The organism is Clostridium sp., assembly GCF_047777555.1.
Classification (GTDB): domain Bacteria; phylum Bacillota; class Clostridia; order Clostridiales; family Clostridiaceae; genus Clostridium_H.
The window spans coordinates 1-57,671 of record NZ_JBKEEV010000009.1 but is presented as its reverse complement, the minus strand read 5'-3'; the positions used below and the strand labels follow the sequence as shown (position 1 = coordinate 57,671).

General features: G+C 32.1%; 50 protein-coding genes, 1 pseudogene, 1 riboswitch and 2 other annotated features. Of the genes and pseudogenes, 39 read left to right on the top strand and 12 right to left on the bottom strand.

The annotated features are described in order from the left end of the window. The first annotated feature begins 356 nt into the window (after nt 1-356). A complete protein-coding gene (locus tag ACFWTK_RS11805) occupies nt 357-1,817 on the top strand; it encodes an aminoacyl-histidine dipeptidase (RefSeq protein WP_415876176.1) in 1,461 nt (486 codons plus the stop codon). A gap of 106 nt (nt 1,818-1,923) precedes the next feature. On the opposite strand, the gene def is transcribed toward ACFWTK_RS11805, so the two are convergent. After that, the gene (gene def / locus ACFWTK_RS11800) at nt 1,924-2,376 is read right to left on the bottom strand and encodes a peptide deformylase (protein ID WP_061857736.1); all 453 of its coding nucleotides are present in this window, start codon (nt 2,374-2,376) and stop codon (nt 1,924-1,926) included. Continuing rightward, nucleotides 2,377-2,448 (bottom strand): annotated as a pseudogene (locus tag ACFWTK_RS11795) (helix-turn-helix transcriptional regulator); the annotation flags it as partial. 226 nt (nt 2,449-2,674) lie between these two features. On the opposite strand from ACFWTK_RS11795, the gene ACFWTK_RS11790 reads away from it, so the two are divergent. Continuing rightward, entirely contained in the window at nt 2,675-3,499 is an 825-nt protein-coding gene (locus tag ACFWTK_RS11790) for a ZIP family metal transporter (protein WP_415876175.1), read from the top strand. A 105-nt stretch (nt 3,500-3,604) separates the two neighbouring features. On the opposite strand, the gene ACFWTK_RS11785 is transcribed toward ACFWTK_RS11790, so the two are convergent. The 3 genes from ACFWTK_RS11785 to ACFWTK_RS11775 all read right to left on the bottom strand — a co-directional run bounded on the left by ACFWTK_RS11785 (nt 3,605) and on the right by ACFWTK_RS11775 (nt 8,660). Next, nucleotides 3,605-4,267: a hypothetical protein gene (locus tag ACFWTK_RS11785; RefSeq protein ID WP_415876174.1), complete on the bottom strand. Its 663-nt coding sequence runs from the start codon at nt 4,265-4,267 to the stop codon at nt 3,605-3,607. A 338-nt stretch (nt 4,268-4,605) separates the two neighbouring features. After that, entirely contained in the window at nt 4,606-8,040 is a 3,435-nt protein-coding gene (locus ACFWTK_RS11780) for a pyruvate carboxylase (RefSeq protein ID WP_415876173.1), read from the bottom strand. A 281-nt stretch (nt 8,041-8,321) separates the two neighbouring features. Further along, complete coding sequence (locus ACFWTK_RS11775; RefSeq protein WP_415876172.1) at nt 8,322-8,660, bottom strand: hypothetical protein; 339 nt, start codon at nt 8,658-8,660, stop codon at nt 8,322-8,324. A gap of 104 nt (nt 8,661-8,764) precedes the next feature. Between ACFWTK_RS11775 and ACFWTK_RS11770 the strand changes: the two genes are divergently transcribed. The 5 genes from ACFWTK_RS11770 (at nt 8,765) to ACFWTK_RS11750 (ending at nt 12,659) form a co-directional block, all read left to right on the top strand. Further along, nucleotides 8,765-9,196 carry a CBS domain-containing protein gene (locus ACFWTK_RS11770; RefSeq protein WP_415876171.1) on the top strand — a complete coding sequence of 144 codons (432 nt, stop codon included), beginning with the start codon at nt 8,765-8,767 and terminating at the stop codon, nt 9,194-9,196. A 56-nt stretch (nt 9,197-9,252) separates the two neighbouring features. Then, nucleotides 9,253-9,353, top strand: a riboswitch (TPP riboswitch). A gap of 96 nt (nt 9,354-9,449) precedes the next feature. Beyond that, complete coding sequence (tenA, locus tag ACFWTK_RS11765) at nt 9,450-10,118, top strand: thiaminase II (protein WP_415876170.1); 669 nt, start codon at nt 9,450-9,452, stop codon at nt 10,116-10,118. Beyond that, on the top strand, nt 10,119-10,886 hold the full coding sequence (locus ACFWTK_RS11760) for an ABC transporter ATP-binding protein (protein ID WP_415876169.1): 768 nt from the start codon (nt 10,119-10,121) through the stop codon (nt 10,884-10,886). Beyond that, nucleotides 10,883-11,665: an ABC transporter permease gene (locus ACFWTK_RS11755; RefSeq protein ID WP_415876168.1), complete on the top strand. Its 783-nt coding sequence runs from the start codon at nt 10,883-10,885 to the stop codon at nt 11,663-11,665. Before ACFWTK_RS11760 ends, ACFWTK_RS11755 begins: the two co-directional genes overlap by 4 nt. Then, a complete protein-coding gene (locus ACFWTK_RS11750; protein ID WP_415876167.1) occupies nt 11,646-12,659 on the top strand; it encodes an ABC transporter substrate-binding protein in 1,014 nt (337 codons plus the stop codon). Before ACFWTK_RS11755 ends, ACFWTK_RS11750 begins: the two co-directional genes overlap by 20 nt. An 85-nt stretch (nt 12,660-12,744) precedes the next feature. On the opposite strand, the gene ACFWTK_RS11745 is transcribed toward ACFWTK_RS11750, so the two are convergent. Further along, nucleotides 12,745-14,643 carry a glutamine synthetase gene (locus tag ACFWTK_RS11745; protein ID WP_415876166.1) on the bottom strand — a complete coding sequence of 633 codons (1,899 nt, stop codon included), beginning with the start codon at nt 14,641-14,643 and terminating at the stop codon, nt 12,745-12,747. Nucleotides 14,644-14,980: 337 nt separating this feature from the next. Here ACFWTK_RS11745 and murI point away from each other — a divergent pair, with 337 nt between their 5' ends. From murI to ACFWTK_RS11720, 5 genes are all read left to right on the top strand, one after another. Continuing rightward, nucleotides 14,981-15,754 carry a glutamate racemase gene (murI, locus tag ACFWTK_RS11740; protein ID WP_415876165.1) on the top strand — a complete coding sequence of 258 codons (774 nt, stop codon included), beginning with the start codon at nt 14,981-14,983 and terminating at the stop codon, nt 15,752-15,754. Nucleotides 15,755-15,851: 97 nt separating this feature from the next. Continuing rightward, the gene (locus ACFWTK_RS11735) at nt 15,852-16,316 is read left to right on the top strand and encodes a hypothetical protein (RefSeq protein ID WP_415876164.1); all 465 of its coding nucleotides are present in this window, start codon (nt 15,852-15,854) and stop codon (nt 16,314-16,316) included. A 90-nt stretch (nt 16,317-16,406) separates the two neighbouring features. Then, nucleotides 16,407-16,922, top strand: a complete 516-nt coding sequence (locus tag ACFWTK_RS11730; protein ID WP_415876163.1) for a peptidylprolyl isomerase — start codon at nt 16,407-16,409, stop codon at nt 16,920-16,922. Between the two features lie 19 nt (nt 16,923-16,941). After that, a complete protein-coding gene (locus ACFWTK_RS11725) occupies nt 16,942-17,334 on the top strand; it encodes a DUF3783 domain-containing protein (RefSeq protein WP_415876162.1) in 393 nt (130 codons plus the stop codon). Nucleotides 17,335-17,506: 172 nt separating this feature from the next. Next, on the top strand, nt 17,507-18,184 hold the full coding sequence (locus ACFWTK_RS11720) for a S24 family peptidase (protein WP_415876161.1): 678 nt from the start codon (nt 17,507-17,509) through the stop codon (nt 18,182-18,184). A 161-nt stretch (nt 18,185-18,345) separates the two neighbouring features. On the opposite strand, the gene ACFWTK_RS11715 is transcribed toward ACFWTK_RS11720, so the two are convergent. Next, complete coding sequence (locus tag ACFWTK_RS11715) at nt 18,346-18,990, bottom strand: MBL fold metallo-hydrolase (RefSeq protein WP_415876160.1); 645 nt, start codon at nt 18,988-18,990, stop codon at nt 18,346-18,348. Nucleotides 18,991-19,334: 344 nt separating this feature from the next. On the opposite strand from ACFWTK_RS11715, the gene ACFWTK_RS11710 reads away from it, so the two are divergent. The 5 genes from ACFWTK_RS11710 (at nt 19,335) to ACFWTK_RS11690 (ending at nt 27,842) form a co-directional block, all read left to right on the top strand. Then, nucleotides 19,335-21,356 carry an N-acetylmuramoyl-L-alanine amidase gene (locus ACFWTK_RS11710; protein ID WP_415876159.1) on the top strand — a complete coding sequence of 674 codons (2,022 nt, stop codon included), beginning with the start codon at nt 19,335-19,337 and terminating at the stop codon, nt 21,354-21,356. Between the two features lie 107 nt (nt 21,357-21,463). After that, a complete protein-coding gene (locus tag ACFWTK_RS11705) occupies nt 21,464-22,387 on the top strand; it encodes a CPBP family intramembrane glutamic endopeptidase (protein ID WP_415876158.1) in 924 nt (307 codons plus the stop codon). A 69-nt stretch (nt 22,388-22,456) separates the two neighbouring features. Beyond that, nucleotides 22,457-23,050 (top strand): type II toxin-antitoxin system PemK/MazF family toxin, encoded by a 594-nt coding sequence (locus ACFWTK_RS11700; protein WP_415876157.1) that lies wholly within the window; start codon nt 22,457-22,459, stop codon nt 23,048-23,050. A gap of 346 nt (nt 23,051-23,396) precedes the next feature. Further along, nucleotides 23,397-23,617 (top strand) — a binding site (T-box leader). A 208-nt stretch (nt 23,618-23,825) separates the two neighbouring features. Continuing rightward, on the top strand, nt 23,826-26,942 hold the full coding sequence (gene ileS / locus ACFWTK_RS11695; protein WP_415876156.1) for an isoleucine--tRNA ligase: 3,117 nt from the start codon (nt 23,826-23,828) through the stop codon (nt 26,940-26,942). Between the two features lie 3 nt (nt 26,943-26,945). Then, nucleotides 26,946-27,842: a LysR family transcriptional regulator gene (locus ACFWTK_RS11690; RefSeq protein WP_415876155.1), complete on the top strand. Its 897-nt coding sequence runs from the start codon at nt 26,946-26,948 to the stop codon at nt 27,840-27,842. 40 nt (nt 27,843-27,882) lie between these two features. Here the strand turns inward: ACFWTK_RS11690 and ACFWTK_RS11685 are convergent, their stop codons facing one another. Next, nucleotides 27,883-28,848: a polyprenyl synthetase family protein gene (locus ACFWTK_RS11685; protein ID WP_415876154.1), complete on the bottom strand. Its 966-nt coding sequence runs from the start codon at nt 28,846-28,848 to the stop codon at nt 27,883-27,885. 123 nt (nt 28,849-28,971) lie between these two features. After that, nucleotides 28,972-30,849 carry an FAD-dependent oxidoreductase gene (locus tag ACFWTK_RS11680; protein ID WP_415876153.1) on the bottom strand — a complete coding sequence of 626 codons (1,878 nt, stop codon included), beginning with the start codon at nt 30,847-30,849 and terminating at the stop codon, nt 28,972-28,974. 371 nt (nt 30,850-31,220) lie between these two features. Here ACFWTK_RS11680 and ACFWTK_RS11675 point away from each other — a divergent pair, with 371 nt between their 5' ends. The 3 genes from ACFWTK_RS11675 (at nt 31,221) to menA (ending at nt 33,848) form a co-directional block, all read left to right on the top strand. Next, complete coding sequence (locus ACFWTK_RS11675) at nt 31,221-31,739, top strand: FMN-binding protein (protein WP_415876152.1); 519 nt, start codon at nt 31,221-31,223, stop codon at nt 31,737-31,739. A gap of 111 nt (nt 31,740-31,850) precedes the next feature. Further along, nucleotides 31,851-32,888, top strand: a complete 1,038-nt coding sequence (locus ACFWTK_RS11670; RefSeq protein WP_415876151.1) for an FAD:protein FMN transferase — start codon at nt 31,851-31,853, stop codon at nt 32,886-32,888. 12 nt (nt 32,889-32,900) lie between these two features. Beyond that, the gene (gene menA / locus ACFWTK_RS11665) at nt 32,901-33,848 is read left to right on the top strand and encodes a 1,4-dihydroxy-2-naphthoate polyprenyltransferase (protein WP_415876150.1); all 948 of its coding nucleotides are present in this window, start codon (nt 32,901-32,903) and stop codon (nt 33,846-33,848) included. 49 nt (nt 33,849-33,897) lie between these two features. Here the strand turns inward: menA and ACFWTK_RS11660 are convergent, their stop codons facing one another. Together ACFWTK_RS11660 and ACFWTK_RS11655 are read right to left on the bottom strand one after the other, a co-directional pair. Further along, nucleotides 33,898-34,263: a DUF4363 family protein gene (locus ACFWTK_RS11660; protein WP_415876149.1), complete on the bottom strand. Its 366-nt coding sequence runs from the start codon at nt 34,261-34,263 to the stop codon at nt 33,898-33,900. 19 nt (nt 34,264-34,282) lie between these two features. After that, on the bottom strand, nt 34,283-34,975 hold the full coding sequence (locus ACFWTK_RS11655) for a DUF421 domain-containing protein (RefSeq protein WP_415876148.1): 693 nt from the start codon (nt 34,973-34,975) through the stop codon (nt 34,283-34,285). Nucleotides 34,976-35,210: 235 nt separating this feature from the next. On the opposite strand from ACFWTK_RS11655, the gene ACFWTK_RS11650 reads away from it, so the two are divergent. From ACFWTK_RS11650 to ACFWTK_RS11590, 13 genes are all read left to right on the top strand, one after another. Beyond that, on the top strand, nt 35,211-36,215 hold the full coding sequence (locus tag ACFWTK_RS11650) for a LacI family DNA-binding transcriptional regulator (RefSeq protein WP_415876147.1): 1,005 nt from the start codon (nt 35,211-35,213) through the stop codon (nt 36,213-36,215). A 137-nt stretch (nt 36,216-36,352) separates the two neighbouring features. Continuing rightward, the gene (locus ACFWTK_RS11645; protein ID WP_415876146.1) at nt 36,353-39,517 is read left to right on the top strand and encodes an AAA domain-containing protein; all 3,165 of its coding nucleotides are present in this window, start codon (nt 36,353-36,355) and stop codon (nt 39,515-39,517) included. 29 nt (nt 39,518-39,546) lie between these two features. Further along, nucleotides 39,547-40,164 (top strand): DUF488 domain-containing protein, encoded by a 618-nt coding sequence (locus ACFWTK_RS11640; RefSeq protein ID WP_415876145.1) that lies wholly within the window; start codon nt 39,547-39,549, stop codon nt 40,162-40,164. A gap of 86 nt (nt 40,165-40,250) precedes the next feature. Continuing rightward, nucleotides 40,251-40,449 (top strand) — a binding site (T-box leader). Between the two features lie 104 nt (nt 40,450-40,553). Then, on the top strand, nt 40,554-41,987 hold the full coding sequence (locus tag ACFWTK_RS11635; RefSeq protein WP_415876144.1) for a carbon starvation CstA family protein: 1,434 nt from the start codon (nt 40,554-40,556) through the stop codon (nt 41,985-41,987). 233 nt (nt 41,988-42,220) lie between these two features. After that, the gene (locus ACFWTK_RS11630) at nt 42,221-43,159 is read left to right on the top strand and encodes an acyl-CoA dehydratase activase-related protein (protein ID WP_415876143.1); all 939 of its coding nucleotides are present in this window, start codon (nt 42,221-42,223) and stop codon (nt 43,157-43,159) included. Then, nucleotides 43,113-44,210 carry a 2-hydroxyglutaryl-CoA dehydratase gene (locus tag ACFWTK_RS11625; RefSeq protein WP_415876142.1) on the top strand — a complete coding sequence of 366 codons (1,098 nt, stop codon included), beginning with the start codon at nt 43,113-43,115 and terminating at the stop codon, nt 44,208-44,210. Before ACFWTK_RS11630 ends, ACFWTK_RS11625 begins: the two co-directional genes overlap by 47 nt. After that, nucleotides 44,191-45,147 (top strand): acyl-CoA dehydratase activase, encoded by a 957-nt coding sequence (locus ACFWTK_RS11620; RefSeq protein WP_415876141.1) that lies wholly within the window; start codon nt 44,191-44,193, stop codon nt 45,145-45,147. Before ACFWTK_RS11625 ends, ACFWTK_RS11620 begins: the two co-directional genes overlap by 20 nt. A gap of 78 nt (nt 45,148-45,225) precedes the next feature. Then, nucleotides 45,226-45,858: a TrkA C-terminal domain-containing protein gene (locus tag ACFWTK_RS11615; RefSeq protein ID WP_415876140.1), complete on the top strand. Its 633-nt coding sequence runs from the start codon at nt 45,226-45,228 to the stop codon at nt 45,856-45,858. 207 nt (nt 45,859-46,065) lie between these two features. Beyond that, complete coding sequence (locus ACFWTK_RS11610; RefSeq protein ID WP_106024342.1) at nt 46,066-47,250, top strand: quaternary amine ABC transporter ATP-binding protein; 1,185 nt, start codon at nt 46,066-46,068, stop codon at nt 47,248-47,250. Between the two features lies 1 nt (nt 47,251). Beyond that, nucleotides 47,252-48,088, top strand: a complete 837-nt coding sequence (locus ACFWTK_RS11605) for an ABC transporter permease (protein WP_415876139.1) — start codon at nt 47,252-47,254, stop codon at nt 48,086-48,088. After that, the gene (locus ACFWTK_RS11600; protein ID WP_415876138.1) at nt 48,088-49,002 is read left to right on the top strand and encodes a glycine betaine ABC transporter substrate-binding protein; all 915 of its coding nucleotides are present in this window, start codon (nt 48,088-48,090) and stop codon (nt 49,000-49,002) included. Before ACFWTK_RS11605 ends, ACFWTK_RS11600 begins: the two co-directional genes overlap by 1 nt. A 246-nt stretch (nt 49,003-49,248) precedes the next feature. Continuing rightward, a complete protein-coding gene (locus tag ACFWTK_RS11595; protein ID WP_415876137.1) occupies nt 49,249-50,385 on the top strand; it encodes an ABC transporter ATP-binding protein in 1,137 nt (378 codons plus the stop codon). Beyond that, the gene (locus tag ACFWTK_RS11590) at nt 50,385-52,022 is read left to right on the top strand and encodes an ABC transporter permease/substrate-binding protein (RefSeq protein ID WP_415876136.1); all 1,638 of its coding nucleotides are present in this window, start codon (nt 50,385-50,387) and stop codon (nt 52,020-52,022) included. Before ACFWTK_RS11595 ends, ACFWTK_RS11590 begins: the two co-directional genes overlap by 1 nt. Nucleotides 52,023-52,025: 3 nt before the next feature. Here the strand turns inward: ACFWTK_RS11590 and ACFWTK_RS11585 are convergent, their stop codons facing one another. Then, nucleotides 52,026-52,298 carry a hypothetical protein gene (locus ACFWTK_RS11585; protein ID WP_415876135.1) on the bottom strand — a complete coding sequence of 91 codons (273 nt, stop codon included), beginning with the start codon at nt 52,296-52,298 and terminating at the stop codon, nt 52,026-52,028. Between the two features lie 263 nt (nt 52,299-52,561). On the opposite strand from ACFWTK_RS11585, the gene ACFWTK_RS11580 reads away from it, so the two are divergent. The 6 genes from ACFWTK_RS11580 to aroC all read left to right on the top strand — a co-directional run. After that, on the top strand, nt 52,562-52,687 hold the full coding sequence (locus ACFWTK_RS11580) for a hypothetical protein (RefSeq protein ID WP_415876068.1): 126 nt from the start codon (nt 52,562-52,564) through the stop codon (nt 52,685-52,687). A 116-nt stretch (nt 52,688-52,803) separates the two neighbouring features. Next, entirely contained in the window at nt 52,804-53,817 is a 1,014-nt protein-coding gene (aroF, locus tag ACFWTK_RS11575) for a 3-deoxy-7-phosphoheptulonate synthase (protein WP_415876134.1), read from the top strand. 22 nt (nt 53,818-53,839) lie between these two features. Next, nucleotides 53,840-54,691, top strand: coding sequence for a prephenate dehydrogenase (locus tag ACFWTK_RS11570; protein WP_415876066.1), 852 nt, complete (start codon nt 53,840-53,842; stop codon nt 54,689-54,691). After that, nucleotides 54,692-55,750 carry a 3-dehydroquinate synthase gene (aroB, locus tag ACFWTK_RS11565; protein ID WP_415876133.1) on the top strand — a complete coding sequence of 353 codons (1,059 nt, stop codon included), beginning with the start codon at nt 54,692-54,694 and terminating at the stop codon, nt 55,748-55,750. Nucleotides 55,751-55,770: 20 nt separating this feature from the next. Beyond that, on the top strand, nt 55,771-57,051 hold the full coding sequence (gene aroA / locus ACFWTK_RS11560; protein WP_082787822.1) for a 3-phosphoshikimate 1-carboxyvinyltransferase: 1,281 nt from the start codon (nt 55,771-55,773) through the stop codon (nt 57,049-57,051). Next, the coding region (gene aroC, locus ACFWTK_RS11555; RefSeq protein ID WP_415876132.1) for a chorismate synthase at nt 57,029-57,671 on the top strand (643 nt) is incomplete at its 3' end. The genes aroA and aroC, both read left to right, overlap by 23 nt.

The following is a 57,671-nucleotide window of genomic DNA, read 5'->3' as shown; positions in this document are numbered from 1 at the left end:
TTGAAAATATAGATGAATAAATTACATCATATCTCCTTATTTGAATTAAAATGGAATAAATTTACTATTAGATCAAAGATAGATTAATTAGATTAAACATATTAATTACATGGAAAAAGAAGCCTCTAAGTATTTAAAAGCTTCTTAATAGGGGAATATTAATTAAGAAAAAATTTAGTAATGTCTATGTATAATTATACAACATCTGTTATATATATTCAATAGATGAATAAAATAAAAAATAAATATAAAGTTTATTGAGAAGTGAGGAAGTTTCTGTATTAAATATTAAGTATATGCTAAAATTATTACAGAAGACATGATTACATAATTAAACTATGAAAGGATGAGTAGTTTTGGATAATATACTTAAAGATTTATCTCCAAGTTTAGTTTTTAAATATTTTGAGGAGATTAGCAGAATACCTAGGGGTTCTGGAAAAGAAAAAGTTATAAGTGATTATTTAGTTAACTTTGCTAAGGAACATAACTTAGAAGTAATACAGGATGAATTCTTAAATGTAATAATTAAAAAAGGTGCTGCTAAAGGTTATGAAAATGCTCCTACGGTAATTTTACAAGGTCACATGGATATGGTTTGTGAGAAAAATAAGGATGTAGACCATGATTTTGAAAAAGACCCTATTAAATTAAGAGTTGAAGGAGACTTTATAAAAGCTTCTGGAACTACCTTAGGTGCGGACAATGGAATAGCAATTGCTTATTGTTTAGCTATTCTTGCAAGCAATGATATAGAGCATCCTCCTATAGAGGTTTTAATAACAACTGAGGAGGAGACTGGAATGACAGGAGCCTCTGGAGTTAAAGCAGAAAATCTTTCTGGAGAGATTTTGATAAATATCGATTCAGAAGAAGAAGGTGAACTTTTGACTTCTTGTGCAGGAGGAGTTAGAAATAGGGTTAGACTCACAGTAGAGCTAGAAGAGAAAAGACAAGGCTTCATTCCATATAAAATCATAATAAAAGGTCTAAAGGGCGGACATTCTGGAACGGATATAGATAAGGGTAGAGGAAATTCTAATAAGCTTATGGGACGAGTATTGAATAGTATAAATTCACAAATGGAATTATATATATCCGATATAAATGGCGGGGCTAAGATGAATGCTATCCCAAGAGAAGCTGAAGCTGTTATATTCATAAGAGAAGGAAATGAAGGCGTTTTAAACAATATAGTTAAAAGGATGCACAATATTTTTAAAGATGAGCTTAGAGTATCGGATCCAGGAGTAGTTGTGGAAATGGAAGAAGTGGAAAGAAAACCATATAGAGTATTCTCAAAAGCTTTAACAGATAAAATTATATCTTTATTAATGCTTATTCCACAAGGGGTTCAAACTATGAGCATGGACATTAAGGGGTTAGTGCAAAGTTCTACAAATTTAGGTGTGGTTACTACAACTGAAGATGAAATAACTTTTGAAAGTGCTATAAGAAGCTCAGTTAAAAGTTTAAAGGAAAGTATTGTAGGAGAAATTGAGAGCTTATGCAATCTTGTTGGAGCAGCAATGACACTAGAAGCTGATTATCCAGCTTGGGAATATAAAGAAAACTCATACATTAGAGAAGTGTTTAAAAAGGTTTATAAGGATATGTACGGAAAAGAACCTAAGATAACAGCAATACATGCAGGACTTGAATGTGGACTATTAAAAGACATCCTTGGGGACATAGATATGATTTCCTTTGGACCAACTATGCTTGATGTGCATACTCCAGAAGAAAGATTAAGCATTTCTTCAACTAAGAGAACATATGAGTATCTTTTACAAGTACTAAAGGCAATAAAATCATAAATAACCAGTAACCATGTACTAGATAAGGAAGAAAAAAGCCTAGATGTGGTTAAATATTACTACTGTCCGCATCTAGGTTTTGATTTTGGGTAGAATCTAAATAATACTATCTAACATATTCGGTAACTAAATCAGTGAAAAGGATACCTTCTAAATGATCAATCTCATGGCAAAAGCATTTCGCTAAATCGCCCGTAGCTGTCAATATAATTTCCTCTCCATTCTCGTTTAGCGCTTGCACTGTTACTTTTGCAGGCCTTTTTAACTTTCCCCATACATTTGGTAGACTTAAGCATCCCTCTATAACTTCTTGTGTTCCTTCTTGTTTAATTATTTTTGGGTTAACTAACTTTATAAGTCCTTGACCCATATCTATCACAACTAATCTCTTTAGTATACCTATTTGTGGAGCTGCTAAGCCTCCGCCATTTTCCGTAGCATACATAGTATCTGCCATATCATTTAGTATTTGTCTTATTTTATCATCTACTACCTCTACTGTTTTGCTTTTTTTCCTTAATATTTCATCACCAAAATGTCTAATTTGCCTTAATGCCATCTAAATTACACCTCTACTTTGCTGTGATCTTGATTTTCTTTCACTTTCTTCGAAAAGAAAAATCTCTTCTATCTCCTGTAGTGTTGACCTTACATTTTGAGTTTAATAATGTTCTGCTGTTATGTCAAGTTGGCTGTACGTAACGGATAGAATTCTATAAATACAAATAACTATTGCAAGTGTACTGCAAAAAAAGTAACTAGTAATGCTAACTCTTCCTAATAAAAAAGAGTGCCCATAACTTCGCTAAATCATATTATAAAAGTAGTGAAGGTAACGAGGGGGTTAAAAGTTAAAAATGGTTCAATATCTTTCACATTTTAATCTGATTTGGCTGGGAATTTTGGCAAGCCTTTGTGCAGGATTGGCCACTGGAGTTGGCTCTATCCCTATATTTTTTACAAAAAATGTATCAAAAAAAATTTTAGATATGCTGCTAGGGATTGCAGCAGGAGTAATGTTAGCAGCAACTTCATTTAGTCTTATAGTTCCTGCTATTGAAAAAGGAGGTGGAGGAGTTAAAGGTTCAACGATTACTTTAATAGGAATCTTATGCGGTGGATTCTTTATTGATGCCATAGACAAATATTTTCCAGATACCAATTTACTTACTAATGCAGTGGATGAAATTAATGAAGAGCAAGCAATAGATAGTCTTGCTATAACAATAAGTAGAAGATTGAGAAAAACTTGGTTATTTGTATTGGCTATAACTATACACAATTTTCCAGAGGGATTAGCCGTTGGGGTTGGCTTTGGCGATGGAGATATTGCTAATGGACTGAGCCTTGCTATCGGGATTGGACTTCAGAACTTCCCAGAGGGCTTGGCAGTAGCTTTGCCTTTATTAAGAGAGGGATTTTCAAGAAAAAGATCATTCTTAATAGCTCTTGCAAGTGGACTAGTAGAACCCATTGGTGGGCTCTTAGGTGTATCTCTTATTCAAATTTCAAAGCCAATATTGCCTTTTGCTATGGCATTTGCTGCAGGTGCAATGCTTTTCGTAATCGCTCATGAGATTATTCCAGAAACTCAAAGTCAAGAAGGGCATTCAAAACAAGCTACTCATGCCATGTTAGTGGGGTTTGTAATCATGATGTTTTTAGATAACACATTAGGATAATAGTACTTAAAAAGATGTTTGAATAAGAAAGGGGAAAAGGAAAATGAAAAGTGAAGGAAAGGATTAAGAGCGGCTTAATTACTTCCTTCACTGTGAATTTTACACTTATTTTTTAACTATAGCATGAAGATATTCTTTAACCTCATTTAAGTACTTAACTTCAAAGGAATACTTAAATTTAGGGTTTGCTGATTCTACAAAGGCTTCTATCCAATTTCTACGAAGTTCATAGAAGTTTGCAGCATCACCACCCACAGTCTCCCAGTGGTCTTTATGAAGATCTGTTACAGTTCTCCATTCTATTATATCTTCTTCAGATCTCATAATGCTATTTGCGCTATCACATGGCATACCTTCTAATATATAGTTATTTAAAGTTTTAAATAAGTCTTCTGGAGTTGCTACACTATATTTTTCAGCAGCATCAGACCCAGCAGCTTTTCCTTGCTCTATATAGGCTTGTTTAACAAGATTAAAGCCTTCATCTCCAAATCTTTCTACAACTCTAGTTATTAGATAAGCCTGTCTAGTTTCAGCAATTCTTATTCTATTTTGAAGCCATCCATGAATATTGGTTAAATCTATGACTTCCTCAAGAGGAGTATCATCTAGTGGGGATGGATATCTGTTTTCTATATCTCCTAATATATCTAGAATGCCAGTTTTAAGATTGCTATTTAAATTATCAATAACATCCTTTTCAAGTGCTTCGTATAACTTTATTTTGTTAAATAACCATGTATGAATAGGAGCTAAAAATTTACTCATTTATAAAAACACCTCTCATTCAAAAATTTTCAACTATAAAATAATTGTTACTATTATAGTATTATCGTATGCAATTGCATTCATACCAAATTAGATACATAAATCTGTTATATGTAATAAGCTTATATTAATATAGAGATATATACAGTAACAAATGTTACTAAAAATAAAATTTTAAGGGTAAGTTTATGTAGTTTTGCTATTTGTGATACTTGTAGAAATGACAGTAGGTATAAAGAAATATTATGAAGAGTAAATAAAAAGGCTGTAGAAGATAATATCCCTACAGCCTAAGCTTTTTTTATTATTTAAATAAATATGAATATCTTAAAAAACTTTTATTTAAGCTTTATTAAAAGTTGTTTAGATTTTACTTGCTCGCCCTCTTTAACTAAGATAGCTTCAACCTTTCCACTAGCTGAAGCAGTGATGTTAGTCTCCATTTTCATGGCTTCAATTACTATTAGACTATCATTTTCTTTTACTTCATCTCCAACGTTAACAAGCACTTTTAAAACTGTACCTGGTATACTTGAGCCAATCTGATGAGGGTCATTAGGATCAGCCATTTGTATATCAGATTGCTTTATAGAGTTTGCGTTTGTGGTTCTATCTTTAATCTTTATTTCGCGTCTATTTCCGTTTACTTCAAAGTATAAGGTTCTATTTCCTTCAGCATCAAGCTTGCTTATTTCAAGAAGTTTAATGATTATAGTTTTTCCTTCTTTAATCTCTATTTCGCAGGTTTCACCTTCACGCAATCCGTGGAAATAGATATCGCTTCCCATCCTGCTGAGGTCTCCATATTCTTTGATATAATTTAAATAATCTTTAAATACATCAGGATACAATGCATAGCTTAGTATATCTTGCTTAGTAGGTTCTATATTAAAGTATTTTTTCAAGCCATCTCTGATATATTCAAAGTTTTCAGGAGGAAGAAGTTCTCCAGGTCTGCAAGTTATAGGTTCTTCTCCTTTTAAGACAATCTTTTGAAGCTCTTTTGGAAAACCACCTTCAGGCTGACCCATCATTCCTTTAAAGTATGCAACTACTGAATCTGGAAAGGCCAAATCTTTACCTTTTTCTAATATGTTTTCAGGAGTTAGATTATTCTGTACCATGAATATAGCTAAATCTCCAACCATTTTAGAAGAAGGAGTTACCTTTACTATATCTCCAACTAAAGTATTTACCTGCTTATATGCTTCTTTAACTTCATCAAATCTGTGACCAAGACCAAAGCTTTCAACTTGAGGTTTTAGGTTTGAATATTGACCACCTGGAATCTCATACTTATAGATTTCTGTAGAACCTGATTTTAATCCAGATTCAAATTTCTCATAAACAGGTCTTACTGCAGCCCAGTAATCTGAAAGCTTTTGAAGTCCATCTATATCTAGTCCAGTAGCTCTTTTTGTGTTTTCAAGAGCTGCTACAACTGAGTTTAGTGCAGGTTGACTTGTAAGTCCAGCCATGCTATTTAGTGCTGTGTCAACAATATCTACTCCAGCCTCAGCAGCCATTATTATAGTTGCTACACCATTACCAGTAGTATCGTGAGTATGAAGGTGTATAGGTATTGAAATTTCTTCTTTAAGAGCTTTTACTAGTTTATATGCTGCATAAGGTTTTAAAAGAGCGGACATATCTTTTATACCTAGTATATGAGCACCCATCTTTTCTATCTCTTTTGCTTTATTTATATAATATTCTAAGGAATATTTATCACGGGAAGAATCTAATATATCTCCTGTGTAACAGATACAAGCTTCTGCAATTTTTCCGTTTTTCAAGGTTTGATCAATTGCAACTTCCATGCCTTTTAGCCAGTTTAAGGAATCAAATATTCTAAATACATCGATGCCAGAAGCTGCAGATTCATTTATAAATTCTCTAATTACATTATCAGGATAGTTTTTATAGCCAACTCCATTAGAACCTCTTATAAGCATTTGAAATAAGACATTAGGTATCTTCTTTCTTAATTCCTCAAGACGAACCCAAGGAGATTCTTTTAAGAATCTATATGCAACGTCAAATGTTGCTCCTCCCCACATTTCAAGGGAGAATAAATCTTTTTCAAGAACAGAAGTAGCCTTTGCCACTTTAAGCATATCTATAGTTCTCATCCTTGTAGCCATTAAGGACTGATGAGCATCTCTCATGGTAGTGTCTGTAAGAAGCAATTTTTCCTGTGATTTTATCCAATCCACTAGAGCTTCTGGACCTTTTTTATCTAAAATTTGTTTAGTGCCTCTTAAATCAGAAGGAACAGTAACTTTAGGCACATGTGGCACGTCAAAGTCTTTTTTCACTCCGCGAGTTTCATTTATAACCTTTTCTCCTATATATCTTAGGATATTATATTCTTTATCTTGCTTTGTAGTAATATTAAAAAGTTCTTTGTTTTCTTCAATAAATCCTGTGGTACATTTACCTTCTGCAAAGGTAGGATGATTTAAGACATTGATTAAGAATCCTACATTTGTTTTTATACCTGATATGGTTAATTCCTTCATAGAACGAAGGGATTTCCTTATAGCATCTTCAAAGGTTCTTGACCAAGTTGTTGTTTTTACAAGAAGACTGTCATAGTAAGGACTGATTACTGCTCCAGTAAATCCGTTTCCTCCGTCAAGTCTTACACCAAATCCAGAGCCAGTTCTGTATACATCAATTTTCCCTGTGTCAGGAGCAAAATTATTAGATGGATCTTCTGTTGTTATTCTGCATTGAATAGAAAATCCACGAGGTTTAATATCTTCCTGAGATTTTATACCTAGTTCCTCGGAGGAGAGAGGATATCCCATAGCGATTAATATCTGACTCTGTACAATGTCTATTCCAGTGGTCATTTCTGTTACAGTGTGTTCTACCTGAATCCTTGGATTCATTTCTATAAAATAATGATTTCCGTGCATATCTACTAAAAACTCTAAAGTACCAGCACTTCTATAACCAACAGATTTAGCAATTTTTATAGCATCACTGCAAATTTCCCTCCTTTTTTCCTCAGGAAGAGCAAAAGCAGGGGTAAATTCAATTACCTTTTGATGACGTCTTTGAATAGAGCAGTCCCTTTCATATAGGTGGACAATATTGCCATATTTATCCCCAAGAACTTGAACTTCAATATGTTTTGGTTTTTCTAAGTATTTTTCAATAAATATATCATCTATTCCAAAGGCTTTTTTTGCTTCATTTTTAGCGCTTCTAAATGCAGGAAGAAGTTCCTCTTTGTTTCTAACTATTCTCATACCACGACCGCCGCCGCCTGCAGCAGCTTTTAACATAATTGGATATCCACAGTATTCTGCGAATTCAACTGCCTCTTCTTCTGAAGTTACAGGTTTTTCTATTCCAGGAATAGTAGGAACTCCAACACTTTGAGCTAAAATTTTAGATTTAATTTTATCTCCAAGCTTTTCCATCATTTCTGCAGTAGGACCTATAAATTCAATACCAGCTTTTTCACATTTTCTAGCAAATTCTGGGTTTTCTGAAAGAAATCCATATCCAGGATGGATAGCATCTACACCTTTTTTTAATGCTAGGTTGATTATTTCATCTATATTTAAATAAGCTTCAATGGGTCCTTGATTTTTTCCAATTAAATAGGCTTCATCAGCCTTAGTTCTAAATAAAGAAACCTTATCTTCTTCTGAATATATAGCAACAGTTCTTAATCCTAACTCATTGCAAGCTCTAAAAATTCTAATAGCAATTTCACCCCTGTTTGCTACTAGGACTCTTTTGAATTTTTTTATCATTCATAATCCCCCTTTTAAGTGATATATATGTAAACGTTGCAACTTTTGCTATTTTATAAATTCAAAAATTAGAATAACTTTATTATATATCAGTTAAAGAATTATTTCAATTGCATATTTTCATTTTTTTACTTGCAAAATTCATTAAATTGTCAATAGGTGATACTGTTTCTTAGACTCTGATTTATATTTTTTATGTTTGGAAATTAGGATGATAAATAAAGGTTAAGGTGCTAGAAACTAGCACCTTAATCATCAATTTTTTTATTTATCCTTTGCTTTTATTTTGCGTTATCAGTGTTTTTTAGTTCTTGAATCTTATTTTTCATTTCGTTTATATTAGATTTTAGCTTAAGAGCATAATCACAGTCTTCTACTAGTTCGGGGTCTATATATAATCCAGCTGTATGTTTTTCACATAGTTTTTTTCCAATTAGTGCATAAACATCTTTTAATTTAGATTCCTCAGAAGTTATAGATACTGTGAGTTTTGAAATTTCAATAAGCTCACCTGATTTTTTAGCTACTACAGCAGAACCCTCTTTAGCAGTTTGAGCAACAGTAGAGGCAGTATCTACAGCAGTTTGTTTTAATTTAGAAAATGTATTTTTTAAATCCACAATATAACCCCCCGTTTATATTTTTAATTATGATATGTTATAATTACATTATAAGCATAATATAAGAAAATTGCGACGAAATTTTATATGGGGGGGAAGACAAAATGAATATAGCATTTTTTCTTACGCCGAAAAAAGATGTAATATATGAAAAAGAGAACTCTACTATGAGACAGGTATTAGAGAGAATGGAATATCATAGATATACAGCAATTCCTATTATTGATGACAAAGGAAAATACATAGGAACTATAACAGAAGGAGATTTGTTATGGAAGTTAAAGAATACTCCTGATTTAAATTTTAAAAATACTGATAAGGTAAGACTTAAGGATATACCTAGACGTATGATTAATACTCCAGTGAATATACAAGCTAATATTGAAGACCTGATGAACCTTGCTATAAACCAAAACTTTGTACCAGTAGTTGACGATGATGGGGTTTTTATAGGAATAATAAAAAGAAGTGAAATTATCAATTATTACTATAAGAAAGCCTTTCAAATGCATGATAAAATAGTCAGTAACCAGTAACAAAAGACAGGGTATTGACACAATTTTAGTTAGGATGTAAAATGGTGTAAAAAAATATTGTACACTAGGGGAGCTGTTATGGCTGAGATGAATTTTATTCAGACCCTTTAAACCTGATTTGGGTAATGCCAGCGAAGGGAAGTTGTAAGATAATATGAAAGCTAAATCTAAGGTTTATATAGATTTGGTAATTAAATTAGACTATTAACTCTTTTCAATGGTATGCCTAATACTATTTGAAAGGAGTTTTTTTATGCAATTTTCACAAAGACTATTTTTAAAAGGTAAGCCTATTTGGAAAGCATGTTTAGAGCATCCCTTCTTGAAGGAACTTAGCAATGGTACTTTAGAAGAGGACAAGTTTTGTTTTTATGTTAAGCAGGACTATGTATATTTAAAAGACTACATAAAGCTTTTTGCATTAGGCATGGTTAAGTCGGATTCTTTAGAAGATATGCAGGCCTTTTCTAAATGCGCAAATGCTATAGTAAACATTGAGATGGATGCACATATTGAATATGCTAAGAGGTTTGGAATAACTAAAGAGGAACTTCAAGCTGCAAAGCCAAATGCAAATAACTTATCCTATACTAAGTTTATGCTTCAAGTATCCACAGAAGGTTCCTTAGCTGAGCTAGTAGCTGCATTACTTCCTTGTATGTGGAGCTATGCATTTATTGGCAGCACTTTAGCTAAAAATGAAAAATCATTAGAGCATCCTCTTTATAGAGAATGGATACTTACTTATGCAGATAAGGAATACAATAACCACAATCAGTGGTGCATTGAATTAATGGATAGGGAAGCTGAAGGACTTCCTGAAAGAGAACTTAAAAAGTTAGAGGAGATTTTTGTTTTATCTTCAAAATATGAATATATGTTTTGGGACGGATGTTATAAAAAAGAAAGTTGGGTCATTTAGATGAAAGCACTAGAAGTTAATAATTTATCATTTAAATATAAAGATTCAGATAAGCTTATACTTGACGATTTATCATTTAGTATAGATAAAAATGAATTTGTTACAATTATTGCACCAAGTGGAACTGGCAAAAGTACTCTGTTTAAAATGATTTTAGGTTTGCTAAAGCCAGATAAAGGCACTATAAATATAGCAGATAAAAATCATAAAAATATTATAGGATATATGCCGCAAAAAGATTGTTTAATGCCTTGGAGAAACATCCTTGATAATACATCAGTTGGACTTGAATTAAATGGTTATAGCAAAAAAGAAGCTAGGGAAATAGCAGCTACATATTTTGAAAGCTTTGGACTTAAAGGGACTGAAAAGTCTTATCCCCATGAATTATCGGGTGGCATGAAGCAAAGAGCTTCTTTTTTAAGGGCAATAGTAAATAAACCATCATTACTTTTATTAGATGAGCCTTTTTCTTCCTTAGATGCATTGACAAGAAGAAAGATGCAAACATGGTTATTAGAGCTTTTCCAGAGGGAAAAGAATACTGTATTTATGATAACTCATGATATTGAAGAGGCTTTGCTTTTATCTGATAGAATACTTATTGCAACAGAGCTTCCGTATAAAGACTTGAAATCCATAGAGGTTAACATTAAAAGGCCTAGAACTTATGAAACTACGCTTACTAGTGAATTTATAGAGCTAAAAAAGTCTATTCTAAATATCCTTGATATGCTAGATGAGAACAAGGAGGGAAAAGCAAAATGAAGAAGCTTAAGTATTATATGTTCCCTTTAGTATTCATAATACTTATATTTTTAGCTTGGGAAGTTTTAGTGCCATACTTTCAGGTGCCTAATTATATTCTGCCTAGATTTTCTAAAGTGCTAGAGGCCTTATGGACCCAAAAACAATTATTATATAATCATTCGCTAGTAACTTTAGGAGAAGCAATACTTGGACTTAGTATATCTGTAGCTATAGGTATATCTTGTGCTTTTTCCATATACTTTTGGAGGAATGTGGGGAAGACGTTATATCCAATTATAATATTTTCCCAAACAATACCCACCATAGCGTTATCTCCCATTATGGTTATGTGGTTTGGATATACTATATGGTCAAAGGTAGCAGTGGTGGTATTGTTTTGCTTTTTTCCTATAGTCATAAGTACACTAGATGGATTAAATAGTGTAGATAAAGATTTAGAGGATGTTTTAAAGGCATTAGGAGGAAGTAAAGCTCAAATATTCTTTAAACTGCATATGAAGTCTGTATTACCTAACTTTTTAAGCAGTTTTAAGATAGCTGCAACCTATAGTGTTGCAGGTGCTACTATAGGAGAATGGCTAGGAGCTGAAAAAGGATTGGGCATATATGTAAAAAGGGTAGCAGGAATGTTACAGTCAGATTCAGTTTTTGCAGGAGTGTTGGTTTTATCATTTTTAGGATTACTTTTATTTTCAATAGGAGTTTTACTAGAAAAGACTTTATTAAAATATAGAAGAGGAATGAAGGAGGGTAATTATGAGATTCAAAAAGACTAGTATATTTTTGATAATGGTTATGTTGTTTAGTTTAGTATTAAGTGGATGTGCAAGTAACGTCAATAAGGCAAATAATAAGGAAGGACAAAGTAATACTAAAGATTTAGAAGAAATTAATGTTCTCTTAGACTGGTATCCAAATGCAGTACATGCATTCTTATATGCTGCAGAAGATCAAGGATACTTTAAAGAAGCAGGATTGAAGGTTAATCTAATTACGCCAGCAGGCACTGATGATGGAATTAAATTAGTAGCTTCAGGTAAGGCAGATTTAGCTATAAGTTATCCAAAGCAAGTTATTTTATCTAGAGAAGAAAATATTCCTGTTAAATCAGTGGGAGCAATAGTCAGAAGTTCTTTAAATCAACTTATGGCTCGTAAGGATGCAGGAATTAAAACATTAAAAGATTTAGAAGGAAAAAAAGTAGGTTTTCCAAGCTTTGAAATTGATAAGGAAACGGTAAATACAATGGTTAAAGAAGATGGAGGAGATCCTTCAAAAGTTGAATTTGTAGATGTAAGTTATGACCTTATGGCTGGTATTGAAACTAAAAGAGTTGACGCAATTATAGGTGGATATATCAATCATGAAAAGATATTATTAGAAAAACAAGGAATTCAATTAGATACTTTTAACCCAGTAGATTATGGAGTACCAAACAATTACGAATTAGTATTTATAGCTAGTGATGAAGGAATTAAAAATAACAATGACAATATACAAGCCTTCTTAAGTGCAGTTAAAAAAGGATTTGAATACACTAAGAATAATCCTGATAAAGCTTTAGACTTAGTATTAAAAGTACAAAATGAAAGTTTTCCCCTTGATGCAGATATAGAAAAGAAGAGTTTAGAAATATTATTACCTTTAATGGAGAGTAAAAGTGGTGAGTTCTTAAGCCAAGATGAAGAGAATTGGAATAATAATATTAAATGGTTACAAGAGAAGAATTTACTTAAAGGAAAAGTTGATAGTAAAGCTGTATTTCAATAAAACTGAGTTTAGGTAGTTTAGAAAAGTGCTGAATTAAGCTTTTCTTAATTCAGCATTTTTCTTAATTAGCACCTAACTGTTCTTATTATATGTCTAGAAGGTTTCTAGTATAATCGTGATAAAGTTCTCTTAATTCTATCATTTTACTTTCCATTTCAATTTGGAGGTTAGATACAGTTGCGTAGTCTTTGCTTTCAACTGCTTCTTTTATTCGTGTAAATAGAGATTTTGAAGAGTAACAATCCTTCATTAAGTAAAGCCTTAGCTCATTAACTTTTTGCCACCTAGTAACATCAATATCAAGAGCTTTTGAGGTATCATGAAGTATCTTAAAGCTTCTGATTTCATCAACATAATGAGGAATGATTCTTCCTTTAATTTCTGTTATCCATCTGTCTTTTACAGCAGACTTATAACTTTCAATTATTTTATCAGTAAATACATTTCCAGATTTTAAAGTCTTTAGTTTTTCAGGGTAAGCATCAAAGGCACTTAGGTTTTCGTATACTGTAGCAGGAGCTTTTCCAAATAATTTATTTCGCTCTTCTTCAGTGTAGTCCTCGAAAACATCATTCTCACTTCTATAAGCTCTGTCTTTTTCAAGATAGTCAGCTTCAACTCCAGCTTCCTTTGAAAGTTCTGCTAAAAGCTCATCCTCTGTCTTTTTATTAGTTACTGCATAGTTTATACCATCGTTGCAAGCCATAAATAGAGCGGCTAAGGCAAGATAAGTATTTGTATGAGGGTTAGGGGATCTAAGCTCAAACCTATAAGCAAGAGGGGAGCCGATATCACGTATAACACCTACTAATATAGTTCTATTTCTAGAAGGTATATCTACAGAATGACCTATAGAGGTAACTATACAAACAGGAGCTTCAAATCCAGGTTTTAATCTTCTAAAAGAATCATTGGTTGCAGTTACAAAAGGATTTATAATCTCATAATTCTTTAATACACCCATTAGAGAAGCGTATCCATAAATGCTTAAGAAGTGCTTATTTGTTGGAGCAAATAAGTTTATTCTTTTTCCATTCTTCAATTTTAAAGCTATACTTAAATGAGTATGCTTACCACTACCAGCTACACCATCTACAGGTTTAGCAAGGAAGGATACATCAAGTCCGTATCGTCTAAAAGTTTCTTTTACTAAAATTCTTACAAATAATTCGTTGTCAGCAGCTTGAACAGCATCTGCATACTTCCAGTCTATTTCTAATTGTTCCATTATGTGAGTAAGATTTCCGCCTTCTCCTAAAGTAGCTTTAACGCCGCCAACTTCTTTATGCCCCATTTCAGCATCTAAGCCGTACTTATCCATCAACATTAAAGCTTCTTCTAAAGCCGTTCTAACTACGCCTCTTGTTCTAGTCCAGTACTGTTCTTTAAGCACTTGGGAAGTTGAAAGCTCTTCGACATGAGCTTTTTCCTGAGGAGTTTTCACCCAAAACTCAAGCTCTGTTGCAGCTGTAGCGACTATATCCTCTATATCGTCTATAGTTATTCCATATACATCTAATAATTCGGGACGGTTCTCAAAAAAATTCATTAGATTTTTTTCTATATTAGTAATAGAAGACTTTAAAATGTGTCTTGAGTCTATTGCTTTTCCGTCATGAATTAAAAAACATGGAATTCTAAGAGTTCCTATAGGTTTTTCTAATTCTTCATCAAAGTTTTCGAAATTATAATCTACGAACCAATTAACATCAATGTCAGGAATCATATCCACTTTAGCGTTATTTAATGTGGCAATTCCAGGAAAGGCTACAGAGGATCCATCTGTTTGTATTGCACCTTTTAAAAACCCATTTATATCTTCTAAAAATATTCTTATAGGAATTTTGGCATCTGTATCATTGCCTGATAAATCGATACCTACTACAGATACAAACTTAATTTCAGGATGAGAGGTTAATAACTTCTTTAAAGATTCCTCTGAGTGTTCTTCTTTGTGGATGGTGTAAATTAAATCATTAAACATATTTATCCTCCTTTTTTATTAGAGTGCTTAAAGTTTTATGGGAATTTTAAATATTTATCATTGTAATTGACGTTATATTAATAATTATATAAAAATAATATTATATAATTATGAAAGTGTCAATCAGAATGTGATATTATATAAAAGTTTAAAATTCTCAGACAGAAAATTAATAAACAATAAATATTATAAACTATATAAAGAAAAATTGAAATTCAATGATTAAGGTTTATAATTAAAGGGAGCTAATATTAAAAGTAATTAAGTAGAAATTATAATATGTATGAAGTATAATTTTATCATATGTGTTAGAAATCGGAGGCGAATTTTAAATAGTATGAGTGTAAGAAATATGCCTATAGGTTTTTTTGATTCAGGGGTTGGGGGATTAAGCGTCTTAAGAGAAGCTATAAAACTTCTTCCAAATGAAGATTTTATATATTTTGGAGATTCAAAGAATGCTCCTTATGGAACAAAGAGTGTTGATGAGGTAAGAGAACTAACTTTTAAGGCATCAGAGCTGTTACTAAAGCATAATGTTAAGGCTATAGTTATAGCGTGTAATACTGCAACTAGTGCTGCCATTGAGAACTTAAGAAATGCATATAGAAATATGCCCATAATAGGAATAGAACCTGCTTTAAAACCAGCAGTTGAGCTAAAAAGAGAAGGAAAAATTGTGATAATGGCAACACCTATGACATTATCAGAAAAGAAATTTTATAATCTTATGGAAAGATATAAGGAGAATGCTGATATAGTACCTCTCCCTTGTCCGGGACTAGTTGAATATATAGAAAAAGGAGTAGTAAAGGGAAAAGAGGTTAATGAATTTTTAAAAGAAAAATTCCTGCCGCTGCAAAGCGAAACTATATCTTCCGTGGTTCTTGGATGCACACATTATCCATTTATAAAGGAAGAGTTAGCTAATGTTTTAGGAGATAAAGTTGCAATTATAGATGGAAGCAAGGGAACGGCAGCACAGTTAAAAAGACAATTGTCAAATAGAGGTATAATTAATGATAAAAATGAAAATGGTAAAATTACCATTTTAAATTCTCTAGAAAGTAATGAGATTATAGAGGTATCAAAAAAGTTGCTACAATTATAATAAGACAATTTATCACCTTAAATAAAGACGAGAATAAGCTATTACTATAGGAGTTCTTACTAATAGCGGACTAGAACGATAGAAATAAGGTGATAAAATGAAGGTTTTTACTGTAAGAAAGGAAGAGGAGGATTTAATAGATAAATCTAAGGACAGGACATCCTATATAAAACTGAATAAAAAAGAGAAGTTCAATTATATTATCATTAAAAATCCTTCTAATAGTAATGAGATATGTACAATAAAAACTATGAAAATTTTTATTAAAGATGAAGATAATGAACTATGTTTAATGCATGGAGAAGAACTATTTAGGGGCGAAGAAGATTCAGAGTGTACGAATAAAATAGGAATATTCAATATTAAAACAAGAATGCAAAAATATAAAGATAATAAAAAAGTTGAATTGATAAGAAAAAAACTTTTACGAAACGAGGAGTGCGATATTTTAAAGGACTCTGTATTGATAATGCTTCCGAATGGCTGCCTATTTATAAGACTTAATAATGAGGTATCCAATCTCAACATTAGCATAGATTGGACTAGCGAAAAGATTTATTGAAGCTTTTGTGATGAATATGTATAATGTGGTATAATTTAGTCTAATATATTAAATATCTTACAGAAGTTAAAATGAGAGGAGAAAAATATTATGAATCCGATTGTTACTATTAAAATGCAAAATGGAGATATGATTAAGGCTGAATTATACCCAGATATTGCTCCTAATACAGTTAATAATTTTATCAGCTTAGTAAAGAAAGGGTTTTATAATGGCGTCATATTTCACAGAGTGATTCCAGGCTTTATGATTCAAGGAGGAGACCCAAAAGGAATAGGAATTGGAGGACCAGGCTATTCAATAAAGGGTGAATTTACGTCTAATGGATTTAAAAATGATTTAAAACACACAAGAGGTGTATTATCCATGGCGAGAACTATGGATCCGAATTCAGCCGGAAGTCAATTTTTTATCATGGTAGAAGAAGCTCCACATTTAGATGGACAATACGCTGCCTTTGGTAAGGTAATAGAGGGAATGGAAGCAGTAGATAAAATAGTTAACTCAAAGACAGATTATAGTGATAGACCATATGAAGATCAAGTTATGGAAAGTGTTACAGTGGATACTTTTGGAGTAGACTATCCAGAACCAGAAAAAATATAGATAAAATCGAGGTGCAAAAATGGCTTCTGAAACTGAAAAAACATTATTGATTTATGGGTTTAACCAACAGGAAGAAGAAGTATTAAAAAAATTATTAGAGGAAAATAATCTTCCTCAATATAAAGTTATTAAAGATGATATGGGAGAAACTACAGTAAAAGATATTTTATTAGGTATGGCATATGAAAAAAAGATATGTAATTTACCTAAGGAAAAGGTAGTTTTATTTAATAGATGCGAAGATAGTGACGTTATGAATGGCATGAAGGTAATTAAAGACAACTTTCAGGGAAAACCGATTTTTGCTGTGGTAACACCTACGTCAATTGAATGGAAGTTTAAAGACCTTTTAGAACACCTAATGCAGGAACGAGAATGGTATCAGAATAAAAAGAAACAAGAAAAAAGATAATATAATAAAGTAGAATCTAGCTCTTGAGATTATTTGATTTCAAGGGCTGTTTTATTTTTAAGTATAATCTTATAAAATGTATTGTTGATAAATGATGGAACATTGTATTAAAATATAATGTATTAATATTAGTATATTATCTTAAAAAATGTTAATTTGGAGGCATTGAGATATGAGCAGAGTGGGGAGCAAGATAAGAGAAGCTAGATTAAACTTAAAAATGACTGAAAAACAGCTAGCTAAAAAGCTTGGAGTTTCAGAGGGTTTTATAAAGGAAGTAGAAAGCGGAAGAAAAGTCGTAAATGAAAGCGTTATGGACAAAATATCAAAAGTTTTAGGAAAAGATTTTAATGACATTACAATGTCCTTTGAAGCTGAAACCTTTGAAGAGGTAATAGATGAAAAAAAGGGGAAAAGAGAAAATAAAAAGACTGTTGAGGAAGTAAATGATGTTTGGAATGATGCTTTTAGTTCTGTGTTAAAGGCAGTTCCTATTTATGGGTACGATATGAACAAGGCTTTGGCATTAAGACAGATGCCTGTTATAAATAATAAAATAGAAGGTCATTCAAAGGATAAAGTTTTATTTTTGCAAATAGAAGATGATGACATGATAGGATATAGAATATCAAAAGGTGATATAGCATTTGGACATATAACCCATGAAATAGAAAACAATGCAATTTGTCTTATAGAGAGAGGCGATAAAAGATATATAAGACAAATAAAGAAATTAGACAGCAGTAAATTACTATTAATAAGCAACAGTAGCACTTTAAGAACTGAAACCGTAGGAATAAAAGATATTAAAGTTTTAGTAAGACTTGATAGAGTTGAAATAGCTTTATAATATTAGTAAAAAATAGAGAACAAAACAAGTTTAAAGTGTAAAGAATAAGAAATAAAAGTTTAGGGAGTTTAGGCGCTTTGCTGAGTTTAGGACTCTAAACCCTCTAAACTTCTTTAACTAATCAATTTAAAATCCTTCTAATATTCAAAGAAGCTAGTTCGCTAATTTTGTGGTGCTGGTTCTAAAATCTTAACTACATTTCTTTCTGTAAGTTCACCTTCAACTTTAAGAATATGACTTCCTACTTTAGCAGCATTTTTCATGTTGGTTATAAAGGTTTCAACTCCAGATATAGGGAAAGATATATATGATGTTTTATAGTGCATAGGTATTATTATGTGAGGATTTATGCTTTTTGCAACGTAGGACGCTTCCTTTCCATCTATAGTATAATTTCCTCCAACAGGAATAAGAAGCACATCAATATCTCCTATCTTTTTTATGTCTTCTTCAGATAGAATGTGTCCAAGGTCTCCTAAATGACAAACTTTATATCCATCTATAGTGAATACATAAATGATGTTTTCTCCTCTTTTAGCTCCTTTTACATCATCATGATAAGATGGTATCCCTTCTACAGGTATATCGCATTTGTTGAATAACCCTACTTTATCTATAATTTCAGGCTTATTCTTTATGCTGTCTAAATAATCGTGATCAAAATGATGATGACTTATGGTTACTAAATCAACTTCATCTTTAAATGTCTTATATCCTACAGAATCATCAAAAGGATCTGTCAAAATCCTTCTCCCTTTGGAATCTTTAATCAAAAAGCATGAATGCCCAATCCAAGTTATCTCCATTAAAAACACTTCCTTTACAAAACTTTAGTATTTCCATTATAGGTAATTATATCATATAGTATGGACTTAACTGTGTAAAAAATTACACTGATAACTACTATTTACATAGTGATATTATTAATATTTATATAAATAATACGATTAATAATATATGGAGTATAATGAATCAAATTACATTTTAATCCTTAAAGCCATAACTAAACTTAAGAAATTTCGTATATATATATAAAGCCAAAAATTTCAAATAAATTTGATAAATTTTTAGATATATGTAGGATTATTGCATTATTTATCTACATAAAATAAAATATACATATAAATGTTGATTTTGGAGAGGTGATATTGTGAACTTAGTAAAAAGACTTTTAATGTTTTCGGTGATTGTATTTTTTGTTGTAGTAGGTCTATCACCAAGAGCATTAGCCCTTGACTATGAAGAAATGCAAGAAAGAAAGGGGGATGATATAAGTATTAATAAGGTATGGACTATAAAATTTAACAATGAATTAGATCCAGATTCTATTAACACAGATAATATAGTGGTATTGAACGATAAAAATGAAGAGGTAAAGATTAAAGTAGAATGTAAGGATAGCAAAACCGTATCTGTCTCTCCATTAGAAAGTTATGAAGAAGGAAAAACCTACACTTTGCTTATAAAGGATCAGGTTAAATCTAAAGATGGGAACAAAATAAAGACTCCTATAAGAATGAAATTTACGATTAATACAACCCAAACAGAAAAACCAGGATTGCCTAAAGTGCCAGTAGTAGTTTTAGATGCTGGACGTGCTGCAAATGATGAAGCACAGGAAGTTGGACCTTCTGGAATAAAAGGGAAAGATATAAATTTATATGTAGCATTAAAGGCTGGAGAGATTCTAAAAGCAAATGGAATAGAAGTGGTTTATACTAGAACTACAGATAGTGTACCTTGGAGTGCTAACGAGAGCATAGCAGCTAGAAGTAAAATAGTTAACGATGCTAAAGCAAATATACTTGTAAGCATACATTGTAATGCTATAAGCACTACTGCTGTTGGTTCACAAACCTATTATTTAAAAGGAGATACTAATTCTCAAAAATTAGCTTCTTATATTAAAGATGAACTTTATAATAAAGCAAGTCAAAAAGGAGTTATTGAAGAGAGCACTTTAAAAACTTTAAGCAGTGTAAATGCTACAGCTGTATATACTAATTTAGGATATATAACAAACCCTAAAGAAGAGGCAATTTTAAATAGTCAAGCTTTCAAGGATAACAGCGCAGGAGCTATAGCCTCTGCTGTATTGAAATACTTAAATATATCTCAAAAGTCCTATATAACAGATGTGCCTGGTAAAACGATTTTATTGTATAAGAATGAAAAATATACATTGCCAACTAGCATAGATGCAAAAATGAGTGATGGCACAGTTTCTAAAGTAACTGTAAAATGGGACAAGACCTCTGTGGATACCTCAAAGGAAGGTACATATTATTACAAAGGAACTGTTTTAAACTACAATAATGAAGTAACTTTCAAGGTTATAGTAAACTCTAAAGTGGATCCTGGAACATCTAATGCTGAAATAAAAACAGTAAATAATATTAATGAAAAGATAACTGAAGGGGATAAGTACACATTACCTCAAACAGTTAAAGCGGTTACTGTATCAGGTGAAACAATTCAAGCTGATGTTATTTGGGACAAAGAGAGCATAGATACAAGCAAGGCAGGAACTATAACACTTACAGGAAGAGTTAAGAATTATAATAAAGAAATAACCCTTACTGTAGTAATAGCACCTAAGCCTGTAGAAAAGAAGATTAAGATAGCTTTAGATGCAGGACATGGTGGTCCAGATTCAGGAGCTGTAGGACAAAATAAAACTAAGGAGAAAGATATAACATTAGCAGTAACTTTTAAAATTGGAGATATTCTAAAAAAGAATGGAATAGATGTTATATATACCAGAACCAATGATACTGACAGCTGGCTTAATGATAAAAATGTTGAACTTCAAACTAGAGTTGATATAGCTAATAATGCAAAAGTAGATTATTTTGTTTCTATTCATGTAAACAGTTTTGATAATTCTTCAGTAACTGGTGTAGAAACCTGCTACTTTGGAGGAAGTGCTAAGAGTATGGCTTTAGCTCAAAATATACAAAAGGAAATCATATCAGAGTTTGGCTTTAAAGATAGAGGAATAAAAGATAGAAATGGGCTTTATGTACTTAAATATACAGATGCTCCTGCAACTCTTGTGGAGCTAGAGTTTATAAGCAATCCTGAAAGGGAGGCCATGCTTAAAAAACCAGAGTATCAACAAAGATATGCAGAGGCTATAGCAAGAGGAATTATGAAGACTATAGGAAAATAGAGGAAAAAGGAAGAGAAAAATATTACAAAAGTAAGTTGTAATATTCTGTCTCTTCCTTTATTATATTAATAGTATTATATCATTAATTTTTAAAGAGGAGTTATATAATGGAAAATAAAAGTGTATTTCAAGCTAACTTATTTGCATTTATTTTATTACTATTATATGCAATAGCACCTAGCGCACTTGTACCACTATTCAAAAGAATGAATATAAGTTCTGAACTATATATTGTATTACCTCAGATACTTTTGCTGTTGATTCCTACTATAATTTATTTTATGATTACTAGAAAGCCTATTAAGGATACACTAAAGTTAAAAAAAATAGGAATCGAATCTATAGGGATTATTATTGCCATAGGAATATTCGCACAACCCATAGCTATGTTTTTATCTTTCATAACTCAATTTGCTTTTCCAAATCGAATAAGTCAAGTTGTTTCAAGTTTGGACGATATTCCACTTATAGTAAGATTGGGCATAATAGCATTAACACCTGCTATCTGTGAAGAGATTACTATGAGGGGTGTGGTTTTAGGTGGATATGAAAATGTTAATATAAGAAAAGCTGCTTTAATGACAGGAACTTTCTTTGCAATATTGCATTTAGATGGAAACCAATTATTATATGCCTTTGTTTTGGGAATAATATTTGCATATTTAGTTAGAATAACGGGTTCTATATATTCATCTATGATATGTCATTTTACAATCAATGGGACTCAGGTGCTTTTATCAGAACTTGCAACTAAAATGATGCACCTAAGCGGTGAGTCTGTAGAACTAGCGCGAAATACGGGAATATCCTCTATGCCAAAAGCTCAATTGCTTAATACATTTTTTTCAATGCTAATTTTAGGCATAATAGGTTTAGGAATCATAATAATATTAATAGGAAGATTAACTAAGATACATGGAAGAGATGGCCTTCACGAAGGAGAAGCATCTGTAAAGGTTATGAATTGGCCTGTATATGGAGCTTTAGTAATATATGTGATTGTAATAGTGGGGGAGTTAATAAGTATATAAGGCATGAATAGCAATTAGGAGAATAAAGGGGTATTTCTGTTTATGAAGTAACATAAGGGGGATTTCACAATGAAACAGGACATTAATACCATGAATGATGAAGAATTGAAAAGATTTATAATTAAGGAAAGAGAAGGTGTTTATGACTTATTAAAAGAATATGAGACTATGGTGAACGATCGATTAAAGAGAAGCATGGACATTGAAAATACAAGAAAAAAGGCTTATGCTATTATCAAAATTCATAATTATGTTCGATGGGTAAACGAGCAGATGAAAATGAATGATGATGCATCAAGAGGTGCAAAAGTAATCCCAAGAAGAGGTGAAATATGGACTTGTGAACTTGGGCAAAACATTGGTTCAGAGGAAAATAAAATCAGACCAGTTATAATAATTCAAAATGATACAGGGAACAAGAATGCTCCAACTACCATAATTGCACCTATATCCAATAGGCCTAAGAAGATCGCGGTGCATATAGAACTTAGAGAGAGTGATTATATTCTTGAAGATGGTGAAAAAAATCATATTACAGGTACAGTTCTTGCTGAGCAGATAAAAGTGGTATCAAAAGCAAGGCTTGGAAGACATATCGCAACTTTACAAAATGATTTTATGGAAATTTTAGATGGCAAGCTTAGAATTTCCCTAGATTTGTAATTAATTTTGAACTTTTGAATATAATACTAATAGATAATAAAAAAGTTAAATGAAAAATAAAAAAAATATTAAAAAATATTAAAAAACATATTGCCTAAGTTGCGCATTAATGATAAAATTAAGTCGTTAGAGATATAATACATACCTAATAAAGATTAGGAGACTATATTTCATATCACTCTTTAAAAAAATAACATACCTAGCGAAGGCTAGGAGACTATATAACATATAAGAAAAAAGATTGGTTTAATCAATCTTTTTTTTCTTGTGTGAATAAAGTACGAGCAGGAATTGACAATGCTGCATCGTTATAATATAATATGACTAAAAATGATAATGTAGATAGAAAAATACTATGAACAGGAAAAGTATTTAAACTGTATGCTAAAAGAGAGTGGGGAATGGTGGAAGCCTCACAGCTAAGGTTTAAAGAAAATCACCTGGGAGTAAAGAACTGAAAAGGGTTGATCCTAGTAAGTTTATTCGTCATTTCGCGTTAAGAAATAGAGTATGGTAGTACTTGAACTGATTTCACATGGGTGGTTTATGCATAGCTGCGTCCTTATGGGCGGAGCTATTTTTGTTTATAACATAAATATTGCGAAGTAGAGCTTCAGGTTAGAAGTGTAGCTTAAGTTAGGTGCTAATAAACTTGCCCCAACTCGTGTGGTTATTTGTCTAATCTAAGAAAAATACGCAGCATTTTCTTAGATTATAGAGTAGATTTTTGGCAATAATTAAAATAATTACAATTTTATAGAGAGGAGATAAAGAGATGTACAAAAAGGTAGAAACTTCTACAAACTTTGTTGATATGGAAAGAAATATAGCAGAGCTTTGGAAGGAAAAGGATGTAATTCAGAAAAGTTTCGATAGAAATCAAGATGGTGAATATTTCACTTTCTATGATGGACCTCCAACAGCAAACGGTAAGCCGCATGTAGGACACGTTTTAACAAGAGTTATAAAGGATTTAATTCCAAGATATAAAGTTATGAAGGGATACAAGGTTTTAAGAAAGGCTGGTTGGGATACTCATGGACTTCCAGTAGAACTTGAAGTAGAAAAGAAACTTGGAATTTCAGGTAAACCTCAAATAGAGGAATATGGAGTTGAAAAATTTGTTAAAGAATGTAAGGACAGTGTATTTAAATACACAAGTCTTTGGAAGGATATGTCCGAAAAACTAGCTTTCTGGGTTGATATGGATAATCCTTATGTAACTTATCACAATGATTATATAGAATCCGTATGGTGGGCATTAAAACAGATGTGGGAAAAAGACCTATTATACAAAGGTCATAGAGTAACTCCATACTGCCCAAGATGCGGAACAGCACTATCTTCTCACGAGGTTGCTCAAGGATATAAGGATGTTAAGGAAGCTACTGTTTTTGCTAAGTTCAAAGTAAAAGGAGAAGAGAATAAATATATACTTGCTTGGACAACAACTCCTTGGACATTACCAAGTAACGTAGCTTTGACAATAAACAAGAACTTTGATTATGTAGAAGTATTAAATAATGGAGAATATTTAATACTTGCAAAAGAACTTGCTCCAAAGGTTTTAGTCGGAGATTATGAAATAGTTAGAGAGTTTAAAGGAGAAGAATTATTAGGAACAGAATATGAACAACTTCTTAAGTTTGTTACACCAGAGAAAAAGGCTTTCTATGTAGTACATGGAGACTATGTAACTTTAACAGATGGTACAGGAGTTGTACACACAGCACCAGCTTATGGTGAAGATGACAGTATGACAGGAAAGAAATATGATCTTCCTCTTATAAATTTAGTTGATGCAGAAGGTAAGTTTGTAGACGAAGTTGAGCCTTGGAAGGGAATGTTTGTTAAAAAGGCAGATCCTAAGATAATAGAATATCTAAAAGAAAATGGAATGCTTTATAAAACAGAGAAGTTTACTCACTCATATCCACACTGCTGGAGATGTGATACACCACTTCTTTACTATCCAAAGGACAGCTGGTTTGTAAGAATGACATCCCTTAGAGATCAGCTTTTAGAAAACAATAATAAGATAAATTGGTATCCAGACAACATTAGAACAGGAAGATTTGGTAAGTTCCTTGAAAATGTTATAGACTGGGGTATCTCAAGAGATAGATATTGGGGAACTCCTCTTCCAATTTGGGAATGTGAATGTGGTCATAGAGAATGTATAGGAAGCATTGAAGAGCTTAGAGAGAAAGGAATAAACGTTCCAGAGGATATAGAACTTCATAAGCCATATATAGATAAGGTTAAACTTACTTGTCCTCATTGCGGTAAAGAGATGACAAGAACTCATGAGGTTATAGACTGTTGGTTTGACTCTGGTTCAATGCCATTTGCACAGCATCACTATCCTTTTGAAAATAAAGAAGTATTTGAAAAAACTTTCCCAGCACAGTTTATATCAGAGGCTGTGGATCAAACAAGAGGATGGTTCTATTCACAACTTGCAATATCTACAGCATTGTTTGGTAAGAGTGACTTTGAAAACTGCATAGTTTTAGGCCACGTTTTAGATAAACATGGACTTAAAATGTCAAAGTCAAAGGGAAATGTAGTAGATCCATTTGAGGTTTTAAATAATGAAGGAGCAGATGCAACAAGATGGCACTTCTATACAGCTAGTGCGCCATGGCTTCCAACAAGATTCTCAGAGGAAGATGTAAGAGAGACACAAAGAAAGTTCTTAAGCACATTATGGAATGTATATTCTTTCTATGTACTATATGCTGAGCTTGATAAGTTTAATCCACTAGATTATAAGGATTTTGTATCAGAAAATGTAATGGATAAGTGGATAGTATCTAAGCTAAATACATTGATTAAAAATGTAGAAGAGCATTTAGATGGATATAGAATAGTTGAAGCAGCATTAGAGCTTGAAGATTTTGTTGATGAGCTTTCAAACTGGTATGTAAGACGTAACAGAGCAAGATTCTGGACTACAGAGCTTACAGATGATAAGATAGGAGCTTACACAACACTTTATAGAGTTCTTGTAACTCTTGTTCAAGTTGCAGCACCATTTGTACCATTTATGACAGAGGAAATATATCAAAACTTAGTAGTTAACTTAGATAGTAATGCAGTTGAAAGTGTTCACCTTCTAAATTGGCCAAAATATGATTTAAGCCTTGTAGATAGCAAGCTTGAAGCAGAAATGGATTTAGCTTATAAGGTAGTAAAGCTTGGACGTAGTGCTAGAAACTCAGCTAATATAAAGAACAGACAGCCTCTTGCAGAAATGCTTGTTAGCACAAAATCTCTTCCAGAATACTACGGAGATATAATAAAAGAAGAGCTTAACATTAAAGATGTTAAATTCGGTGCAGATCTTTCAAAATATGTTAATTTTGAAATCAAGCCTAATTTACCAGTGCTAGGTAAGGCTTATGGAAGATATATTCCTGCTATAAGAAAGGCAATATCTGAACAAAATCAAATGGAACTTGCTCAAGCTATAAATAACGGTAAGTCTGTATTTATAAATGTGGAAGGACTAGAAGAACAAATAGAACTTACTGCAGAAAATCTGCTTGTAACAATGCAGGGACTTGAAGGATTTGCTTTTGCAGGAGAAGGAGAAGTAGGAGTTGTTCTTGAAACTACTATTACAGAAGAGCTTAGAGAAGAAGGCTTTGTTCGTGAGATCTTAAGCAAGGTTCAAAACCTAAGAAAAGAAAGCGGTTTTGAAGTTGCAGATAGAATAAGACTCTATGTTGCAGGCAATAAGATGCTTGAAGAAGTGATTAAAAAGTTTGAAGACCATATAAAGAAAGAAACTCTTGCTACAGCAATAGCTTATAATGAAAGCAGAGAATATAATGATTTCAAGATTAACGGAGAAAATCTTGAAATAGCTGTAGAAAAAGAAGAATAGCATATGGATATTCAATTTCTAAAGAATTTTTATGATGTTGCAACTTTAAAAAGTATATCCAAGGTAGCTGGTCTTTCCCATATATCCCAATCAGCTCTTAGCCAGCGTATTTCAAAGCTTGAGCAAGAGCTGGGGATACCTCTTCTTGAGAGAAGTAACAAAGGGGTTACTCTTACAGAAGAAGGAGAGATAATATTAAGACATGTGAAAACCATAATTAGGGCTCATGATAGAATATTAGAGGATATTTCTAATATAAAGGAGCATAAAGATACTTTTGTAGTTTCATCATCTTCTTCTGAAATTGACTCTATTATTCTAGAAGCTCTGCTTGCTATAAAAGCTATAAATGATCAATGGTTTTTTAAGCTTAATAATATGCCCCAAGAGAATATTCAGGCAGAGCTAGATAGAAATCTCTCAGACATGGCTGTAACTTACGAGAGTATAGAAACAGATAACATAACTAGCTTTAAAGTAGGTACAAATGAACTAATATTTGTGGCTAATCCTAGTATAGATATTGGGGATAAGATTTCTGCCAAGGAACTCTCAAAGTATTTCTTTGTATTATTAGATGATGGACCAGATATATATTCAGCGCTTAATTACGGACTTAAGTCTAAAGGTGTTAATATAGAGGATTTGCAGCTTGTATTTACTGCTAATTCTATATGCATAGCTAAGGAGTCTGTAGAAAAGACTGATGATATAAGTCTTCTTCCTAAGAATTCTGTTAAAGAAGAAATTGAGAAGGGCACAATAAAGACTTTTGAAGTAGAAGATTTATCTTTTAAATATGATATATTCTTTTCTTATAATAAGAATAGTTATAGCAAATATAAGAAATTGATAGATATATTTAAAAGAGAAACTAAGAGAATATTAAGCAAACTTTAATGATTAAATAAAAGGACAGTGCCAATAAGGCGCTGTCCTTTTAATATGACCTTAAGAGAAGTTTTTCTGCAACTTCTTTTAAGATTGCTTTGTAGGTGTTTTCTGGAAGATTATCTATCAATTTAAATGCTTTCTTTGTGTACTTATTTGCAACATCTTTTGCATTTTCAATACCTTGGTATTTATTTACTAAGGATATAATATCCTTTATATCTTCATCTGAAAAGCTTTCTTTTCCTAAATAATGTTTGAAAGCATTTCTATTTTTCTTTGCAGCATATATAAATGGAAGAGTAAATATTCCTTGCTTTAAGTCACTTGCTGCAGGCTTTTTTATAGAATCATCAGTACCTACATAATCTAAAATATCATCTATGATTTGAAATGCCATTCCGATATTATGACCTATTTTCCAAAATTGTTTAGAAAGAGCATCACTGCATCCGCTTTCAGAAGCACCTGTGTATAGAGAAAGAGAAAATAGTTCAGCTGTTTTGCCAGAAATTCTATTTAAGTAGTCTTTTACAGATAACTTGGTATCAAACATTGAATTCAACTGATTTATTTCTCCTAAGCAAATTCTAGACATGGAGTTGCTGTCTATCTTTATACTTTGAAGACTTGAAGAAGAAGCTAAGATTTTAAAGCATGCACAAAAAAGAAAGTCTCCAATATATACTGCATAATCTTTACCATATTTTGATTGAATAGTTTCTTTGCCGCGTCTTGTTTTAGAATCATCTATAACATCATCATGAACTAAGGTTGCCATATGAAGCATTTCAATTACAGAGGCTAAAACTTTGGTTTTTTCCCCATCATAATTTCCAAAGTGAGAGGAGATTATAACAAATGCAGGTCTAAGCATTTTCCCACCAGAATGGATTAGTTCATTAATGGAGTTTTCTATTTTTTTATCTTTGCATTTTGTATTTTTTTCCATAAAAGAAATAACATTATTTAATTCATCTTTTATATCCTTATAATTGTCCCATATTTTATCCATATCATCATCCTCTACATTACTTTTTTAAATAATCATAAGGTAGAGTGAAGTTCACTCTACCTATATTAAAGCAAATTATATATTAGCATATTAATTTAAAACTATCTTATTTCACATAAGTTATTAGGAAGATGTTCTTTGATTATAAACAGGAACTCTCTTTCCAAACCACCAATTACCCAGTGTTTTACTTATCCATGGCATTACCCAGTAATCTAATCCAAAGGTTCTACCTGCTCCATTCATTAGAGCTATAGCACCAAAGAAATACCATAGTATATCCCATCCAGCCATTGCTGAAAGAATAAAGTTAGTAACCATGAATGCTGATGCAGCACTTGCTAAGAATGTAAATAAACCTGCAAGTAGAGCAAGACCTACACCTATTTCAATGCAAACAACCATTCTTTGGAACCAAACAGCGATTTCAGGGGTTGGTATCATAATCTTCATTATTGCACTATAAAAGCTTGGCATATGGCTTAATATTGGAGTTTGTGTAGCAGCAGTGCTGGCATTAGATGCAGCTTCTGATGCTCCAGAGTTAGCGGCAGTTTGAAGCCATTCAAAAGGCATTTTAATGTTTCCAGCTTTAATCCAACTATCAGAGGCAGGACCATCTAATAAAGCCTTAAATCCTTTATCAGCCCAAGTACCTTCTCCAACAAATTTCTTTAAGCCTTCCAAAAGCCAAATAACTCCCATGAACAATCTTAATGGAACAAGCCATAATCTGTTTCCTTTAGATGATAAGTGACCTCTCATTATATTTCTCTTATCTTCTATTGAGAAGAATTCGTGAATTAGGTAATGATAACAAGCATTGATTCCATTTACTCCCCAAAGATAGTGAAGGTTAACTAAGTGCTTCATAAGCATAGCAAAGAATCCAGATAATTTCATTCCAGAAAGATTGGCTACGCAGTATCTTCCCCCAATTGAAACCATAAATCCATGATAGTTTGATTTAAATTTAGTCATTTCTGATTTTTCTATAGAGGCAATTATATTTTTTACTATTGTATCTCCAGTTTGAAGAGCTGCTTCAACTATTTGAGGAGTTCCGCGTCCTGGTTCTTCTTCGTAATAAGTTATGTCACCAACTACAAAAACATCTTTCTTGTCAACTGCTTGCATATATTCATTTGAAAGAAGTCTTCCAGCTCTTCCATTTTGTAGTCCATATTCTTTAGATTCTTGATTAGCTTGTATACCACAAGTCCAGATAAGTGTTTGAGTTTTAATTTCTTTTCCACTCTTTAGCTTTACGCTGTTTTTAGTAACTTCTACAATAGGAGAATCTTTTAATATCTCCACGCCGTGCTTTTGCATATATTTTTCTGCTTTATCCGCTTGACCTCTATCAAGCATATTTAAGATAGTAGACATTGCTTCTACTACTAATAATTTTACCTCTTTTTCATCTACATTATACTCTCTAGCTAGTCTACTTTTCCATTCAAGGAGTTCTCCAGCCATTTCAATTCCAGTAAATCCAGAACCAGCTACTACAAAAGTAAGCATTTCTTTTCTCTTTTTTTCATTTCTTTCTTTTGCGGCTAAAGAGAACATGGTTTGAATGTGCTCTCTTATTTTTATTGCATCTTCAAAAGACCAAAGGGTAAAACCGTTTTCTTTTACACCTGGTACGCCAAAGAAAGCAGGTTCAGAACCTGTACCTATAACTAAATAGTCATACTCGTATTTGCCGTAGGAAGTTGTTACTACCTTTTTATCAGTGTCTACTTTCTCAATATAGTCTGTAACCACATTAACTTTAGTTCTACCGAATATTTTGCTTAACTCAATTTGAACGGATTCAGGATGAACTCTTCCACCAGCTACTTCATGAAGCTCTGTCATTAAAGTATGGAAATGATTTTTATCGATTAGTGTAATTTCTACAGAATCATTTTTTTTATATTTTTTCGCAAGCTTTTTAGCTACATGAACTCCACCATAGCCGGCACCTAAGATTAATATCTTTGTATTTGCTGACATTTAATCACCTCTTTAATTATATAGTAACCTTAATAAAATAATAACAAAGAATAAAAACTATGATAAAATTTATTATCTGAATAGAATTTTATATTTAAATTAACAATATGTCCATATGTATAATAAGGAAAACTTATATGCAAAAAACATATTTGAAGTCATGAAACCCTTGAAAATGCTCAAAGTAGAGAAAAAAGTTATTAAATTTGATATAAGTAAGTCTAATATAACATTAGAAATTCAAATATCCAAATATAAAGGAAGTATAGTATAATTAAATTGCAAAAAAGAGCTGGCTAGATTAAAAAAGATTCAAAAAATTGTTTGACATTTCACAAACAAACTAAATTAACCAATAGGGGGATTAATAAATGAAGAAAAGATGGTTATCTGTAATACTTGCTAGTACTGTTATAAGTGCAGGATTACTTGCTGGATGTGGTTCTAAAGAAGAAGCTGCTAAAACAAATAATACTCAAAATCAAACTCAAACTGAAGAAACTGCAAAAACTGAATCAGCTTTAAAAGACGGAACATACAAGGCAGAAGCTAAAGATTTTGATGATAAGGGCTGGAAGCCATTTGTTGAAGTAGAAATTAAGGACGGAAAAATTGCTACAGTTAACTTCGATTATACAAACAAAGATGGAAAGTTCAAATCAGAAGATGCTGAATACAATCAAAAAATGGAAGCAAAAGTAAAGACAGGCCCAGCTAAATACACTAAAGAATTAGAAGATTCATTAGTTGAAAAACAAGATCCAGAAGCTGTAGATACTGTAGCAGGTGCAACTCATTCTGTAGCTAACTTTAAGACACTTGCTGGAAAAGCACTTGAAAATGCAAAAAATGGAGATACAGCAGTAGCAACTGTTGATATGGCTGAATAATTACTAGACAATTAATTTAAATTTGATATAATTAATTAGAATTTGACCTTAGGCTTGACATACAAAGTCTAAGGTTTTTTTCCTTAATTCATATGAAGGAGGACTTTTTTAATGAACAATATAAAAAAGGTACTGCTAGTATTAACCATGTTTATATCCACTATAAGTATGGTTGCCTGCACAAAAAATAATTCAAGTGAGCCTATAAGCAGAACTAACCTTTTTATGGGTACAGTAGTTAAAATCTCTCTATATGATAAAAAAGACCAAAATATAATTTCTAAAGGGTTTGACAGAATTGAGCAGATCGAAAGTGAAGTAAGCATAAATGAACAAGGGACGGAATTAGATAAGGTGAATCAAGCTGCTGGAAAGACACCAGTAAAGGTAAAGGATGACACATTGGCAATAACCAAAAAGGGATTAGAATATTCTGAGTTGGCAAAAGGTAGCTTTGATATAACGGTAGGTCCTATAGTAAAGCTTTGGAGCATAGGGCTTCCAGAAGCGAAAGTTCCAACTCAATCAGAAATAGATGAAAAACTTAAATTGGTAGGATATAAAGATTTACAATTAAACGAGAAGGACAAGACTATATTTTTAAAGAAAAAGGGAATGATTATTGATCTTGGTGCCATAGCAAAGGGATATACAGCAGATGCTGTTGCAGAAGTTTTAAAAAACGAAGGTGTAAAAAGTGCAATTATAGATTTAGGAGGAAATGTATTTGCTTTAGGCACAAAGCCAGATGGGGACTTGTGGAAAATAGGAATTCAAAATCCATTTCAGTCAAGAGGAGAAATTGTTGGAACAATATATGTAGAAAATAAATCTATAGTTACATCAGGTATATATGAAAGATTTATAGAAAAGGATGGTAAAAAGTATCACCATATTTTAAATCCTTTTACTGGATACCCTTATGATAATGAAATAGCAGGAGTAACTATAGTAAGTGACAAATCCATAGATGGGGATGCGCTTTCAACTTCTGTATTTTCAAAAGGCTTAAAAGGCGGAATGGATTTTATTGAAAGCATTAAAGATGTAGATGCTATATTTATTACTAAAGATAAGAAAGTTTATGTAACTAAAGGTATAAAAGATAATTTTAAAATTACCAATGATGATTTTACTCTTATGAACTAGAGGGTGATAAAAATGATGCTGCGTGCTTTTTTTCAATATGTTGAAATACAAACTAAGGTTGCAAGTGTTATACCATTTATCCTTGGAACACTTTATACTTTATATAGATATGATAGCTTTAGTTTAAAAAATTTCATAATTATGTTTATATCATTGATAACCTTTGATATGGCCACAACAGCAATCAATAATTATTGTGATTATAGGAAGGCACATGCTAATGGAGGTTATAATTACGAAGTTAAAAATGCTATTGAAAAATATAATATGAAAAAATCTACAGCTCTAGGTATAATATTTATCTTACTTAGTATTGCTACAATATTTGGCGTACTTCTTGCGCTAAATACAAATTTGGTTGTACTTTTGGTAGGAGCAGTATGCTTCGTAGCAGGAATTCTTTATACATTTGGACCTATTCCAATTTCCCGTATGCCTTTAGGAGAGATTTTTTCAGGCATATTTATGGGATTTATAATTACATTTTTGGCAATATATATACATGTGCACGATGCAGGAATACTATCATTGGCATATAATAATAACATTTTAGGCATCAGCATGAATATAAAAGAAGTATTATGTATGTTCTTAATAAGCATACCTCTTATAAATGGAATTGCTAACATCATGCTTGCAAATAATATTTGTGATGTAGAAGAAGATATAAAAAACAAAAGATTTACTTTGCCATATTATATAGGTAGAAAAGCTACACTAAAACTATTTGAGGTTTTGTATTATATAGGATATGTGGATATAATATTATTAGTATTCTTAAAGATACTTCCTTTTACGTTATTTTTACTGCTCATTACTTTAATTCCAGTGAGAAAGAATATAAAAGTATTTCAAAGTAAGCCAAGTAAGGCAGAGACATTTGTTATATCAGTAAAAAACTTTGTGCTAATGAATATATTCTATATAATATTATTAGGAATATCTATATTTATGAAGTAATACTCCAAGGAAAATAAATAAAGCCTCCAATAAATTAACATTGGGGGCTTTATTTTGATAATTCGTTCCAGTTTTCTATAAGTTCATAAAGCTCTGTAAGAATTGATGGTTTATCTTTGCAAGATAAACCTCCTTTTAGTCTAGCTATATTTATTCCTATATTATATATTTCATCTCTTTCTACACTAAATTGAATCCTAGGAATGATTTTATTCCAAGCATTTTCAATATTATATATGTCATTTTCGACTTTTATCCAATCTTCAGATTGAACATCTGCTATAGCAGCATTTACAAAACTCATTACATCTTCAGAAGGGTTGAAAGGCTGTTTTAAATATTTCCCGCTTAGCATAACAGCTATAAATATAGCTATGGCAGCAATAGGTATTATATAGCCTAAGAACTTTTTCATATGCAAGTTTTCCTCCTTTTTATTGAATGTGATCCTCATAAAGATCAATGTAGATTGAATCTGGTGGATTATAGGTTGCTACAAAAACATCAGAGATATGTTTTACGTTATGGGCTTTTAATTGAAGATCTAACCATTTCATATCCTTGTTAACCTTCTTTAAATTTTCTTCAATAACAATTCCATCATATATTAATTCTGAACTTAAATAAGAAGGAGGAACGGTTAAGTTTAAATTTTTTGGAGTTACAGGGTCGTATTCTGGCTTTTTCAATATAGAAAGCTGACCATCTTTTTCTAATATTGCAAAAGCTACTTGAGTTAAATCAAAGACGCCTTTATCCCTTAATTGCTCAAGAAGATCGCTTAATCTATATCTTAATTTTTTCATTGATGATTCTAATATTTTTCCGTTCATAATTATTATTGTAGGCTTATCGTCTAAATACTCTGAAGCTTTTTTAGATTTTAGAGCAATAAATTGCAATATAAGAGATAAAACAGTCCAAGTAAGCAGACCAACCCAATGAGACCATACTGTACTTGTCAAGTCTGTGGTTAAAGTAGAGGCTGTAGAACCTATGGTTATTCCTAATATATAGTCAAAGAAGGTAAGCTGACTGATTTGCTGTTTACCTAAAACACGAGCAAAAATTAGCAAACTAAAAAAGCCTATTATTCCTCTAACAAGAACTATAAGAGCTTCGTTCATAGATTTCACCTCATTTATGGTTATACTTTATTAAGATTAGTATGAGGAAAAAAATAAATTTAATTCTTTTTAATACAAACTTAGTTAAAGAAGTCGTATATGTGCATAATGTTGCATATACTATCCTTATTAAGGATATAGGATTAATAACGAAAGATTAATTATATAACTTGTATTTTAAATAATTTCTATTGTATAATATGTATTAAAATATAATAAAGTAGGAGTTGGTAGAATGGCAGCTTCAATAAAAGATGTAGCTAAAGAAGCAAACGTATCCATTGCCACAGTATCGAGAGTTTTAAATAATATAGATGTAGTTAATGAGGAAACTAAGAAAAAAGTTTTGGAAGCTATAAAAAAGTTAGACTATAGACCAAATATAGTGGCAAGAAGTTTAAAAACTCAGAAAACAAAAACAATAGGTATAATAATACCGGATATCTCAAATTCCATATATCCTGAAATGGTTAGAGGAGCAGAGGATGTAGCTAATATTTATGAGTATAATATAATACTTTGTAATACAGATTTAGATCCTGAAAAAGAGCTGGAGTACTTGAGAGTTCTTGGAGAAAAGATGGTGGATGGTGTTATATATATAAGTAACTCTTTAGAATCTACAGTAATGAAGACTATAAAGGACAGTAATATGCCATTAGTATTAATTGAAACCAATGGAAGAGAGACTGAATATCCAAGTGTAGTAATAGATAATAAACAAGCTGCCATAGATGCAGTAAATTACTTAATTAAAAAGGGAAATAAAAAGATAGCCTATATAGGAACAGATGTGGATGCTGTAAATGCTAGTGCTATAAGATATTATGGATATAAAGATGCTCTTGAGGAAAACAATATTTCTTACAATGAGGATATAGTATACTTTTGCAAGTATTCATTAAAAGCAGATGATGGGTATAAGGCAATGAGTTCTATATTAAGTAAGACTAAGGATATAGATGCACTATTTTGTGCAAATGATGAACTTGCTATGGGAGCAATAAATTCTCTAAGAGATAATGGCATAAAAGTTCCAGAAGATGTTGATGTTATTGGATTTAATGATACTTATGGCGCAGGATTTTTCTATCCAAGGCTTACAACAATAGCTCAGCCATTATATGACATGGGTTCTGTAGCTACTAGAATGCTCATAAAGAAAATAAATAATGAACCTATTGATAAGAAGTTATTTGTTTTGCCATATAAATTAGTTGAAAGAGATTCTTGTAAGTAGATAAAAATGTATGTCGAAAAGGCATACATTTTTTTTCTACCCATTTATGGAATTATATGGTATAATCATAGGTGTTTAAGGTAAAAAATGTAAAAAATAAAATCAAATGTAAACTGCTAACGTAGGGAGGTGTGCCTATGGATACTGAAGAAAAGCTACTTAAGCTAGTTTCCTATCTTACGAGTGTACGAAAACTTACTCAAAAAAATGAAAAAATTTGGAGCCAAGAGCTTAAAAGAATTTCAAATAAAATGAGTACAGGAGGGTATATTCCTTCATCAATACAAGCTTTAGTTGACGAGAGTTATGTAGATAAAGATATGACGAATGTAGAAGAATGGGAAAATACAGCGCAGAACATATTATATCCTCTTGAACATAATGATGAACAAAAAGAAATTGCAAGAAAATTAGCAGAAGGCTTTGGAGTTGTAGTAGAAGGGCCCACAGGAACGGGAAAAACACATTCTATAATAAATTTAATTTGTCATCTGCTAGCTCATAATAAAAGGATTTTGGTCACAAGTGAAAGAGCTAAGCCTCTTAGAATATTGCTTGACAGAATACCAAAAGAAATAAGACCTTTATGTGCAAGTGTAATTCAAGGTGATACAGATTGTATAAAGGATCTTGATACTTCAATAGATAAGGTAACAGAAAGATTAGATACTGATTTAGAAAACTTAGATAAGGATATAAAAAACACTGTAAGAAGTTTAATGGAATGTAAAAGCAAACATCAGTTGTTAAATCAGGATTTAGAACAAGCAATGGCTATTTGGGATAAAGAGATACAATATTGCGGCAAGAAGTATAAATTATTAGGTGTAAAGGTTTGGCTTGAAGAAAATGAAAGTCAATACTCCTGGATAGAAGATAATATAAATTATAATGAAAAACCACTTTTAACAGATGCTAAGTTTTCCAGATTAGTTTATCTTATAAGCACTATAAACAAAGAAGAGATATATCAATTTAATGAGATGGGACCTATTCTTTATAATATACCTCCTTGCGATGAATTAGTTGCTAAAATTCAAAGAATAATGGATATACGAAGAAATTATATAGGTTATAAGAAAGCTGTAAAAAACTGGTGTATATCTTATAATTCTGACTACGATTATGATTACATTATTAGGTTGTTAGAAAGTACACAGAGATTTTTAGAAGATATAAAAGACAGTTGGATTCAAAATATTTTAGAATGTACAAAAAAAGGTGAAACAGTTAAGACGGTTCTTCAGCAAACAATATTAAAAACTAATTATTATATAAAGAAAATAGGAAGTATTGCAAAAGAAATAAGTGGTCATAGTGTTGAAATTCCTAAAGATATGGATGTTAATGTATTAGTTGATGAATTTAATGTTATATATAATCAATACGAACAAAAAGGTAGGGTAGGAAAGTTATTTAAGCTTTTCCACAGACAATGTCAAGACATTTTGGACAAGTGTCGAGTGGATGGAAAGAAAATAGAGTCTAAGGAGCAAGCTAAAATAGCTAAACTATATATAGAGCAGCGTTCTATTGAAGAGAGTCTGAGAAACCTATGGAATAACTCAATGTCTGAGTATGGAGCGGAAAAAATAGAGGGGATAAACTTAAATGTTTTAGCAAATTTAGAAGATGATATAAATAAGATAGATGTGATTATAAATTGGGATAAGAAGATTAAAGAAAGAATAATGGATTCAATGAAAAAAATTGTATTTTTGACTGAAGTGGATTGGTACAATATAGATACTTATTCCCAGTTACAATATGGGGTTTTAAGTATAAGATATATAAGCGAATATGAAAATTTGAAGAGCTATATCGGAAATATTGAAAAACTTATTTCAAATGTAGAAGGTTTTGAAGAAATAGTAGATGCCCTTCACAAGATGGATATTTTATTACTAAGACAATCATATAAGAAAATTCATAGGCTTAAGGAAATAGCGCCTAATATTAGAGAGCTGGAGTATTTACTAGAGAAAGTAAATAAAAGATGTCCTAAACTAGTACAAAGACTATTGAATGAAGAGGACAGATTAAATATGCTCACAAAATATAAAAATTTCAGTATAGCTTGGTCCTGGAGGCAGCTTTCTAATCTTTTAGAAGAGGAATTGGAAAAGTTCCAAGTTGAAAATATTAAAAAGAAAATAAGCTTAGAAGAGAAGAAAGAAGCTTGTTTAGTAAGAAGTTTGGTGGAGAAAAAAGCATGGTTTAATACCTTAAGTAAGATAGGGGAAAGTGAAAAAAGAAGTTTGTATGCTTGGAAAGAAGCGGTAAGAAGGATTGAGAATTCTTCTGGGAAAGCTAAAAGTAATTATATAAAGCTAGCTAAAAAGGAAATAGACAATTTTAAAAACTTCATGTCTGTATGGGTTATGCCTATTAATAAGGTCGTAGAAAATTTCAATCTATCCGAAGAACCATTTGATGTAGTGATAATAGAAGATGGCAATGAAAGCAATATTTTTGCTATATCAGCATTGATTAGAGCCAAAAAGGCAGTAATAGTTGGAGATCATAGGCAAATGAATCGTGAATCCTCAGAAAATAGTAGAAAAGAAGTTCAACAGCTTATAGATAAATATTTAAATGGAATACCTCATTCAGAGTGGTTTGATATATGGACAAGCATTCACAGTACAGCATTTAGAGTATTTCCATCAAGAGTTGTATTAAGAAGAAACTTCAGATCTTTGCCAGAGATAGTAGGGTTTAGTAATAAGGTTTATTATTCAGATCAAGTCTTATCCCCAATAAACTTTTTTAAAAATGAACTTTTAGGAGGTGCAGTTAAGACTGTAAAAGTTGAAGGGGAGAGGGATAAGATAAAAAATATAAATATAAAAGAGGCTGAAAGCCTGGTAGATAAAATAGAAGAATGCTGCAAGGATCCAAAATATAATGGCATGACCATGGGAGTGATTTCCCTTTTAGGAGATGCTCAAAGTGAGTTAATAAAGAATTTAATAGAGCAGAGAATCAGTGAAAAGGAAATTATAAGTAGAAAAATTATTTGCGGCAGCCCTTATTTATTTCAGGGAGATGAAAGGGATGTAATTTTTTTATCTATGGTTATTGCAAACAATGTTAAATTTGCAGCTTTAACTAAGGAAGGAGATGTAAGAAGGTTTAGTTTAGCAGCAAGCAGAGCAAGAAAGCAAATGTGGTTATTCCATTCTGTTGATTTAGAGGATTTAAAACAGGATTGTATAAGAGCTAAACTATTAAAATACTGTATGAAGTTTAATCAAAAAGAGGATAAGTTAATAAAGAATAACGTATACAAAATTGCGTAAAAATATTTTCATAAATGGGGGATATACGAATGACATGCTATACTATTGGACATTCTACAAGAAAGTTAGAGGATTTTATAGAAATAATAAAGGGTTATGGAATTGATTGTGTAATGGATGTTAGAAGCAATCCTTATAGCAATAATGATTATACCAAAGCTTTTAACAGAGAGATATTAGAGAAAGCTATAAAGCAATCAGGCATTAACTACATGTATATGGGAGAAGAATTAGGTAATAAGAGGAGAAAATCTAATTTTGACAGTATAATAGAGGAAGATATATTTAAAAAAGGTATACGTAAAATAGTAGAAGGAATTAGGCGAGGACATAATATTGCGCTTATGTGTTCAGAGAGAAATCCTTTTAACTGTCATAGAAGCATTCTTTTAGGATATGCTTTAAAGAGCAATGGAGTTAAGGTAGAGCATATAATTGATGAGAATAAATCAAAGACACAAGAGAGGATAGAGGAAGAAATCTTTGTAACCTATGAACCAGATTTAAAGGAGAATATTGTTAACTTAACTCTTCAAGAAGTGCTAGATAATGATAATTACGACAATATATCTGAAAAAGAGATGAAGAGGAAGGTCATAGAAGAGGGATACCGAAGAAAATGGAAAGAACTTAAAAAGATAGTTTAGAAAAAATAATAGTAAACATTTACAGCTTTGGTTAAAATAGTTGACAGATAGATGGAAAAATATTATAATTTTAAAAAATTGCAAAAACCAAAGCTATGATAGGAAAGAGTAAGCAAAGATATGTCTTACAGAGAATGGAGTTAGGTGAGAGTCCATAGACTAAGGTTGCTGAAAATCATCCTTGAGCTGTAGGCTGAAATTTCAGTAAGCTGAGCCGGTTTGTGCCGTTAGATAAAATGAGTGATAAATTTGGGTGGTACCGCGGACCTACTTTCCGCCCCTTTTGGGGCAGAAGTAGGTTTTTTTGTAGTTATTTTTATAATAAGTCCGGAATTATTATAAAAATAACTGCAGCATAAATAATTTTATATATAAAAAGGGGGCATTTTATGTATACTTTTATTATTGGGCTATTACTTCTTTTATCAGGCTTTTTATTTTACTCTAAGTATGTTGAAAAACAATTTGGGGCAGATTTTTCTAAAGAAACTCCAGCATATTCAATGCAGGATGGAGTTGATTATGTTCCTATGCCAACGTGGAAGGTTTTCCTAATACAACTTTTAAATATTGCTGGTTTAGGACCTATATTTGGCGCATTACAAGGGGCATTGTTTGGGCCAGTGGCATTCTTATGGGTAATAGCAGGTTGTGTTTTAGGAGGAGCTGTTCACGATTATTTATCGGGCATGATTTCCTTAAGACATAATGGGGCAAGTCTTTCGGAAATACATGGAATGTATCTTGGTAAAAAGGTTCAAAGTATGATGAGAGTTGTAACAGTTTTCTTTTGTATTATTGTAGGAGTTGTATTTGTTACAGGTCCAGCAGACTTACTAGCACAGTTAACTCCAGAACATTTAGATAGAAACTTTTGGATAGCAGCTATATTCATTTATTATTTCTTAGCAACTGTTCTTCCTATTGATGTAATCATTGGGAAAATATATCCTTTATTTGGCATTTGTTTGTTAATAATGGCGGTAGGAGTTAGTGGAGGAATAATTTTAAAGGGATATCATATTCCTGAGGTAAGCTTTTCTAATTTACATCCTAACAATACACCTATGTGGCCTATGATGTTTGTTACTATTGCTTGTGGTGCTATATCTGGATTTCACGCTACTCAATCACCTATGATGGCAAGATGTCTTAAATCCGAAAAGTATGCTAGACATTCGTTTTACGGGGCTATGATTGTAGAAGGGGTTATTGCCCTTATCTGGATAGCAGCAGGACTTGCATTCTATAATGGAGTTCCTGGACTTGGCAAGGTAGTACTTGGCAAGTCTAGTGCTTCTGGAGCAGTATTTGAAATAACCAGAACACTGTTAGGTCCAGTTGGAAGTGTACTTGCAATACTTGGAGTTGTAGCATGTCCAATAACTACAGGAGATACTGCTTTTAGAAGTGCGAGACTTGCATTAGGGGATATAATTCATTTCCCACAGGATAAGATAAAAAATAGACTAATATTAGCTGTACCGATGTTTGCTGTATCCATATTCTTGACTTTTGTTCAATTTCCTATCCTTTGGAGATATATGGGATGGTTAACTCAAGCATTTGCAATGGTAACCTTTTGGGCATGTTCTGTATATTTAGTTAAAGCAAATAAGAACCATTGGATATCAACTCTTCCAGCTATATTTATGACAGCTGTATGTATAAGCTATATAATGCAAGCACCAGAAGGATTTAAAATCAATGGATTAGTATCAAATGTAGTGGGATTATTAGCTGCATTTGTATCATTTGGAGTATTTTTATATAAAACAAAACGCAAAGATACACAAGCAGTACCAGCTTACGATAATAAATAAAACAAAATAATTACAATAAAGATAAATGATAAAAGACCTTGGCAGGGATACCTGTTAAGGTCTTTTATCATTTATCTAAAGTGTAAATAAAAAATTGATAATAAAGAAATATTGTTATGCAGAGTCTAAACAAAACCATAAATTTTCTTAATATATTTTTTTTGTGAATAAATTAGAAGCTTTTGTTCAATAATAGGAAAATGTAGGCTTATATATAAAAGAGGAGGAAAAATATGAAAGTAGGAATTCCAAAGGGATTACTATACTACAAGTATTATCCTTTTATTCATACATTTTTAGAGGAAATAGGAGCAGAAATTATTGTTTCTGATGATACAAATAAAACAATATTAGATAAAGGGGTAAAGTATTCTGTAGATGAAGTATGCCTTCCAATGAAAATTTTTCATGGTCATGTAGATAGTATAAAAGATAAATGCGATCTAATAATTGTACCTAGAATCATGTGCATTAGAGATAGGGAATATATATGTCCAAAGTTCTGCGGCCTTCCTGAGATGATAAAAAATAGCATTCCAGATATGCCTAAGATTACAGAATTACCATTATACATAAATTCAGAAAAAAGTCTTCATAGTTGGTGTAAAAAATTAGGCCTTATGATATCTAGAAATATATATGCAGTAGATACAGCATATATAAAAGCTCTAGCAGTTCAAGGAAACTTTAAACAAGGGATAAATGAAGATGGTTATGATATAAAACTAGCATTACTGGGGCATCCATATAATGTATATGATAATTTTATAAATATGAATTTGGTAAAAAAACTTCATAAGTTTGGAGCTGGAGTTATTACAGAAGAATTTGTTTCACAAGGAGACATAGATAGGGAAGTAGATAAGCTTTTTAAAAGACCATTTTGGAGTTTTGCTAGAAATGCATATGGAGCTGCAGCAACTCTTTTTTCAAATAAGAAAGTAGATGGGATTATATATATATCTTCCTTTGCTTGTGGTATAGATTCCGTAGTAATAGAACTTATAAAGAATAGAATCGGAGATTTTCCTTTTCTTGTTTTAAAGGTAGATGAGCAGACAGGAGAGGCTGGGTTTAATACAAGAATAGAGGCATTTATAGATATGATAGAAAGGGGTAAGAGGGTTGAAGGTAACATTTCCACATATGGGCAACGTATACATTGCAGTTAAAATACTCTTTGATGGATTAGGAATAGATTATATTATTCCGCCAATAAACAATAAAACAGCTCTTGAAATAGGGGTGACCTATGCTCCAGAAGAGATGTGTCTGCCTTACAAAATAATGATGGGAAATTATATTCAAAGTATAGAACAGGGAGCTGATACTATACTTTTAGTTGGAAGCTGTGGACCTTGCAGGTTTGGAGAATATTGTGAACTTCAAATGAAAGCTTTGAAAAATTTAGGATATAATTTAAAGTTTATAGTCATGGATTATCCTAAGGATATAGGAAAAAAGGAGCTGTTAAAAAGAATAGAATATTTAATATCAGAAAGCCCTAAGAGCAATGGAGAGAAGATTATAGCAGCATTAAGGGCATTAAAGGCAATAAACCTAATAGATAAAATTGAAGAGAAGGCTCATTATTTAGCAGGGTATGAAGTGAATAAAGGAGATTGCAAGAAGATTCTAAATCAATGTAAGAGAGATGTAGTTAAGACTAATGATCCAAGTGAAGCAATAAAGATTTTAGAAAGTTATAAGAATGCCATAGAAAATATTCCTATTGATAAAAATAAGAACCCTCTTAAGGTGGCTATAATTGGAGAAATATATACAGTTATAGATCCGTTTCCTAATCTTAATATAGAAGATAAGCTTATGGATTATGGTGTATGCAGCAAAAGAAAGCTTACTCCTAGTTGGTGGGTTAAGGATGCAGCTATGAAGATATTGAAATTAAACTCCCTTGATCTTAGGAGAGCATCAAAAGAGTATTTGCCATATTACATAGGTGGGCATGCAAGAGAATGTATAGGAGAGGCTGTGATGGCTGAAAAAGATAAGTTTGATGGAGCTATTCAAATATTTCCTATGGGATGTATGCCAGAGATTATAACTAAAGCCATACTTCCATCAATATCAAGAGATAAGGATTTTCCTATAATGAGTTTAGTAGTTGATGAAATGACTGGAGATGGAGGCTATATTACTAGAATTGAAGCATTTTTAGATTTAATTGAGAGGAGACAGAAAAATGTATCATATGGGTGTTGATGTAGGTTCCGTTAGCACGGATTTTGTACTTTTAGATAAAGATATGAATGTTATAGAAAAGATATATTTGAGAACAAAAGGAAGACCAATACAAGCAGTACAAAAGGGATTAAAAATGCTGCAGGAAAAGTACAGCAGTGACGAAATTGTTTCTGTTGGCACAACAGGAAGCGGAAGACATATAGCAGCTGCTCTTCTTGGAGGAGATGCTGTAAAAAATGAGATTACTACTCATGCTATTGCTGCTCTTCATCTTGATAGAGAGGTTCGTACTATTATAGAAATAGGAGGGCAAGATTCAAAGATAATCACTCTAAAAGGAGGAGTTGTAACAGACTTTGCTATGAATACGGTATGTGCAGCAGGAACAGGCTCCTTTTTAGATAGACAGGCGGAAAGATTAGAAATACCAATAGAAAAGTTTGGTGACTATGCTCTAATGTCTAATGTTCCTGTTAGAATAGCAGGTAGATGTGCTGTGTTTGCAGAATCTGACATGATACATAAGCAGCAACTGGGATATAATGAAGCAGATATAATAAGAGGACTTTGCGAAGCTATGGTAAGAAATTATCTTAACAATGTGGCCAAGGGAAAAGATATTCAGCAAAAGGTATTTTTTCAAGGTGGAGTTGCTGCAAATAAAGGTATAAAAAAGGCTTTTGAAGATGCTTTAGGATTTAAAGTTTATGTACCAGAGCACCATGATGTTATGGGAGCAATAGGTGCTGCAATTATAGGTGCAGAATCGGTTCAGAAGAAGAAAATTACTAATTTTAAAGGGCTGGAAGTTGGAGATGCAAGGTTTGTATCTAATAGTTTTGAATGCAGTGGCTGTCCAAATAGGTGTGAAGTTGTAAATATAAAAAACTCTACAGAAGTAGTTGGATGCTTTGGAGATAGATGCGGTAAGTGGAGTGAAAAAATGATTGTATAATTATTTCCCCATGTAATAAGTTTGTGCTATAATCTAACTTGCAAATAGGATTATAATAGAGTTTTGGAGGGTTACAGCATGGGTGAGCGTATTGAAATGCCCAGATATATTAAAATATCAGTAGATGTGGCAGCTAGAATTTATAAAGGAGAACTAGTAGAAGGAGAAAAGCTGAGAGGACGTTCAGTTCTTGCAGGAAAATATAATGTTTCCCCAGAGACTATAAGGAAGTCTATGAAGCTTTTAGAAGATAAGGGAGTTGTGGAAGTAAATAAGGGAAGTGGAATAATAATAAAATCTTCTGAAAAAGCTTATCAGTTTGTTGAAAGTTTCAAAGAAAAAGAAAGCATAGGAATGCTGAAAAGCACAATGAAAAAGCTTCTCGAAGATAGAAAAAGGATAGAAAAACAGATACAGGATGTAAATGAAAAAATTATAGATTACTCATATAGATTTAGAAATACAGATTTTGTGGAACCTATAGAAATTGAAATCCCTGAGGAATCTCATATAATAGGAAAGACTATAGGAGAGAGTGAATTCTGGCACAATACAGGAGGAACTATAGTTGGAGTAAAGAGAGAAGATAAGATATTAGTGTCTCCAGGTCCATATTTAGAATTTAAAAGAGGCGATAAAATTTTAGTTGTAGGAGACGATAATTTATCTCACAGGATAAAAAAATATTTGGAAAATGAAAATATGAAATAGTTTATGATAAAAAAGTGGTGATTACATAATTGTAATAAACCACTTTTTATTTATTTTAGTTACTGGATATACATTACACAAAAATTTGACAAGTAACAACTTTAATGATAGTATAAAATTGTTGTATTCATACAACTTAATAAAATTACAAAGTTGTTTATATAATGGAAATAAGCCTAGTTATTTTAATGATAAAGGAGGGTAAGTATGGCACAAATAGAAATAAAAAATTTATATAAAGTGTTTGGAAGAAACCCTAAGAAGATTATTCCGCTTTTGCAAAAAGGAATGAGTAAAGAAGAAATTCATAAGAAGACAGGACATTCTGTTGGAGTTAATAATGCAAGTTTTAAAGTAGGTGATGGAGAATTTTTTGTAGTAATGGGTCTATCGGGCAGTGGTAAATCCACTCTTATAAGATGTTTAAATCGTCTTATAGATGCTACAAGTGGTGAGATTTTGATAGATGGAGAAGATATTTTAAAAGTAAACGATGAGAGATTAAGAGAAATTAGAAGAAAAAAGATAGCTATGGTGTTCCAGAATTTTGCGCTTCTTCCTCATAGAAATATTATAAGCAATGTTGAATATGGTTTAGAGTTGCAAGGAATAGATGCTAATATTAGAAGGGAAAAAGCTGAAAAGGCTTTAGAATTGGTTGGCTTAAAGGGTTATGAACAAAGTATGCCAGACCAATTAAGTGGAGGAATGAAACAGAGAGTTGGTATTGCTAGAGCACTAGCTACGGACCCAGAAATATTGCTTATGGATGAAGCTTTTAGTGCATTAGATCCGTTAATACGTAAGGAAATGCAGGAAGAAATGCTTCAACTGCAATCTAAAATGCATAAAACAATTATATTTATAACCCATGACTTGGATGAGGCGTTAAGATTAGGAGATAGAATAGCCATAATGAAAGATGGTGTAATAGAGCAAATCGGTACGTCAGAGGATATACTGACACATCCAGCTAGTGATTATGTAAAGAAATTTGTTGAAGATGTAGATAGGACAAAGGTTATTACTGCCTCAACTATTATGGAGAAATCTAAAGCTATTAATCTTGTAAAGGACGGACCTAAAGTAGCTGTTAGAATTATGAAAGATGAGGGAATAGCAAGTATATATGTTACAGATAAGGAAAGAAAGCTAAAAGGAATAATAAACATAGAAGATGCTATAGAACTTTCAAAACAAGGAATTTCAAGTGTAGATAAAGCATTGATAAATGACTTCCCTACAACTTTACCAGATGTACCTATTGCGGAGTTATTATCAGTGGCTGCAAACACAAGATATCCAATTGCAGTTACAGATGAGGATAATACCTTACTTGGAATTATAAAAAGATCTACTATAATTGCAGGGATAGCTGGAGAGGGGGTATAGAATGATTAAATTTCATATAGGACCATATATTGAAGTTGCTATAGATTGGTTAAAAGATAATTTAGAACCTTTTTTTGATTTAATAAAGCTTATAAATGAAGCACTTATCGGTGGATTAGAAAGCTTCCTTTTATTTATTCCTAGCATATTATTGATACTTATATTTACAGCAATTGCATGGAAATTATCAGGAAAGAAAGTAGCTATATTTACTTTTTTAGGGCTGTTGTTTATAGATGCCATAGAATTATGGCCTCAGACTATGGGAACACTTTCTTTAATCTCTGTAGCAGCATTCATTTCTTTGTTAATAGGTGTGCCTCTTGGAATTTGGGCATCAAGACATAATAAGGTAGATAAAGCTTTAAGGCCTATACTTGACTTTATGCAGACCATGCCGGCCTTCGTATATCTAATACCAGCTGTACTCTTCTTTGGAATGGGAAAGGTTCCAGGGGCCATAGCTACAATAATCTTCTCCATGCCACCTGCAGTAAGACTTACTAACTTAGGAATTAGACAAGTACCTGAAGATGTAATAGAAGCTTCAAAGTCATTCGGTTCAACAAAAAATCAAATGCTGTTTAAGGTACAATTACCTATTGCGCTACCAACCATATTAGCGGGAATCAACCAGACAATTATGCTATCACTTTCCATGGTTGTTATTTCAGCTATGATAGGAGCTGGTGGGCTTGGAAGAGAAGTACTGTCAGGTATTCAACAAATGGAAGTAGGAGTAGGGTTTGAAAGTGGACTTGCTGTTGTAATTTTAGCAATGATATTAGATAGAATAACTCAATCATTGGGGAAAAATAAAAGCAAGGAGGATATGTAATGAATAAGAAATTAAAAAAAATTGTTTCTTTAGCCTTTGCAGGAATGTTAGCAGTAGGTGTTTTAGCAGGATGTGGTAGCGCTAAAACTACAGGAAGTGGAAATACAAGTAATTCAACACAGGAAAAGTCAAATAAAAAAGTTAATATAGGGTATGTTAATTGGGCAGAAGGAATTGCAATGACTAACTTAGCTAAAGTAGTCTTAGAAGAAAAAATGGGTTATGAAGTGGATATGAAACAAGGAGAGGCAGGAATGGTGTTTACTTCCCTTGCTGGAGGAGACATGGATGTATTTATGGATGGATGGCTTCCTGTTACTCATAAGGATTATATGGAAAAATATAAGGAAGATTTAGAAGACCTAGGATATAACTATGAGAATGCTAGAATAGGTTTAGTAGTTCCAGCTTACATGAATATAAAAAGTATAGAAGAATTAAATGGAATTAAGGATGACCTAGAAGGAAAGATAATAGGAATAGATCCAGGTGCCGGAATAATGAAAGCTACAAAAAGTGTAATAGAAGAATATGGACTAGATTTAGAGTTGCTTGAAGGTAGTGAAGCTACAATGTTAGCTATGCTAAAAAAGGCAATAGATGATAAAAAGCCTATAGTTATAACAGGATGGAGCCCTCACTGGAAGTTCTCTCGCTGGGACTTAAAGTTTTTAGATGATCCAAAGGGAACTTATGGGAAAGCAGAAAACCTTCATACTATAGCAAGGAAAGGTTTTTCACAAGATATGCCTGAGGTTGCTGAATTTTTGAAAAACTTTAAAATGAATGATGATCAATTAGGAAGTCTTATGGCAGATATACAAGATAGTGATAAAGATCCATCAGAAGTAGCAAAAGAATGGATGCATAAAAATGAAGAATTAGTAAATAGTTGGATTCCTAAGAAAAACTAAGAAATATAAGACAAGATGGTTATGCTTTTTTATGAAGTATAGCCATCTTTTTATAAGCAAAAGGCAAGGTTTATTACATATATTTGAAAAGGTTACTTTGACAGGAAGCAACTCTAATTATATAATAAAGTTGTACCTAATATACAATTTTATATTAGATATAAGTTGTTTGTAAAAAAATGAAAGAAACGCAGCGGCATATAATCATATTTTATGGACAAGAAGCCGTAAAAGGAGGGGATTGTTATGATAGAACTAAGGAAAGTGAAAAAGGCATTTAAAAATGTTGAAATCTTAAAGGAAATTGACCTAACCATAAATAAAGGTGAATTGGTTGTGCTTATAGGTCCTAGTGGGTGTGGTAAGACAACAACTTTAAAAATGCTAAACAAGCTTATAAAACCTACGTCAGGACAAATCCTCATAAATGGAGAAGATATAAGCAAAAAGGATACTATTGAGTTGAGAAGAAATATAGGATATGTAATTCAACAGACAGGATTATTTCCTCACATGACTGTAGGAGATAATATAGGACTAGTACCTTACTTGAAGGGATGGTCAGATGAGGATATACGAAAGAGAATAGAGGAATTGCTTCAAATGGTTGGTATGGATCCAGAAAAATATATTGATAGATACCCAAGGGAATTAAGTGGAGGGCAGCAGCAGAGGATAGGTGTTGCCAGAGCCTTTGCTACGGATCCGGATATAATACTAATGGACGAACCTTTCTCAGCTCTTGATCCCATAACTAGAAATCAACTTCAAGATGAACTTTTCAGTCTTCAAGAAAAGCTTAAAAAGACCATAGTCTTTGTTACCCACGATATGGATGAAGCCTTAAAATTAGGAGATAGAATATGCATAATGAAGGATGGAATGGTACTTCAATACGATACTCCAGAAAATATACTTAGAAATCCTGCAAATGAGTTTGTTGAAGATTTTGTAGGTAGAAATAGAATATGGAGTCAGCCAGAATTTATAAAGGCTAAAGATATAGTAATAAAAAATCCTGTAAAAGCAGTAGGAAGCAGAACCCTTCTTCAAGCAACGGAGATAATGAATGAAAGAAATGTAGATAGTATTTTGGTAATAGATGAAAATAGTAAGTTAGAGGGGATTGTTACTTTAAAAGATATAAGAAAACATAGAGAAGGCAGCAGAAATGCAAGTCTCAGAGATATTATTGAGGAGGAAATAATATCAGTCAATAAAGATGATTCTATAATAGATGTATTGAAGGTAATGAAGGAAAAAAAGATAGGCTATATACCTGTAGTAGATGACGATAAAAAATTGAATGGACTTATTACTAGGAGCAGCTTAATTAGTGTATTAAGCGGACAATTCTTAGATGATGAGGAGGTAGGTGCATAGTGAGAGAATTTTTAACATACCTTATAGACAGAAAAGATCAAATTATTCAACTACTGTTACAGCATATAGGACTTACTATTGCTGCTGTTATCGCAGCTATACTGATAGGAGTTCCATTAGGAATATTGATTACACGAAAGAAAAGGTTAGCTGGTCCCATAATTGGGTTAGCTAATGTAGTTCAAGCCGTACCTAGTATTGCATTACTTGGATTTTTAATTCCAGTACTTGGTATAGGAAGTGCTCCAGCCATAGTTATGGTGTTTTTATATTCATTACTTCCTATAGTTAAAAATACGTATACTGGACTTAAAAACATAAATCCAGATATGCTTGAAGCTGCAGATGGTATAGGGCTTACAGGAAGACAAAAACTTAAAATGGTACAGATTCCATTAGCACTTCCTGTTATAATGGCAGGTATCAGAATTGCAGCTGTTACAGCCGTGGGACTCATGACTATTGCTGCTTTTATAGGAGCAGGTGGCCTTGGATACATGGTGTTTACAGGAGTTCAAAGAGTAGATAATTACATGATTTTATCAGGAGCTGTGCCAGCTTGTATACTAGCTCTTTTAATGGATTTTATAGTGGGTAAGATAGAAAATTCTGTAGTTCCAGAAGGAATAAAGTTAAATAAAGAAGGTAAAGAGAAAAAAATAAAAAGAAGAAGTAGAAGTAGAAAAAGAGATAAGCAAACTAGGACAATAGTTATTACGGCATCACTTCTAGTTATTATTATAGCTATAGGAGGTATAAGCTACAAAGCATATAGTGGAGGTAAGGAATTTGTAGTAGGCTCTAAAAATTATACAGAACAACTTATATTAGGAAACATGTTTGCGACTTTAGTAGAAAAAAATACAGACTTAAATGTAAAGAGAACTGGATTAAATCTTGGAGGATCTAGTGTAACCTTTGAGGCTATAAAGGCTGGAGACATAGATATGTATATTGAATATGTAGGCACTGGACTTATAAACATTATGAATCATGAAAGTATAAATGATCCGCAGGAGGCCTACAAAGTAGTAAAAGAGCATTTCGATAAAGAATATGGGCTTACTTGGTTAGAACCACTAGGCTTTAACAATACCTATGTTCTCGCAGTAAGAGAAGATACAGCAAAAAAATATAATTTGAAAAAGATGTCAGACCTAAAGGGAAAAGAGGAAAACTTTGTTTTTGGACCTACTATGGAGTTTACAGATAGAGAAGATGGATATATAGGAATGCAAAAACTATATGGTACTAAGTTTCATAAGATAAAGCCTGTTGATGGAGGACTTAGGTATACGGCGATAAACAATAAAGAGTCAGATATAACCGATGCATTTTTAACAGATGGTCTTTTAAGGGCGTACAATCTTGTAACCCTAGAGGATGATAAACATCTGTTTCCACCATACCATGCAGCACCTATAATTAGAAAAGATACCCTTCAAAAGTATCCAGAATTAAAAGAAGTTTTAAACAAGCTAGCAGGACAAATAGATGAGAAAGCTATGAGAGAGCTTAATTATAAAGTAGATAAACTAGGGGAAGACCCAAGAACTGTAGCTGATGAGTTTTTTAAAAGAAAAGGGACTTATTTAGTAAGAAAACCCCTGAGGAAATTTTCCTCAGGGGTTTTATAATTATCAGCAGAACCAATCAAAGAATGATCCGCATTTATTATAAGGTTGACAACAAGAATTCATAGGATAGCATTGGCAGCAGCACTCTTCGTGTTTATGGTGTTTGCAGTGTTTATGATGTTTATGACAACAATCATCACAACAATCACATGGATTAAAGCAGCGGGGAGTACATCCACATCCACTACATCCACCATATCCGCCGTAACCATGACCACATCCGCCGCGGCCAAGTCCGCCTAGGAACAATAGTGGAAACAAAAATGAACCTAGCATATTATAGTCACCTCCATTGAGTGTAAAATTCTCTCACTATTTTCATATGAGTAACGACTATCACTAAATCATAGATTTAAGATATATTGTTAGGATTGTGTAGCTTGTCTAAAAGTTTTGAAGGTATTGTGGACCTAATATAATATATTATATGGGATCAAAAAGTGTTAATATTTTTATTATAAAGTATTGACATAAAATTTGAGAGTGGTATAATTCTACACAATAATTAAACTACAAATCTTCTATTTGGAGGAAAAGTAATGAAAAGACTTATTAGCAGAGGAATAGCAAGACAATATAGCTTTTACTTTAGAAACTGGGGTTATTTTTTTAACGCTGGTTATTTGTCTTGTAAAAAATTTAAAATTCCCATTCTAATGAGTTAATCTATAAATAAAAAGACACTTTGAATAGTTCAAGATTAGTAGTGTATCAATGTAGATATATAAGAGACTCATTAATGAGTCTCTTTTTTTATAAAAATTTATAGGGGGGTTATTTTATGATTATTGTAATGAAACACAACGCAACAAGAGAAAGTATTGAAAGAATTAAACAGGACATAATTGAAAAAGGAATTGAAGTCCATGAGGTAGAAGGTGAGAAATACTGTATACTTGGATTGGTTGGAGATACAACCATAATCGATCCAAAACAAGTAGAAGCATATGAAGAAGTTGAAAAAATAGTTCATGTGCAGGAGCCATATAAAAAAGCAAATAGGCTTTTCCATCCTGAAGATTCAATAATACCTGTAGGCAGTGAGCTTATTGGGGGCAATAAGCTAGCCGTAATGGCAGGACCTTGTTCAGTAGAAAGTGAAGAACAGATAGTGGAGCTTGCAAAACAAGTAAAAAAATCAGGGGCTAACTTTTTAAGAGGTGGAGCTTTTAAGCCAAGGACTTCTCCATACAGCTTCCAAGGGATGGGGCTAGAAGGACTGGAGCTTTTAAAAATAGCAAAAAAAGAAACAGGATTGCCTATAGTTACAGAGATAATGTCACCTAAGATGATAGATAAATTCGTAGAAGATGTAGATGTAATTCAGGTAGGGGCAAGAAACATGCAAAATTTTGACCTCTTAAAAGAATTGGGAAAAACAAGGAAACCAATACTTTTAAAAAGAGGATTGGCTGCAACTATAGAAGAGTTTTTAATGTCAGCAGAATATATAATGTCAGAGGGAAATGAGAATGTAATTTTATGTGAAAGAGGAATAAGAACTTATGAAAATTACACTAGAAATACATTGGATTTAAGTGCAGTACCAGTAATAAAAAGACATAGTCACTTACCTATAATCGTAGACCCAAGCCATGCAGGAGGAATTTGGTGGCTTGTAGAACCACTAGCTAAGGCTGCTGTAGCAGCAGGGGCAGACGGCCTTATGATAGAGGTTCATAATAATCCAGCTAAGGCAAAAAGTGATGGTTCTCAATCACTTAAACCTGAAAAATTTGAAGACCTTATGAAAACATTAGCTGTGATAGCAAAGGCGATTGGAAAAGAAATCTAAGAATTGCTGTATGGGGGTAACTATGATGGGGCTAGATTTAAATATAACTATTGTAGGATTAGGGCTTATAGGGGGCTCATATGCTTTGGCTTTGAGAGAGTTAAATCCTAAAAGGCTTTATGCTGTTGACATAGATGAAGAAGCTATAAAACTTGGGGAGAAAAGAGGAATCATTGATAAGGGTTTTCTAGGTCCTGAGATTCCTCTAAAAGAATCAGATTTAGTAATAATATGTATATATCCTAAAAGTATAAAAAAGTTTATCAAAGATAACATAGATAATTTTAAAAGTGGTGCGGTAATAACAGATGTTGTAGGAATAAAAAAGGAATTTGCTAAAGATATAAATTCTATTTTAAGAGAAGATATTGATTTTATCTTTGGGCACCCTATGGCTGGAAGAGAGTTTACTGGATTAAGGTATGCTTCTAAGGAAATATTCAAAGGAGCAAATTATATAATAACTCCTACTGAAAGAAACAAAGAAAAAAATATAAGGCTTATAGAAAATATAGCAAAAGATATGGGATTTAAACATGTAGAAAAAATAAGTGTGGAAAAGCATGATGAAGTTATAGGCTTTGTAAGCCAACTTCCTCATGTTATAGCAGTATCCTTAGTTAATAGCGATAATCTTGAAATAGATACTGGGAAATTTACTGGAGATAGCTATATGGATCTTACTAGAATAGCTAGAATCAATACAAAATTATGGACTGAACTCTTTATAGGAAATAAGGAAAATTTGATTAATCACATAGAGAAATTTGAAAAAAATATTGCAGATATAAAACATGCTTTGATAAATGAGGATACTGAAGCTTTAGGTAATATATTAAATAGAGCTAGTAAAAAGAGAGAGGAGATGTCCTAGTTGAGGCTGCTTCAAGTAAAACTTAGTGATAAGAGCTACCCCTTATATATAAAAAGAGGAATCTTAAAGGTGATAGGGGAAGAAATAAATAAGATATACAGTGGTAAGAAGGTAGTTATAGTAACGGATGAGAATGTAGATAAGTTTTATGGAAATGTGGTAAAGTCCAGCCTAGAGAATGCTAGGTTTAAAACCTTTAAGATTGTAGTGAAATCTGGAGAAAAGAGTAAGTCTATAGAGGAGCTTATAAAATTATATGATGAACTTTTAGATACAGGAATTACAAGGGGTGAACTTATAGTTGCCCTTGGAGGAGGCGTTATAGGAGATTTAACAGGCTTTGCAGCATCTACTCTTTTTAGAGGAGTCCCATATGTACAAATACCAACTTCTCTTTTAGCTCAGATAGACAGCAGCATAGGTGGGAAGGTTGCTGTAGACTTACCGAGGGGAAAGAACTTAGTAGGCAGTTTTTATCATCCAGAAGCGGTATTTATAGATCCAAATGTACTAAGTACTTTAGATAAGAGATTTTTTAGCGATGGTATGGGAGAGGTAATAAAATATGGCTGTATAAGGGATAAGGATTTATTTTATAAGCTCATGAAATATGATGAAAAAATCCTTTTAGATAATATGGAGGATATAATTTACACTTGCTGTTCTATAAAGAAAGAAATAGTGGAGAAGGATGAAAAGGACACTGGAGAAAGAATGATTTTAAATTTCGGACACACTATAGGGCATGCTATTGAAAAATATTATAATTTTGAGAAGTATACTCATGGGGAAGCTGTGGCTTTAGGAATGTATATGATAACTAAGAAGAGCGAAGAGATGAAGATAACTAAAGAAGGAACAGCTTCTCTAATAGCTGAAACTTTAAGTAAGTATAATCTTCAAAATGAGATTAATTTAGAAGATAAGGAAAGTATATTAAATGCAATATCCCTAGATAAGAAAAACAAGGGAGAATTTATAAATATAATTCTTTTAAAAGATATTGGAGAAGCTTTTATTCACAAAATAAGAAGAGAAGAAATAGCTAATTTCCTTTAAAGATGAGAGGAGATGATATATTGGAGAACATAAGAATTATGCCAAGCTCCTTAAAAGGAGAGATAAATATTCCTCCATCTAAAAGCTTAGCACATAGGGCTGTTATATGTGCTGGACTTTCAGAAGGGGTAAGTAACATAAGCAATATTATATATTCGCAGGATATTAAGGCTACTATAGAAGGTATGAAGAGCCTTGGGGTAGAAATTGAAAATTATATCGATAACTTAAGTATAAAAGGTAAGGCATATCCTATACTCATAAAAGATACCATAGATTGTATAGAATCAGGTTCAACTTTAAGATTTTTGATTCCTATAGCATTGCTTACTGGAGAAGAAATAATCTTTCAAGGAAGAGGAAAATTAGTATCAAGGCCCCTTAATGTGTATTATGACATATTTGAAAAGCAGGGAATAGAATATAAAACTAGTAATGGTGAGCTTCCCTTAAAAGTAAAAGGTAAATTAAAGTCAGGAGAGTTCTTTGTTAAGGGGAATATAAGCTCCCAGTTTATAACTGGTCTTATGTTTACACTTCCACTTTTAGAGGGAGATTCTAAAATCATAATGACTACAGAACTAGAATCAAAAGGTTATGTAGATTTAACCATAGATTGCTTGAAGAAATTTGGAATAGAAGTAGAAAACAATGACTATAAAGAGTTCTATATTAAAGGAAATCAAAAGTATAAAGCCATGGATTATAGAGTTGAAGGAGATTTCTCCCAAGCAGCCTTTTGGATAGTTGCAGGTATGTTAGGAAAAGAAATAAGATGCAAAGATTTAAATATAAATTCACTTCAAGGAGATAAGGTAATACTGGACATAGCAAAGGAAATGGGAGGGAAAATAGAGGTAAGAGATGACTCTATAGATGTAAAACAATCAACTACTAAAGGAATCACAATAGATGCTTCTGAATGTCCAGACCTTGTACCTATTTTATCTGTTCTTGGTGCAGTAAGCGAAGGAACTACAAAGATAATAAATGCTGAGAGAGTAAGAATTAAGGAATGTGATAGATTAAAGGCTATGGCAACAGAACTTAATAAAATAGGGGCTGAAGTAGAAGAGCTTAAAGATGGACTTGTAATAAAAGGAAAGAAAGTTTTAAAAGGTGGAGTTGTAGATAGCTGGAATGATCACAGAATAGCTATGGCTATGGCTGTTGCCTCCATAAAATGTGAAAATGAGCTCATAATAACAAACAGCAGAGCTGTTAATAAATCTTATCCACATTTTTGGGAAGATTTTGAAAAGCTAGGGGGTGCAGTATATGAGTGGAGTATGGGGAAATAAAATAAAATACTCTATTTTTGGAGAATCTCATGGGAATTCCATAGGAATAATTATAGATGGCTTACCATCAGGAATAGAACTTGATATAGAAGAAATAAATAGAGAAATGAGAAGACGTGCTCCAGGAAAGAATAAGTTTTCTACAGCACGAAATGAAAAAGATGAATTCCAAATACAGAGCGGATATTTTAATAATAGGACTACAGGTACTCCTCTTTGCATTACTATAAAAAACAGTGATCAACACTCAAAGGATTATGAAAAAACAAAGAGCCTTTTAAGACCGAGTCATGCTGACTATACTGGATTTATAAAGTATGAAGGTTTTAATGATTATAGAGGAGGAGGCCATTTTTCTGGAAGACTTACAGCTCCTATTGTATTTGCTGGAGCTGTGGCAAAACAGATTTTAAAGAAACAAGGAATAATAATCGGAAGCCACATAAAAAGTATAGGCACTGTTGAAGATAATTACTTTGATAGTGTGAATATAAAAAAAGAGTTGTTAGAGGAATTATCTAAAAAAGAGTTTCCTACAATAGATGAAGAAAAGGCTTTAAAAATGAAGGAAGAGATACTAAAGGCTAGAGAAGAGTTAGATTCCATAGGTGGAATTGTGG

Excerpts from the sequence above, each read along its gene's own strand:
- ACFWTK_RS11570 (WP_415876066.1), top strand. The coding sequence starts at position 53,840 with ATGATGGGGCTAGATTTAAATATAACTATTGTAGGATTAGGGCTTATA.
- ACFWTK_RS11780 (WP_415876173.1), bottom strand. The coding sequence starts at position 8,040 with ATGATAAAAAAATTCAAAAGAGTCCTAGTAGCAAACAGGGGTGAAATT.
- ACFWTK_RS11610 (WP_106024342.1), top strand. The coding sequence starts at position 46,066 with ATGGCACAAATAGAAATAAAAAATTTATATAAAGTGTTTGGAAGAAAC.
- ACFWTK_RS11605 (WP_415876139.1), top strand. The coding sequence starts at position 47,252 with ATGATTAAATTTCATATAGGACCATATATTGAAGTTGCTATAGATTGG.
- ACFWTK_RS11725 (WP_415876162.1), top strand. The coding sequence starts at position 16,942 with ATGGCTTCTGAAACTGAAAAAACATTATTGATTTATGGGTTTAACCAA.
- ACFWTK_RS11745 (WP_415876166.1), bottom strand. The coding sequence starts at position 14,643 with ATGTTTAATGATTTAATTTACACCATCCACAAAGAAGAACACTCAGAG.
- tenA (WP_415876170.1), top strand. The coding sequence starts at position 9,450 with ATGCAATTTTCACAAAGACTATTTTTAAAAGGTAAGCCTATTTGGAAA.
- ACFWTK_RS11680 (WP_415876153.1), bottom strand. The coding sequence starts at position 30,849 with ATGTCAGCAAATACAAAGATATTAATCTTAGGTGCCGGCTATGGTGGA.
- ACFWTK_RS11670 (WP_415876151.1), top strand. The coding sequence starts at position 31,851 with ATGAACAATATAAAAAAGGTACTGCTAGTATTAACCATGTTTATATCC.
- ACFWTK_RS11770 (WP_415876171.1), top strand. The coding sequence starts at position 8,765 with ATGAATATAGCATTTTTTCTTACGCCGAAAAAAGATGTAATATATGAA.
- ACFWTK_RS11655 (WP_415876148.1), bottom strand. The coding sequence starts at position 34,975 with ATGAACGAAGCTCTTATAGTTCTTGTTAGAGGAATAATAGGCTTTTTT.
- ileS (WP_415876156.1), top strand. The coding sequence starts at position 23,826 with ATGTACAAAAAGGTAGAAACTTCTACAAACTTTGTTGATATGGAAAGA.
- ACFWTK_RS11690 (WP_415876155.1), top strand. The coding sequence starts at position 26,946 with ATGGATATTCAATTTCTAAAGAATTTTTATGATGTTGCAACTTTAAAA.
- ACFWTK_RS11755 (WP_415876168.1), top strand. The coding sequence starts at position 10,883 with ATGAAGAAGCTTAAGTATTATATGTTCCCTTTAGTATTCATAATACTT.
- ACFWTK_RS11700 (WP_415876157.1), top strand. The coding sequence starts at position 22,457 with ATGAAACAGGACATTAATACCATGAATGATGAAGAATTGAAAAGATTT.
- ACFWTK_RS11585 (WP_415876135.1), bottom strand. The coding sequence starts at position 52,298 with ATGCTAGGTTCATTTTTGTTTCCACTATTGTTCCTAGGCGGACTTGGC.
- ACFWTK_RS11620 (WP_415876141.1), top strand. The coding sequence starts at position 44,191 with ATGTATCATATGGGTGTTGATGTAGGTTCCGTTAGCACGGATTTTGTA.
- ACFWTK_RS11750 (WP_415876167.1), top strand. The coding sequence starts at position 11,646 with ATGAGATTCAAAAAGACTAGTATATTTTTGATAATGGTTATGTTGTTT.
- ACFWTK_RS11595 (WP_415876137.1), top strand. The coding sequence starts at position 49,249 with ATGATAGAACTAAGGAAAGTGAAAAAGGCATTTAAAAATGTTGAAATC.
- ACFWTK_RS11615 (WP_415876140.1), top strand. The coding sequence starts at position 45,226 with ATGGGTGAGCGTATTGAAATGCCCAGATATATTAAAATATCAGTAGAT.
- ACFWTK_RS11630 (WP_415876143.1), top strand. The coding sequence starts at position 42,221 with ATGAAAGTAGGAATTCCAAAGGGATTACTATACTACAAGTATTATCCT.
- murI (WP_415876165.1), top strand. The coding sequence starts at position 14,981 with ATGAGTGTAAGAAATATGCCTATAGGTTTTTTTGATTCAGGGGTTGGG.
- ACFWTK_RS11720 (WP_415876161.1), top strand. The coding sequence starts at position 17,507 with ATGAGCAGAGTGGGGAGCAAGATAAGAGAAGCTAGATTAAACTTAAAA.
- ACFWTK_RS11645 (WP_415876146.1), top strand. The coding sequence starts at position 36,353 with ATGGATACTGAAGAAAAGCTACTTAAGCTAGTTTCCTATCTTACGAGT.
- ACFWTK_RS11650 (WP_415876147.1), top strand. The coding sequence starts at position 35,211 with ATGGCAGCTTCAATAAAAGATGTAGCTAAAGAAGCAAACGTATCCATT.
- def (WP_061857736.1), bottom strand. The coding sequence starts at position 2,376 with ATGGCATTAAGGCAAATTAGACATTTTGGTGATGAAATATTAAGGAAA.
- ACFWTK_RS11785 (WP_415876174.1), bottom strand. The coding sequence starts at position 4,267 with ATGAGTAAATTTTTAGCTCCTATTCATACATGGTTATTTAACAAAATA.
- ACFWTK_RS11735 (WP_415876164.1), top strand. The coding sequence starts at position 15,852 with ATGAAGGTTTTTACTGTAAGAAAGGAAGAGGAGGATTTAATAGATAAA.
- ACFWTK_RS11635 (WP_415876144.1), top strand. The coding sequence starts at position 40,554 with ATGTATACTTTTATTATTGGGCTATTACTTCTTTTATCAGGCTTTTTA.
- ACFWTK_RS11760 (WP_415876169.1), top strand. The coding sequence starts at position 10,119 with ATGAAAGCACTAGAAGTTAATAATTTATCATTTAAATATAAAGATTCA.
- ACFWTK_RS11675 (WP_415876152.1), top strand. The coding sequence starts at position 31,221 with ATGAAGAAAAGATGGTTATCTGTAATACTTGCTAGTACTGTTATAAGT.
- ACFWTK_RS11685 (WP_415876154.1), bottom strand. The coding sequence starts at position 28,848 with ATGGATAAAATATGGGACAATTATAAGGATATAAAAGATGAATTAAAT.
- ACFWTK_RS11715 (WP_415876160.1), bottom strand. The coding sequence starts at position 18,990 with ATGGAGATAACTTGGATTGGGCATTCATGCTTTTTGATTAAAGATTCC.
- aroF (WP_415876134.1), top strand. The coding sequence starts at position 52,804 with ATGATTATTGTAATGAAACACAACGCAACAAGAGAAAGTATTGAAAGA.
- menA (WP_415876150.1), top strand. The coding sequence starts at position 32,901 with ATGATGCTGCGTGCTTTTTTTCAATATGTTGAAATACAAACTAAGGTT.
- ACFWTK_RS11640 (WP_415876145.1), top strand. The coding sequence starts at position 39,547 with ATGACATGCTATACTATTGGACATTCTACAAGAAAGTTAGAGGATTTT.
- ACFWTK_RS11600 (WP_415876138.1), top strand. The coding sequence starts at position 48,088 with ATGAATAAGAAATTAAAAAAAATTGTTTCTTTAGCCTTTGCAGGAATG.
- ACFWTK_RS11730 (WP_415876163.1), top strand. The coding sequence starts at position 16,407 with ATGAATCCGATTGTTACTATTAAAATGCAAAATGGAGATATGATTAAG.
- ACFWTK_RS11790 (WP_415876175.1), top strand. The coding sequence starts at position 2,675 with ATGGTTCAATATCTTTCACATTTTAATCTGATTTGGCTGGGAATTTTG.
- ACFWTK_RS11580 (WP_415876068.1), top strand. The coding sequence starts at position 52,562 with ATGAAAAGACTTATTAGCAGAGGAATAGCAAGACAATATAGCTTTTAC.
- ACFWTK_RS11705 (WP_415876158.1), top strand. The coding sequence starts at position 21,464 with ATGGAAAATAAAAGTGTATTTCAAGCTAACTTATTTGCATTTATTTTA.
- ACFWTK_RS11660 (WP_415876149.1), bottom strand. The coding sequence starts at position 34,263 with ATGAAAAAGTTCTTAGGCTATATAATACCTATTGCTGCCATAGCTATA.